Origin of the sequence: Pseudomonas purpurea (assembly GCF_039908635.1) — a bacterium.
In the GTDB taxonomy this organism is placed as follows: Bacteria; Pseudomonadota; Gammaproteobacteria; order Pseudomonadales; family Pseudomonadaceae; genus Aquipseudomonas; species Aquipseudomonas purpurea.
The window spans coordinates 401445-459115 of record NZ_CP150918.1 but is presented as its reverse complement, the minus strand read 5'-3'; the positions used below and the strand labels follow the sequence as shown (position 1 = coordinate 459115).

Genomic DNA, 57671 nt, shown 5'->3' with positions numbered 1-57671 from the left:
ACTTGCCGAAGCCGAACTGCGCAACATCGGCAAAGTCGTGGGCATTGGCGCGGTGAAATACGCCGACCTGTCCAAGCACCGCACCAGTGACTACAGCTTCAACTTCGACCTGATGCTCAATTTCGAAGGCAACACCGCGCCGTACCTGCTGTACGCCTACACTCGTGTCGCGGGCGTGTTCCGCAAACTCGGCAAAGACTTCAGCGAAGTCGAAGGGCAGATCGTGCTCGACGCCGCTCACGAACAGGAACTGGCAGCCAAACTGGCGCAGTTCGGTGAAGTGCTGAACAACGTGGCCGACAAGGGTACGCCGCACACGCTGTGCACTTACCTGTATGACGTGGCCGGCCTGTTCTCCAGTTTCTACGAGAACTGCCCGATCCTCAGCGCCGAAACACCGGAGCAAATGCAGAGCCGTTTGCGCCTCGCCGCGCTGACTGGCCGCACTCTCAAGCAAGGCCTGGAACTCTTGGGCCTGGAAACTCTGGAGCGTATGTAAGTTGGCTGCCAAGAAAAAACCTGCACCCAAGCGTGGCGCCAGCCGTTACCAAGCTCCTGCAAAGCAACCGATCCCGGGCTGGCTGTGGATGGCCATCGGCCTGACGGTGGGCGCGTTCATCGTATTTTTGATGAAGCTGGAACCGGGCAAGGGCAGCGAGAGCGTCAAGCGCGAAAAAATCGAGCAACAGAAAGCCACCAAGATCGCCGAGGCCAACAAGACCCCGCCGAGCCCGACGCAACCGGTGAAGCCCAAATACGACTTCTACACGTTGCTGCCGGAATCGGAGGTCATCGTGCCACCGGAGGCGGTGCCTGAAAAAACCCTGCCGACGCCGCAGACTGCGCCCGTAGCACCGGTCACGCCGGCCGAAGCGGCGAAGATCGACACCGCCCGCGCCCAGGCAGCCCTGAGCGGCGTCACCCCGCCGCCAGCGCCTCCTGTGGCGAAAGCCGCACCGGTGACCAAGTTCTTCCTGCAGGGCCGGTTCGTTCCGCAAGGAAGCCGATGCCGACAAGGTCCGGGCGCAGATCATTCTGCTGGGCCAGGCGGTATCGGTGGAGTCCGGCACCGTGAAGGACGAGACCTGGTATCGAGTGTTGGTCGGCCCGTTCAGCAACCGCGAACAACTGACCACCGCCCAGAAACAACTGGCTGGCAGCGGTTTCAGCAATCTGTTGTTACAACAACGCCAGAGCCGCTGACCCCTGATGATTGCTCCCTATCTATGGGAGCAATCTGCTTTTGTGGCGAGGGAGCTTGCTCCCGCTGGAGTGCGCAGCGCTCCTAAGATCGGCAACCGCGGCACGCTAGATAAAGCGCATTGGCCGGGTTTACGACTGCTGCGCAGCCGAGCGGGAGCAAGCTCCCTCGCCACAGGCTCTCGCCCTGCCCACAGGTTGTGCAACCCACACCGCTCGTCCCCCGCCGCGCCCTACAGTTGAAAAACGCCTCACCACCCCCATATGAGTTGGCATAAGGCATTTTCGCCCCGCTGCGTGGAGACTCTTCCCTTGACCACCATCGTTTCAGTTCGCCGCCACGGCAAAGTCGTCATGGGCGGCGACGGCCAGGTTTCTCTCGGCAACACCGTGATGAAAGGCAACGCGAAAAAAGTTCGTCGCCTGTACCACGGCGAAGTCATCGCCGGCTTCGCCGGGGCCACGGCTGACGCCTTCACCCTGTTCGAACGTTTCGAAGGCCAGCTCGAGAAACACCAGGGTCACCTGGTCCGCGCTGCCGTCGAACTCGCCAAAGAATGGCGCACCGACCGCTCCCTCAGCCGCCTCGAAGCCATGCTCGCGGTCGCCAACAAAGACGCTTCCCTGATCATCACCGGCAACGGTGACGTGGTTGAGCCCGAAGAAGGCCTGATCGCCATGGGTTCCGGTGGCGGTTACGCACAAGCGGCCGCCAGCGCCCTGTTGAAGAAAACCGATCTGTCGGCCCGGGAAATCGTCGAGACCGCACTCGGCATCGCCGGCGACATCTGTGTATTCACCAACCACAACATCACCATTGAGGAGCAGGACCTCAACGAGTAAGCCTGTGTAGGCCATCACGCCACGGCATTCATTCTTGCTTGAGGACCACCCATTATCATGCCAATGACTCCCCGCGAAATCGTCCATGAACTCAGTCGCCATATCATCGGCCAGGACGATGCCAAGCGCGCCGTCGCCATCGCCCTGCGGAACCGCTGGCGCCGGATGCAGTTGCCTGAAGAGCTGCGCGTTGAAGTAACCCCCAAAAACATCCTGATGATCGGCCCGACCGGTGTCGGCAAGACCGAAATCGCCCGTCGCCTGGCCAAGCTCGCCAACGCGCCGTTCATCAAGGTCGAAGCGACCAAATTCACCGAAGTCGGCTATGTCGGCCGTGACGTCGAATCGATCATCCGTGACCTGGCTGACGCGGCAATCAAACTGCTGCGCGAACAGGAAATGACCAAGGTTCGCCACCGCGCCGAAGACGCCGCCGAAGATCGTATCCTCGACGCACTGCTGCCGCCGGCACGCATGGGCTTCAACAACGACGAAGCCCCCGCCCAGGATTCCAACACCCGCCAACTGTTCCGCAAGCGTCTGCGCGAAGGTCAGCTGGATGACAAGGATATCGAAATCGAAGTCGCCGAAATGGCCGGCGTCGACATCTCCGCGCCACCGGGCATGGAAGAAATGACCAACCAGTTGCAGAACCTGTTCGCCAACATGGGCAAAGGCAAGCGCAAAAACCGCAAGCTCAAGGTCAAGGAAGCGCTCAAACTGGTGCGCGATGAAGAAGCCAGCCGCCTGGTCAACGAGGAAGAACTCAAGGCCAAGGCCCTGGAAGCGGTCGAGCAGCACGGCATCGTGTTCATCGACGAAATCGACAAGGTCGCCAAGCGCGGTAACTCCGGTGGCGTCGACGTCTCCCGCGAGGGTGTCCAGCGCGACCTGCTGCCGCTGATCGAAGGCTGCACCGTCAACACCAAACTGGGCATGGTCAAGACCGACCACATCCTGTTCATCGCCTCCGGCGCGTTCCACCTGAGCAAGCCAAGCGACCTGGTGCCCGAGCTGCAAGGTCGCCTGCCGATTCGTGTCGAGCTCAAGGCCCTCACGCCGCAGGACTTCGAACGCATTCTCAGCGAGCCGCACGCGTCCCTGACCGAGCAGTATCGCGAGCTGCTGAAAACCGAAGGCCTGGCCATCGAGTTCCTGCCTGACGGCATCAAGCGTCTGGCCGAGATCGCCTGGCAGGTCAACGAGAAGACCGAGAACATCGGTGCCCGTCGCCTGCACACCTTGCTTGAGCGCTTGCTCGAAGAAGTGTCGTTCAGCGCCGCCGACCTGGCCAGCGCCCACACCGACCAGCCGATCCGTATCGACGCCGATTACGTCAACAGCCACCTCGGCGAATTGGCGCAGAACGAAGACCTGTCCCGTTATATCCTGTAGGTCATATTCTGTGTGAGCGGGCTTCTGTGGCGAGGGAGCTTGCTCCCGCTGGGTCGCGAAGCGGCCCCAAAATCGGCGAATGCGGTTTATCAGCAAGACCGCATTCGTCGGATTTACGGCTGCTGCGCAGCCGAGCGGGAGCAAGCCCCCTCGCCACAGGATCACCCGCCTACACAGGGCCTCATTAAGACGGACGACCGGCCCCATGACCACCCAAATCCCCACCGACATCAAACTGCACAAAGCCTCGAAAACCCTGACGCTCAAGTACGCGTCCGGCGAGGAATATCACCTGAGCGCCGAGTTCCTTCGCGTGCACTCTCCTTCCGCCGAGGTCCAGGGCCACGGCAAACCCATCCTGCAATTTGGCAAGATCGGCGTAGGCCTGAACAAGGTCGAGCCGGCCGGTCAGTACGCACTGAAATTGACCTTCGACGACGGCCACGACAGCGGCCTGTTCACCTGGGAATACCTCTACCAGTTGGCGCGACGTTATGACGCACTCTGGAGCGATTATCTTGCCGAGCTCAAAGCGGCCGGAAAATCCCGCGATCCGAACGAGTCTGTCGTCAAGCTGATGCTCTAGCTCAAGCCTCACGCCTTTTAGAGGGCATTTTCTAATTTCATCTGTTTGAATGCTCCGCTGCGGTGCCGAGGATCGGCCTGCTTGCGAAAAAAATTAAACTCGGGTAACCAATGGAGCTGGCAAGTTCCCTGCAGTGCTCTGTGTATCAAAAAGCAGCTATGCAGAATCAACGGTCACCCGAGCAGTAGTACCTGGCATTTGCTGTGTGACTACACAGCAGGTCCGGTACTCGTCTCAGGACAATGGAGCGTCGTAGATGAGTAACAAGAACAACGATGACCTGAAACGCCAAGCCTCGGAAAACACCCTGGGGCTTAATCCAGTTATCGGCTTGCGCAGAAAGGATCTGCTGGGCTCTGCTCGAATGGTGCTAACCCAGGCCATCAAACAACCCATTCACAGCGTCAAGCATGTCGCGCATTTCGGCCTGGAGCTCAAGAATGTGCTGCTCGGAAAATCCGAGCTGCAACCCCAGGGCGACGATCGTCGTTTCAGCGATCCGGCCTGGAGCCAGAACCCGCTCTATAAACGTTATCTGCAAACCTACCTGGCATGGCGCAAGGAACTCCACGACTGGATCGGTGAGAGCAACCTCTCGGCCCAGGACATCAGCCGCGGACACTTCGTGATCAACCTGATGACCGAAGCCATGGCCCCGACCAACACGGCGGCCAACCCGGCAGCGGTCAAACGCTTCTTCGAGACCGGCGGCAAAAGCCTGCTCGACGGCCTCTCCCATCTGGCCAAGGACATCGTGCACAACGGCGGCATGCCGAGCCAGGTCAACATGGGCGCGTTCGAAGTCGGCAAGAGCCTGGGCGTCACCGAAGGCGCCGTGGTGTTTCGCAACGACGTGCTGGAACTGATCCAGTACCGGCCAATCACCGAACAAGTGTATGAGCGCCCGTTGCTGGTCGTACCGCCCCAGATCAACAAATTCTACGTATTCGACCTGAGCCCGGACAAAAGCCTGGCGCGTTTCTGCCTGCGCGGTAACGTGCAGACGTTCATTGTCAGCTGGCGAAACCCGACCAAGGCACAACGCGAATGGGGCCTGTCGACCTACATCGAAGCGCTCAAGGAAGCGGTGGATGTGGTCACGGCGATCACCGGCAGCAAAGATGTGAACATGCTCGGTGCCTGCTCTGGTGGCATCACCTGCACCGCGCTGCTGGGCCACTACGCAGCCCTTGGCGAGAACAAGGTCAACGCCCTGACCCTGCTGGTGAGTGTGCTCGACACCACCCTGGACAGTGACGTGGCGTTGTTTGTCGACGAGCAAACCCTGGAAGCCGCCAAGCGCCATTCCTATCAGGCGGGCGTACTGGAAGGCCGCGACATGGCGAAAGTCTTCGCCTGGATGCGCCCCAACGACCTGATCTGGAACTACTGGGTCAACAACTACCTGCTGGGCAACGAGCCACCGGTGTTCGACATCCTGTTCTGGAACAACGACACCACACGACTGCCCGCCGCGTTCCACGGCGACCTGATCGAAATGTTCAAAAGTAACCCGCTGGTCCGCCCGAATGCACTGGAAGTGTGCGGCACGCCAATCGACCTCAAGCAGGTCACCGCCGACATCTTTTCCCTGGCCGGCACCAACGACCACATCACACCCTGGAAGTCCTGCTACAAGTCGGCGCAACTGTTCGGTGGCAAAGTCGAATTCGTGCTGTCCAGCAGCGGCCATATCCAGAGCATTCTGAACCCGCCGGGCAACCCGAAGTCACGCTACATGACCAGCACCGAGATGCCGGCCAAGGCAGACGACTGGCAGGAAAACTCGACCAAACACACCGACTCCTGGTGGCTGCACTGGCAGGCCTGGCAGGCCGAGCGCTCGGGTAAACTGAAAAAGGCCCCGGCCGTCCTTGGCAACAAGACCTATGTCTCAGGCGAAGCGGCACCCGGCACTTATGTGCATGAGCGGTAACTGACACCTGTGGGAGCGGGCTTGCTCGCGAAAGCGGTCTGACAGTCAATGAATGTGTTGGATGTTATGGCCCCTTCGCGAGCAAGCCCGCTCCCACAGTAAAGATGAGATAGCGATACCACCCCACAGGGCCTGAAGCATGCCGCAACCGTTCGTATTTCGTACCATCGACCTGGATGGCCAAACCATCCGAACCGCGGTACGCCCCGGCAAGCCTCACTTGACGCCCTTGCTGATTTTCAACGGCATCGGCGCCAACCTGGAGCTGGTGTTTCCGTTCGTCCAGGCGCTGGACCCGGACCTGGAAGTGATCGCCTTCGACGTGCCCGGGGTCGGCGGTTCGTCCACGCCCAGTCACCCGTATCGCTTTCCCGGCCTGGCAAAACTGACCGCGCGAATGCTCGACTACCTCGACTATGGCCGAGTCAACGTGGTGGGTGTTTCGTGGGGCGGCGCGCTGGCCCAGCAGTTCGCCTACGACTACCCCGAACGTTGCAAAAAACTGGTGCTTGCTGCCACGGCCGCTGGCACGGTGATGGTGCCGGGCAAGCCGAAAGTGCTGTGGATGATGGCCAGTCCGCGGCGCTACATTCAGCCCTCCCACGTGATTCGCATTGCACCGATGATCTACGGCGGCTCCTTTCGCCGCGACCCGACTCTGGCCGCCGAACACGCCAGCAAGGTTCGTTCGGCAGGCAAACTCGGTTACTACTGGCAGCTGTTCGCAGGCCTTGGCTGGACCAGTATTCACTGGCTGCACAAAATCCATCAACCGACCCTGGTACTGGCTGGCGACGACGACCCGCTGATCCCCCTGATCAATATGCGCCTGCTTGCCTGGCGAATTCCCAACGCCCAGCTACACATAATCGACGACGGGCATTTGTTTCTGATTACCCGAGCCGAAGCGGTCGCCCCGATCATCATGAGTTTTCTTGAGGAAGAGCGTCAGCGGGCAGTGATGCACCCGCACCCGACACCGTTCGGCAGAACCTGACACCTTGCGCCGGTCGACAGGATCGTTGATTACGCAAGAGAGGCCGGGACCGACTATGTTGTCTGTCTTGGATTGATGTCCTGATGGCTTGACGAAGGAGTGTTGACTCATGCGAGAAAAACCAGCGCCGGGCACCCTGCCTACACCCGCCGCATTCATCAATGCCCAGAGTGCGGTCACCGGCCTGCGCGGCCGGGACCTGCTCTCTACCCTGCGACACGTGGCGGCCCATGGATTGCGTCATCCGGTCCACAGCGCCCGTCACGCCCTGGCCCTCGGCGGCCAGTTGGGTCGCGTACTGCTGGGAGAAACCCTGCACAAACCCAACCCGAACGACAGCCGTTTCGCCGACCCGAGCTGGAGCCAGAATCCGTTTTACCGTCGCGGCTTGCAGGCCTATCTGAGCTGGCAGAAACAAGTCAAAAGCTGGATCGACGAAAGCGCCATGAGCGAGGACGACCGGGCCCGCGCGCACTTCGCCTTCGCCCTGCTCAACGATGCGGTATCGCCGTCCAACACTCTGCTCAACCCGTTGGCCGTCAAGGAGCTGTTCAACTCCGGCGGCCACAGCCTGGTGCGCGGGATCAGCCATTTGGTCGATGACCTGCTGCACAACAACGGCTTGCCGAGCCAGGTCACCAAACATTCCTTTGAGGTCGGAAAAACCGTCGCCACGACAGCCGGTTCGGTGGTGTTTCGCAACGAGCTGCTGGAGCTGATGCAGTACAAGCCGATGAGCGAAAAGCAGTACGCCAAACCGCTTCTGATCGTTCCACCGCAGGTCAACAAGTACTACATCTTCGACCTCAGCCCTTCGAACAGTTTTGTGCAATATGCGCTGAAAAACGGCCTGCAAGTGTTCATGGTCAGCTGGCGCAACCCGGACGTTCGCCACCGCGAATGGGGCCTGTCGAGTTACGTTGAAGCCGCGGAAGAAGCCATGAATGTCTGCCGGGCGATCACCGGCAGCCGCGAGGTCAACCTGATGGGCGCCTGCGCCGGCGGCCTGACCATCGCCGCGCTGCAAGGCCACCTGCAAGCCAAACGGCAACTGCGGCGCATCTCCAGCGCGACCTACCTGGTCAGCCTGCTCGACAGCCAACTCGACAGCCCGGCGACATTGTTTGCCGACGAACAAACCCTCGAAGCCGCCAAGCGTCGCTCCTACCAGCAAGGTGTGCTGGACGGTCGCGACATGGCCAAGGTCTTCGCCTGGATGCGCCCCAACGACCTGATCTGGAACTACTGGGTCAACAACTACCTGCTGGGCAAGGAGCCACCGGCCTTCGACATCCTTTACTGGAACAACGACAACACCCGGCTGCCGGCGGCGTTTCATGGCGACCTGCTGGACTTCTTCAAGCACAACCCAATGGGCCACCCTGGCGGACTGGAGGTTTGCGGCACGCCCATCGACTTACAGAAAGTCACCGTGGACAGCTTCAGCGTGGCCGGCATCAACGACCACATCACTCCGTGGGACGCGGTCTACCGTTCGACCCTGCTGCTAGGCGGCGAGCGGCGCTTCGTGCTGTCCAACAGCGGCCACGTGCAGAGCATCCTCAACCCGCCGAGCAACCCCAAGGCCAACTACATCGACAACCCGAAACTAACCAGCGACCCACGGGCCTGGTACTACGACGGCAAGCATGTGGACGGCAGTTGGTGGCCCCAATGGCTGGGCTGGATCCAGGAGCGTTCGGGCGCCCAGCATGAAACCCTGATGACCCTCGGCAACCAGAACTATCCACCGATGGAGGCGGCGCCAGGCACGTATGTGCGCGTTCGCTGACTTAACTGAGCCACAGCCGGAACCCTGACTGTGGCACGACTTGACCATTAAGAAGACTGGATGAAAACCCGCGACCGGATCCTCGAATGTGCACTGCTGTTGTTCAACCAGAAAGGTGAACCGAACGTCTCCACCATGGAAGTGGCCAATGAGATGGGGATCAGCCCCGGCAACCTGTATTACCACTTCCACGGCAAGGAACCGCTGATTCTCGGTCTGTTCGAACGTTTCCAGAATGAACTGACCCCGTTGCTCGATCCGCCCGCCGATGTGCAACTGGCCCCGGAAGACTACTGGCTGTTTCTGCACCTGATCGTCGAACGTCTGGCGCATTACCGCTTTCTGTTCCAGGACCTGTCGAACCTGGCCGGGCGCCTGCCCAAACTGGCCAAAGGTATCCGCAACCTGCTCAATGCCTTGAAGCGCACACTGGCCTCATTGCTGGCGCGGTTAAAGGCTCAAGGGCAATTGGTCAGCGACACCCAGGCACTCGGGCAACTGGTGGAGCAGATCACCATGACCTTGCTGTTTTCATTGGACTACCAGCGAATTCTCGATCGCGAGGGCGAGGTGCGGGTGGTGGTTTACCAGATCATGATGCTGGTGGCGCCGCACTTGCTGCCGCCGACTAAAATCGCGACCGAGCAGTTGGCGTTGCAATACCTGGAAGAGCACGAGTAACCCGATAGGAGCCGTGGTGTTTTCCAACCTGCATTCAGTACGAACAAAAACGCCCGACCTTTGCAGGCCGGGCGTTTTTTACATGTCCCGGGTTGATCAGGACTGACTGGATGGCGTCGATTGAGTCGGCGCAACAGTCGGGGTTACCGCAGGGCTCGGGGGCCGAGGCAGAGTTCGCTGGGCTGACCGGTGCGGCCGCTGCTGCTGCTGCTGCGGGTTTGGCAGCGACAGGTTTCTTGACTGCCGGTTTTTTCGCCGCAGCCGGTTTGGCCGCAGGTTTTGCTGCTGCTTTGGCCGCTACCGGTTTGGCAGCTGCTTTTGCGGCAGGTTTGGCCGCTGCGGTTTTGGCTGCTGGTTTCGCCGCAGCCTTGACCAGCGGTTTGGCCGCTGTTTTTGCTGCTGGCTTGGCCGCTGCGGTTTTGGCCGCAACAGGTGCAACCTTGGCGCCGGTGAGTTTTTCGATCTGTTTGGTCAGGGTATCGACCTTACTGTGCAGTGCCTTGACTTCATTGCGGCTCGGCACGCCCAGACGGGAAATCGCGCTGTTCAGACGCTTGTCGAAAGCCCCTTCCAGCTCATCCCACTTGCCCAGTGCGCGCTCTTTGACGCCACTGATACGCGACTTGGCCGAAGAAGCGGTGTCCTTGGCAGCGTCGACTTTCTTGCCAACTGCGCTCTTGGTGAGCTTTTCGGCTTTCTCGCCATCTTTAACCAATGTATCGAAGAGTTTGCTGCCGTCAGTGTCGATCTTCGAGTACACGCCTAAACCAGCAAGCCAGATCTTGCGGGAGTAGTCTTCGACCTTCCCGATCCACGAGCTGCCTTCTTTTTCAGTATTCTTTTTACCAGCCATCCCGTTCTCCTTAATGTTTACGCGCGACACGTTCGAGCAATGCCGTCAGCTCATCGAGCTTAGCAGAGAGTGTCTCAACGTCATGTTTAGACGGAATACCGATGCGATTCAAGGCACTGGCGACACGCGTATCAAACGCCTTCTCGACCCTGTCGAGTTGCACTTCTACTTTGCCTTTGAAAGTGCTGACTTCACTCTTGGCTTCATCAAGCTGAGTGTTGGCCGCTTCAAGTTGTTCAGTCACAACTTTTTTGCCTTTCTTTTCAACAGTTTGACCAGCCTTGATCAACTCTTGAAAGTATTCGCTGCCTTCATGACCGACCTTGGTGTAGGCCCCAAGGCCAGCCAGCCAGATCTTGCGGGCATACGATTTCACGTCGCCCAGCGTTGTTGTCTGAACATCGCTTTTTTTCTTTAAAAGTACTTTGGCCATGGTTCACCTCACGCGCAGAAGGTTTGAGGAACTGCCCGCGAAAGCGTCGGGCTCAGGCACAAATTAGTGAGAAAAATTAGAAACGGCACCCTAACAACTGACACAAGTTCTTGGGATTGTCCGAGATTTATTGTGGCGAGGGCGCTTGCTCCCGCTCGACTGCGCAGCAGTCGCAAAACAGTCAGCCGGATATCCCTGAGAATATGCGGTGCCGGCTTTGGGGGCGCTTTGCACCCCAGCGGGAGCAAGCTCCCTCACCACAGGTATGAGTGGGGCCTCAAACCAGGGCTTTATCGAGGGCTTTTTCGATTTCCGATTTGATGGTGCCACTCATGGCCGACATCAACAGGCCCAGCTCTACATCGACCTTGATCGAATGGTCGCCCACATGCACCGCACCTTTTACCCCTGGGCGCTTGAGGTTCAGGGTGTCGCCCGACCATTGCGGCTCCAGCCCATACTGCGCAGCCAGTTTCTCGGCCAACTGGTCGGCTTTCTCGCGAGCTGCTTCCTTACCCAGGCCATGGGCACGCTCAACACTAATACGGGCCATTGGATGACTCCTGTTTTATCGGGACTTGCCTCAAACATTCTGACCCGTGCTGCGTCAAAACGTCCCGGCGGTTGCGTATCTTACCTTTAGCCACTCCAAGACAAAGCATGCCTTGGGGATTAGAATGTCGCGCATTCTCTTTTGGTGACAGCGATATGACTGATCAGCGCAAAGGCAGCGATGCCGAACCCACCACTCACTTCGGCTTCAAAAACGTTCCGGAAAGCCAGAAAGCGGAAAAAGTCGCTGAGGTCTTCCATTCGGTAGCCGCCAAGTACGACTTGATGAACGACGTCCTGTCCGGTGGCATGCACCGGTTGTGGAAGCGCTTCACCATTGAGCTGTCGGGCGTGCGTGCCGGCAATCGCGTGCTGGACATCGCGGGTGGCACCGGTGATCTGGCAGCCAAGTTCTCGCACCTGGTAGGCCCGACCGGCCAGGTCGTGCTGGCCGACATCAACGAATCCATGCTCAAGGTCGGTCGTGACCGCCTGCTCGACAAGGGCGTGGCCGGCAACATCGAATTCGTTCAGGCCGACGCTGAAAAGCTGCCGTTCCCGGACAACCATTTCGACTGCGTGACCATCGCCTTCGGCCTGCGCAACGTCACCCACAAGGAAGACGCCCTGCGCTCCATGCTGCGTGTGCTCAAGCCGGGCGGCCGCTTGCTGGTGCTGGAATTCTCCAAGCCGACCAACGCACTGATGTCCAAGGCCTACGACGCCTATTCGTTCGCCTTTATGCCGATGGTCGGCAAGCTGATCCTCAATGACCCGGAAAGCTATCGCTACCTGGCCGAATCGATCCGCATGCACCCGAACCAGGAAACCCTGAAGTCGATGATGGTCGAGGCCGGTTTCGACCGCGTGACCTACCACAACATGACCGCAGGCATCGTCGCCCTGCACCGCGGCATCAAGCCCTGATGCTGCTCGCCGGCCTGCTCGCCAGTGTCGAACTCGGCCTCAACCGGGTGCTGCGTCTCGACAGTACGGCGTTGCCGCGCCTGGCGCACTTGAGCGGCAAGGTCATTGCCGTTGACTGCCGCAGCCCGGCCTTGCAGCTGTTTATCCTGCCCAGCATTGAGGGCCTGATGCTGGCGTCGCAATGGGCCAGCGAGGCCGATTGCACCTTGCGTGCACCTGCCGCAAGCCTGCTGAAGCTGGCCATGAGCAAGGACAAGACCGCGATCCTGCATGGCCCCGAGGTTGAACTCGATGGCGACAGCGGCGTGCTGCTGGAACTGGTGGCGGTCCTTCAGGACCTGGAGCTGGACTGGGAGTACGAACTCTCGCGCTGGCTCGGGCCGGTCGCCACCCAACTGATTGGCGGGCACCTGCGCAGCCGCGCACGCTGGTATCAGCAAGGTTTCGCCAGCCTGAACCAGAACCTTGCCGAATACCTCGCTGAAGAGTCGCGGGCCCTTGTCGGTCAGCACGAAGCCGAAGCGCGGTTCAGCGAACTGGACCAGATCAAACTCGATCTGGAACGTCTTGAGGCGCGCTTCGAGCGTCTTTCCCGATCCCTTGATTCAAGCGATAACGCATGAAGCTGCTTGCCGTCCGCCGTTTGTTGCGCATCCAGCGCGTCGTGATCCGCTACCGCCTCGATGACCTGCTGTTCGCCCTGCCATTGCCGTGGTTCCTGCTGGCATTGCGTTATGCGCTGCCGTGGCGCTGGTTTCCACGCAAAACCCTGGACCTGAGCCGTGGCGCACGCCTGCGCCTGGCCTTGCAGGACCTGGGGCCGATTTTCATCAAGTTCGGCCAGATCCTGTCCACCCGACGCGACCTGCTGCCCGAGGACATCGCCGACGAACTGATGTTGCTGCAGGACCGGGTGCCGCCATTCGATTCGCAGGTGTCGATCAAGCTGATCGAAGAACAGCTGGGCAAGAAGATCAGTGAAGTCTTCAGCCGCTTCGACGTCGAACCGCTGGCCTCGGCCTCAGTGGCCCAGGTTCACGCCGCCCAGCTCAAGACCGGCGAAGAAGTGGTGGTCAAGGTCATCCGCCCGGGCCTGAAGCCGATCATCGCCCAGGACCTGGCGTGGCTGTTCATCCTCGCCCGCACCGCCGAAAAACTCTCCTCGGATGCCCGCCTGCTGCACCCGGTGGACGTGGTCCAGGACTACGAAAAAACCATCTACGACGAACTCGACCTGTTGCGCGAGGCGGCCAACGCCAGCCAGTTGAAGCGCAACTTCGAAGGTTCGCCGCTGCTCTACGTGCCACAGGTCTACTGGGACTGGTGCCGGCCAAAAGTGCTGGTGATGGAGCGCATCTACGGGATTCAGGTCACTGACCTCACAACCCTCGCCGACCAGCGCACCGACATGAAAATGCTCGCCGAGCGCGGCGTGGAGATCTTCTTCACCCAGGTGTTCCGCGACAGCTTCTTCCATGCGGACATGCACCCGGGCAACATTTTCGTCAGCACCGTGAACCCGTGGAGCCCGCAGTACATTGCGATCGACTGCGGGATCGTCGGCAGCCTGACCCCCGAAGACCAGGACTACCTGGCGCGCAACCTGTTTGCGTTCTTCAAGCGTGATTACCGCCGCGTCGCCCAATTGCACATCGATTCGGGCTGGGTGCCGGCGGAAACCAAACTCAATGAATTCGAAGCGGCGATTCGCACGGTTTGCGAGCCGATCTTCGAAAAACCGTTAAAAGATATTTCATTCGGCCAGGTGCTGATGCGCCTGTTCCAGACCGCTCGACGCTTCAACATGGAAGTCCAGCCGCAGCTTGTGCTGTTGCAAAAAACCCTGCTGAACATCGAAGGCCTGGGCCGCCAGTTGTACCCGGACCTGGACCTGTGGAACACCGCCCAGCCGTTCCTTGAACGCTGGATGCGCGAGCGCGTCAGCCCGAAAGCCTTGCTGGGCAACCTGCACAGCCAGTTCGAACAGCTGCCGCACCTGGCCAACATGACCCGCGACCTGCTCGAACGCATGTCCCAACCTCATGCCGCCGATGCGTCACCACCGTGGCACCGGCGCAAGGACGACTGGTTCCTGCGCCTGCTTGGCACCGCGCACCTGGCGGGTGGGACAATATTGCTGGCGGGCGGTCCACTGAGCGAACTGGGCCACTGGCCGGGCGGGATCATGGTGGCCGTGGGCTTGTATCTGGTCGTTCGCCGATAGCCAGCCGGGTTGTCGGCTGGCACACTGTTTCACATCGTCGAGGCTCAACGAGAGCGTTGGGCCCGGTTGTCGGAGTCGAAGATGAAAAACTGGCTGGACGAGATCAAATGGGACGCAGATGGCCTGGTGCCGGCGATTGCCCAGGATCACAAGACCGGGCGCGTGCTGATGATGGCCTGGATGAACCGTGAAGCGTTGGAACTGACAGCTGCCGAGAACCGTGCCATCTATTGGTCACGTTCGCGTGGCAAGCTCTGGCGCAAGGGCGAAGAGTCCGGACACGTGCAAACCCTGCATGAAATGCGCCTGGACTGTGACGCCGATGTGATCATCCTGATGGTCGAACAGATCGGCGACATCGCCTGCCATACCGGCCGTCAAAGCTGCTTCTACCGCGTCTATGAAAACGGCGACTGGAAGACAGTCGACCCGGTACTCAAAGACCCGCACGCCATTTACAAGGACTGAACATGAGCGACACCCTGACACGCCTGGCCCAGGTGCTGGAAGAGCGCAAAGGCGCCGCCGCCGACAGCTCCTACGTCGCCAGCCTGTACCACAAGGGCTTGAACAAGATCCTGGAGAAAGTCGGCGAAGAGTCGGTGGAAACCATCATCGCCGCCAAAGACGCCGCCATCAGCGGAGATTGCAGCGATGTAATCTACGAAACCGCCGACCTGTGGTTCCATAGCATGGTAATGCTCGCCCAACTGGGGCAGCACCCGCAGGCCGTGCTGGATGAACTGGACCGTCGCTTCGGGCTGTCTGGACACGTCGAGAAAGCCTCGCGCCCGTCCGACTGAACCATTTTTAGAGAGGAACGCAACATGGGCATTTTTGACTGGAAACACTGGGTCGTCATCCTGGTCGTCGTGGTACTGGTGTTCGGCACCAAAAAGCTGAAAAACCTCGGCACCGACGTGGGCGAGTCGATCAAGGGCTTTCGCAAAGCCATGAACGACGACGAAAAGCCTGCCGAGCCTGTCGTGCCACCGGCCGCTACGCCGCCCGCACAACCTCAGGCCTCGACCCTGAATGAGCCGCACACGATCGACGTGCAGGCCCAGAAAGTCGAAGAGCCGATCCGCAAAGACTCGTGAGCACAGACTAATGTTCGGTATCAGCTTCTCTGAACTGCTGCTTGTCGGCCTCGTTGCCCTGCTGGTGCTGGGCCCCGAGCGTCTGCCGGGCGCTGCGCGCACCGCCGGCCTGTGGGTCGGGCGCCTGAAGCGCAGCTTCAACGCGATCAAACAGGAAGTTGAACGTGAAATCGGTGCCGACGAGATCCGTCGGCAACTGCACAACGAACACATTCTGTCGCTGGAGCAGGAAGCGCGAAAAATCCTCAACCCGACCCAGGCACAGCCGACACCGGTTGAACCCGTGGTCGAGCAGACGATTCATGCGCCGACACCGGTCGCTGAAGCTGCGCCTGTTGCAGCGACTGCCGAACCCGCCCCTGTTGTTGCCGCGACACCGGTTGAACCTGTTACGCCTGCGGCTGCGCCTGTTGTGCCAGCCCCTCATGACCCAACACTGCCGCCGCGAGCCCCATGAGCGATCTTCCTGAAAACGACCAGCACATGCCGCTGGTTTCGCACCTCACCGAGTTGCGCACCCGCCTGCTGCGCTGTGTAGCGGCGATTTTCATCATCTTCGCCGGGCTGTTTGCCTTCACCCAGCAGATCTACACCTTCGTTTCCACGCCGTTGCGCCAGTACCTGCCGGCCGGCGCGACGATGATCGCCACCGACGTGTCGTCGCCGTTCCTCACGCCGCTGAAGCTGACCATGATGGTGTCGCTGTTCCTGGCGATCCCGGTGATCCTGCACCAGATCTGGGGCTTTATCGCGCCAGGCCTGTACAAGCATGAAAAACGCATCGCCGTGCCGCTGCTGGTGTCTAGCATCGTGCTGTTCTACACCGGGATGGCTTTTGCCTACTTCCTGGTGTTCCCGCTGATCTTCAAGTTCTTCGCCTCCGCCACCCCGGCCGGCGTGGAAATGATGACCGACATCACCAGTTACCTCGACTTCGTGATGACGCTGTTCTTCGCCTTCGGCGTCGCGTTCGAGATCCCGGTGGCCGTGGTGCTGCTGGTGTGGATCGGCGTGGTCAACGTCAGCTACCTGAAGAAAATCCGTCCGTACGTGATCATCGGCTGCTTCGTGGTCGGCATGATCCTGACCCCGCCGGACATCTTCTCGCAGACCCTGCTGGCCGTGCCGATGTGGCTGTTGTTCGAAATCGGCATCCTGTTCAGCAGCCTGATCACCAAACGTGGCGAGCATCCGGACGATCAACCGGCTGACGATCACAACGACCAGCCGCCAGCGACTCAACCGTGAACCTGCTGCTCCTTGAAGAGGCCGATTTCATTGCGGCCGACCGGGTCATCCTGCGCGATCGGCGCCTGACCCATATGCAGGAAGTGCATCGCTCGGCGGTCGGCGACAGCCTGCGGGTCGGGCGGATCGGCGGTTTGATGGGCTCGGCGCAACTGTTGCGCCTTGAACCCCACGAAGCCGAGCTTCAGGTGACCCTCGACCAGCCGCCACCGGCCAAACTGCCGCTGACCCTGGTGCTGGCCCTGCCGCGCCCGAAAATGCTCCGCCGGGTGTTCCAGACCGTTGCCACCATGGGCGTGCCACGGGTGGTGCTGGTGAACAGCTATCGGGTTGAAAAAAGCTTCTGGCAAACACCGTTTCTTGAACCTGCTGCCATTCGCGAACAACTGATCCTTGGCCTTGAACAGGCGCGGGACACCGTCCTGCCCGAGATAGTCATCGAGAAGCGCTTCAAACCCTTCGTCGAAGACCGCCTCCCGGCCCTCGTCGACGGCACGCTCGGCCTGGTCGGCCATCCTGGCAACTACCCGCCCTGCCCCCGAGGCCTGGACGAACCGGTTACCCTGGCCATCGGCCCGGAAGGTGGCTGGATTCCCTACGAGATCGACCTGCTGGCCAAGGCCGGCCTGCAACCGGTGCAACTGGGTGATCGCATCCTGCGGGTCGAAACAGCCGTCACCGCGCTGCTTTCCCGACTGTTCTAACGTCAAACACCGTTCCTGTGGCGAGGGAGCTTGCTCCCGCTTGGGCGCGCAGCGGCCACCGCTCTTCTCCAGTGAAAACGCATCCACCGGTTTCACGACGGCTGCGCCGCCGAACGGGAGCAAGCTCCCTCGCCACAGATGAATACCCACCCAGACATTGCGGCGATCCTACAGATTTCCGGCTGCCTGCCGATACCCTGCCTATAAGTCCAACCCGCGATAACAGGGAGTTCACAGCATGTACCGTTGGTTAGCAGAAAAGCTGGGGAATGTGAGCGTCAACCGTAAACTCGGCGTCGGCTTCGGCCTGGTGCTCCTGCTGACCCTGTTGATCACCGTGAGCGGATGGATGGGCCTGGGCAAAGTGATCGAGCGCGGCGACAAGCTCGGCTACATTTCCACCCTCAACGAGCTGACCAAAGACCTGCGCAACGCGCGTCTGGACTATGAAATGCGCCGTGGCGAGCAAGGCCCGGCGGCGGTCAGCGGCCTGCTCGACAAGCTCGATGCAGGCCTGCAAAGCGCCCTCAAGATGATCGTGCAACCGGCTGATGTAGCGATGCTCAACCAGCAAATCGACGCCGTCGGCGAGTACAAGCACGCGTTCAACGACATGACCCAGGCCACCTCTAACCGCGAGGCCGCACGTGCCAGGCTGGGCGCCACCGCCGACAACGCCGTGGCCCGTGTGGCGGAAGTCGAGAAGTCGGTTCTGCAAGGCGACAGCGTTGCCCAGTTCAACAGCGTGATCGACCTGAGCAAACTGATCCAGCAAGCACGCTTCCAGGTACGCGGCTACACCTACAGCGGCAAGGTCGAAGCCCAGCAACCTGCGCTGGACGCCATCGACGACGCCCTGAAAAACCTCGAAAGCCTGCCGGGCAAACTCCCGGAACAGCACATCGCCAACCTCCAGCAGGCCACCGACTCGCTCATTGGCTACCGCGCAGCCGTCAGCCAGTTCCGTGACTCCCAGGTTGCCAGCGCCGACGCACTCAAGCGCATGTCCGCGCAGGGCGACCACCTGATGGAACTGAGCGACCAACTGACCGCCTCCCAAACCAAGGTGCGTGACGCCGAAGCCGCGCAAGCCAAAAGCACACTGATTCTGGTGACCGCCCTGGCACTGGTGTTTGGCCTGTTCGCCTCCTGGGCCATCACCCGGCAGATCATCATCCCGCTGAACCAGACCCTCAAAGTGGCCGAGCGCATTGCCGCTGGCGACCTGACCCAGAACCTCAACTCGAAACGTCGCGATGAACTCGGCCAGCTGCAACGCGCCATGCAAGGCATGACCGTGGGCCTGCGCGAGCTTATCGGCGGGATCAGCGACGGCGTCACGCAAATCGCCAGCGCAGCCGAAGAGCTGTCCGCCGTGACCGAGCAAACCAGCGCCGGGGTCAACAGCCAAAAGGTCGAGACCGACCAGGTGGCCACCGCCATGCACGAAATGGCCGCCACCGTGCAGGAAGTCGCGCGAAACGCCGAAGAGGCCTCGGAAGCGGCAGTCGCCGCCGACCAGCAGGCTCGCGAAGGTGACAAAGTGGTCGGTGAAGCCATTGCCCAGATCGAACGCCTGGCCACCGAAGTGGGCAACTCCACCGAAGCCATGGGCCACCTCAAGCGCGAAAGCGACAAGATCGGCAGCGTGCTCGACGTGATCAAGTCCGTGGCTCAACAGACCAACCTGCTGGCGCTCAACGCCGCCATCGAAGCGGCCCGGGCCGGTGAAGCCGGTCGCGGTTTCGCGGTGGTGGCCGACGAGGTCCGCAGCCTGGCCCAGCGCACCCAGAAGTCGACCGAAGAAATCGAAGAATTGATCGTCGGCCTGCAAAGCGGCACCCAGCAAGTCGCGACCATCATGGACAACAGCCGCAGCCTGACCGACAGCAGTGTCGAACTGACCCGTCGCGCCGGTGGCTCGCTGACCAACATCACCCGCACCGTGTCGGCGATTCAGTCGATGAACCAACAGATCGCTGCCGCAGCCGAACAGCAAAGCGCCGTGGCCGAAGAGATCAACCGCAGCGTGCTGAACGTACGTGACGTCTCCGAACAGACCTCGGCCGCCAGCGAAGAAACCGCGGCGTCCAGCGTCGAACTGGCGCGGCTGGGCACCCATTTGCAGATGCTGGTGGGCAAGTTCAAGGTTTAGGGCCTGTACGAAAAGTCGCCGAGTGGCGATCAGGCAAGGCAAAAACAGGCGAGGAAGCGGAGTTTACGGGTTGTAAATGAGCATTCCGAGCCTGTTTTTAACGCAGCATGATCGACACGCAGGCAGTTCTCGTACAGAGCCTAGGAAGCACCGCCTATCACTGTGGCGAGGGAGCTTGCTCCCGCTCGGCGGCGAAGCCGTCGTAAATCCGGCTTACTGGATTCGTCTGACAACACTCGATTACATGGTTTTGGGGCCGCTTCGCGGCCCAGCGGGAGCAAGCTCCCTCGCCACAGGGAATTTCAGGGCTACAAAACCTGACGCAAAAACGCCTGCGCCCGCGGGTCCTTCGGTGCGTCGAAAAACTCGGCCGGTGCGGCATCTTCCAGCAACTTGCCGTGATCGAAGAACAGCACCCGGTCCGCCACTTCCCGCGCAAAACCCATTTCGTGGGTGACGCAGACCATGGTCATGCCTTCCACCGCCAGGGTCTTCATGACGTCCAGCACTTCGCCGACCATTTCCGGGTCCAGCGCCGAAGTGGGCTCGTCAAACAGCATGACCTTCGGTTCCATGGCCAGCGCCCGGGCAATCGCCACGCGCTGTTGCTGACCGCCGGAAAGGCGTGACGGAAACTCGTTGGCCTTCTGCGCGATACCAACCTTTTTCAGCAACTCCATGGCCTTGGCCTCGCGCTCTTTCTTGCCGCGCTTGCGCACGACTTTCTGCGCCAGACAGAGGTTCTCCAGCACGGTCATGTGCGGAAACAGGTTGAAATGCTGGAACACCATGCCGACTTCCCGCCGATAGGCATTCACGTCGGTTTTCGGGTCGGCCAGTTGCAAACCGTCAATGCTCACCGAGCCGGAATCGAATGCCTCCAGGCCATTGAGGCAGCGCAGGAAGGTCGACTTGCCGGAACCCGAAGGGCCGATCACCACCAGCACTTCGCCCTTGGCGACCTGGGTGGTGACGTTATCCACCGCGCGAACCACCTGGCCACGGGTGTCGAAGACTTTTATCAGATCGCGGACTTCAATCACTTTGCGCGAGCCTCCGCTCAAGCCGGCTGGCGATTTTCGACAGCGGCAGGTTGATCAACAGGTACAGGCCTGCCACGCAGAACAGGATTTCAAACGGCGAAAACGAGGTGGTGATGACTTCCCGGCCGCTTTTGAGCAGCTCGGTGATAGCAATCACCGACACCAGCGAGGTGTCTTTCACCAGGCTGATAAATTGCCCCGCCAGCGGCGGCAGCACACGCTTGAACGCCTGCGGCAATACCACGTGACGCATCGACTGGCTGGCATTCAGGCCCAACGAACGGGCGGCCTCGTTCTGCCCACGGGCAATCGACTGCACACCGGAACGAATGATCTCCGCCACGTAGGCGCCAGTGAACAGCGACAGCGCGGCGATCCCGGCGAACTCGCGGGACAGGTTGAGCACCGTGCCGATGAAGAAGTAGAAAATGAAGATCTGCACCAGCAGCGGCGTACCGCGCACCAGCTCGATGTACACAATCGACAGGTCGCGCAGGGTCGGGTTGTTCGACAGCCGGCACAGGCCGGTTGCCAGCCCGATCAGCAGACCGAGCACACCCGACACCACCGACAGCCACAAGGTTGTCCACAGCCCCCACATCAATGGACCTGCGGCCCAATGCCGGGTCACGCCGACCACGTCGCCTTCGGCCACATCATCGCCTTGAGCCACTTGCAGGCTATTGTCGTCGACGGTCAGGTGCTGCTCGTCTCCCGCGTCGTTGCGCAGGGTTACTTGCGCCTTGTCGCCTTTGCGTACCAGTTCGCTGACTGTAGAAATGTCCGCTGCGCGCTGGGTTTCTTCGGCCTGATAGGCGAAGTACTGCGGCACGCGGTTCCAGCGCCATTCGTAAGACATCAGCGAGGTGGCGTAATACAACGCGCCAGCCAGGCCGACCAGCACCAGCACGGTCAAGACGTGCCAGGGCCATTGGGCTTTTTTATGTTTCATCTGTCAGCAGATTCCGAAATTTGTGTCGCCAGGGAGGGCCTCATCGCGAGCAAGCTCGCTCCCACAGTTGACCGAGTCGTTTGCAAGTACGTGGTCCAATGTGGGAGCGAGCTTGCTCGCGATGGCAGCGGCGCGGATCAACTGACACCCCGCCGTTAAAGGTGTTACTCCATGTCCTTCTGCCAAGCGGTGTCTTTGAACCACTTGTCATGGATGCGATCGTAGGTGCCGTCTTCGTGGATCTGGTGCAGGAAGTTGTTGATGAAGTTGATGCTGTCGTAATCACCCTTCTTCAGACCAAAAGCCAGCGGCTCGTAGGTGAACGGCTTGTCGAGGAACACCAGTTTGCCGTTGCCGACCTTGTTCACCGCCACAACGTTGTACGGCGCGTCATAGATGAAGGCATCAGCCTTGCCATTGACCACGTCGAGCACGGCTTCCTGCTCGTTATCGTAACCGTGGTATTTGGCTTTGGAGATCAGCTTCCTGGCAACCATCTCGCCGGTGGTGCCCAGCTTGGAGGTGATGCGGTACTCGGCGGTGTTCAGGTCTTTGTAGGACTTGATGGTGCCTTCCAGCTCCTTGCGGATCAGCAGGGTCTGACCGACCACGATGAAGGGTTCGCTGAAGTTCAGGCGCAGGTTGCGTTCCTGGGTCAGGGTCATGCCGCTGCCGATCATGTCGAACTTGTCGGTCAGCAGGGCCGGGATGATGCCGTCGTAGCCGGTGGAAATCATCTCCAGCTTGACGCCCATGGCCTTGGCCATGGCTTTGAGAATGTCGACTTCGAAGCCGATGATCTCGCCGCGCTTGTTGGTCATCTCAAACGGCATGTAGGTCGGGTCCATGCCGACTTTGAGCGTACCGCGCTTGACCGCGTCGTCGATGGCGCCAGCCTGCGCCGCGTTGACCGCCACGCATGCCGTGACGCCGAGCAGCAGCATCGAGAGATACTTCTTCATCATCCAGTCCCCAACCTTATTTTATTGTGAGGCGAGCAAAATGCCGGTTTGCCTTGGAAAACCGACAGATACGGACAAAACGTTGTCCGGGCACACCAAGGAGGCAGCGATGCTAACGCACTCGGCCGTTTGCACAAGGGGGCGAGCAGCAATTTGGTTGCCGACAATCAGGCAAAAAAAACCCCGCTGGGTCAGCGGGGCTTTTTCATCAGGCTGGTAGCGCCTGCACAACTGCCGGTCTGAGCGGCAACAACGGGGCATGAGGATCGGCTTTCACCGAGGCTCGCCACGCATCCAGCCACTCGGCGTGACCTTCGTTCCAGACGTGCTCATGCAAGCGGCCCAAAGCTACCGGGTCACTCAACAGCGCCAGACGCTCGCCATTGTTGAGCGCCGCCGGACCGACCTTGAGCGCGTGACGCACCCGCTCGGTACGCAGCCATTCAATCGGCTCCGCCTGACCGTGACGCGACGTCGCCAGAGCACACGCCAGGGCGTTCTGCTGAGGGTCGACCACGGCCCGGATGAAGCCGTCGTTCAGCGCGTGCCAACGGTTTTCGTGAGTGTACTGATCGGTTGCCAGCAAGGCCTGTGGCGGATTGTATTCCTCGGGAATCAGGAACAGGCTCTCGTCACGGGACTTGAGACCCAGCTTCACGCGGCTGGAAATCACCGACACCGGGATCGACAGCATCAGCGACCCGACAATCGGCACCAGCCACCACAGGAAGCTCGGGTTCAGCCAGATCACCAGCAGCGCCCAGAAGAAGCCCAGCAGGGTTTGCGGACCGTGGCGTTTTACCGCCTCGCTCCACGGCGTGGAGTCGTCGTCACGCTGTGGCGAGTTCCAGGTCGCGGCCCAGCCGAGGAACGCAGCGAGCACGAAGCGGGTGTGGAAAATCATCCGCACCGGCGCCAGCAGCATGGAGAACAGCATCTCCAGCAGCATCGACAAGGTCACCTTGAACTTGCCGCCGAACTCTTTCGCGCCCTTGGCCCAGATCAGGATGATGCTCAGCAATTTTGGCAGGAACAACAGCACGATGGTCGTCGAGAACAACGCGATGGCCTTGTCCGGGTGCCATTGTGGCCACAACGGATACAGCTGGCGCGGTTCCAGGAAGTACTGCGGCTCCATCAGCGTGTTGACCGCCAGCAAGGCTGTCGACAGCACCAGGAAGAAGAACCACAGCGGCGCCGACAGGTAGGACATCACGCCGGTCAGAAACACCGCACGGTGCACCGGGTGCATGCCCTTGACCAGGAACAGTCGGAAGTTCATCAGGTTGCCGTGACACCAGCGACGGTCACGCTTGAGTTCATCCAGCAGGTTCGGTGGCAGTTCTTCGTAGCTGCCCGGCAGATCGTAGGCGATCCACACGCCCCAGCCGGCACGGCGCATCAGCGCCGCTTCAACGAAGTCGTGGGACAGAATCGCACCGGCAAACGCGCCTTTACCGGGCAACGGCGCCAGGGCGCAGTGCTCGATGAACGGCTTCATGCGGATGATCGCGTTGTGGCCCCAGTAGTGGGATTCGCCCAACTGCCAGAAGTGCAGGCCGGCGGTGAACAACGGACCGTACACGCGGGTAGCGAACTGCTGCATGCGCGCATACAACGTGTCCATGCCCGAAGCTCGTGGCGCGGTCTGGATGATCCCGGCGTCCGGCGTGGCTTCCATCAAGCGCACCAGACTGGTCAGGCATTCGCCGCTCATTACGCTGTCAGCGTCGAGCACAACCATGTACTTGTAGTCGCCGCCCCAGCGACGGCAGAAGTCGTCGAGGTTGCCGCTTTTGCGTTTAACGCGGCGGCGACGGCGGCGATAGAAAATCTTGCCGAAGCCCTTGGCCTCACGGCAAACGTCCAGCCAGGCTTGCTGCTCGGCCACACAGATGTCGGTGTCGTTACTGTCACTGAGGACGAAGAAGTCGAAGCGATCCAGGTCACCGGTGGCGGCAACCGACTCGAACGTCGCACGCAAACCGGCGAACACCCGCGGCACGTCTTCGTTGCAGATCGGCATTACCAACGCTGTACGCGCGTCTTTCGGGATCGGCTCATTGCCGGCGCTTTTACCGGAGATGCGGTACTTGTCGTGGCCGGTCAGCAACTCGAGGAAGCCCATCAGCGCCGTCCAGAAACCGGCCGAGACCCAGCAGAACAGAATCCCGAACAGAATCAGGATGCTGGTTTGCAGCGCATACGGCAGCACTTGCGTGGCGGTTTGCATCAACGGCTGATGCAGGACTTCTTCAAGGTCGACGAACGCCCAGCCCTGGTACGGCATGATGCCTTTCATGTACCAGCCCGCGACGATGGTCTGGCCGAGCATCAGCACCAGCAGAATGTAGCGGCGGATCGAACCGACGGTGCGCCAGCGAGCGGCCGGCAACACACGTTCATCCTTGGGTGGCGCCGGCGGATTGGTGCGACCGGTCAGGCGACGCCAGCCACGCACCAGAATGTTGGTGCGCCATGGCTCCGGCACGACCTTGGTCCGACGGATCGGTGGCGTGGCCTTGAGGCAAACCCGACCGCTGGCGTCGAGCACCAGCATTTCGGCTTCTTCCAGTTCTTCGGCGGAGTTGAGGGTCAGCCGGCGGCCAACCGAGGCCTGGGCGGCCTCGCTCGGTGCGTCGAAGGTGGAAGACGACAGTCGTTCATGCAGCTCGCTGAAGGACTTGCAGCCCGCGAGTGTGGCGCGCTGCTCATCGGTCATCGGCAGATGAGCCAGGTACTCGCTGAGAGTCTCTGGCTGTGCGTGTGAATTACTCATCGGCAGGCAACTGGTAGCTCCAGGTCTCGGTCAAGACTTGTTCAGTTTTAACCGCTGACTCTAAGGTGGAGAGTGGTGTGGCGGAGGCTGCTTCGGCAGCGGCAGGCTGCTTGGCGTCTTTGTCTTTGGCTTCTTTTTCTTTCTTCTCGTGCTGTTTGGCTGCGACTTTGTCTGCCTTGGCTACGGAAGAATTGGCCGTCGGCGCCGAGGCCTTGACGGGCTCAGGCACGACAATGTCCTTGACCAGCGCGGCACGCATCTCGGTGGACTTGCTCGCGTCCTTGATCTTCATGCGCAAGGTCAGGCGCCAGCCCTGGGTTTCAGGGTTGTAGCGCACGCTGTTCTCGACCAGTTCGGCGTTGTCGCCAACACTCACCTGGCTGCGAACCGGTGCATTTTCCGGCAACGCCTTGAGGGACGGGCCTTCGAAGTCCACCAGGTAGGCAACGCTGCCATCCGGCTGACGGATCAGGTTGGACTGCTTCACGTCACCCGTGGAACGCAGGGTCTGTTCAACCCAGGCGCTGTCCGGCGAATGCAGGGCCGCTTCGTCGGTGGTCCAGTGCAGGCGGTAGGCGAAGTCCAGCGGCTGGCCAGGTTCCGGCAGTTTTTCCGGGCTCCAGAAGGCAACGATGTTGTCGTTGGTTTCGTCGGCGGTCGGGATCTCTACGAGGTCGACGGTGCCTTTGCCCCAGTCGCCTTTTGGCTCGATCCAGGCGCTTGGGCGCTTGTCGTAGCGGTCGTCGAGGTCTTCGTAATGGCTGAAGTCACGGCCACGTTGCAGCAAGCCGAAACCACGCGGGTTCTCAACGGAGAAGTTGCTCACGGCCAGGTGTTTCGGGTTGTTCAGTGGGCGCCAGATCCACTCGCCGTTACCGGCATGGATCGACAGGCCGCTGGAATCGTGCAGTTCACGACGATAGTTCAGAACTTTCGACGGCTGGTTGGCGCCAAACAGGAACATGCTGGTCAGCGGGGCAATGCCCAGCTTGCTGACTTTTTCACGCAGGAACATTTGCGCCTTGACGTCGACAATGGTGTCGCTGCCCGGACGCAGGGTCAGGCGATAGGCACCGGTGGCACGCGGTGAGTCGAGCAGGGCAAAGATCACCAGGTGTTTGTCGGTCGGCTTCGGTTGCTGGATCCAGAACTCGGTGAAGCGCGGGAACTCTTCGCCGGACGGCAGCGCGGTGTCGATGGCCAGGCCACGGGCAGACAAACCATAGGTGTGACCCTTGCCGATCACGCGGAAGTAACTCGCGCCCAGCATGGTCATGATTTCGTCTTGCTTGTCAGCCTTGTTGATCGGGTACAGCACACGGAAACCGGCGTAGCCCAGTTGTTCGGTGGCTTTAGGATCGAATTTGACGTCGCCGAAATCGAAACGCGCCGGATCATATTTGATCTCTTGCACGGCGTTGGCAGTGATTTCGTTGATTTTCACCGGCGTATCGAAGTGCATGCCCTGGTGATAGAACGACAGCTTGAACGGGGTCTTCTGATCGGCCCACTCGGCTTTTTCGGTCAGGAAACGGATTTTCTGATAGTCCGCGAATTTCATTTCACGGAATTCGTTCGGCAGATTGCTGCGCGGAGCTTCGTACTTCTGCCCGGCCATTTCTTTTGCCTTGGCCGACACATCATCCAGATTGAATGCCCAAAGCTGGCCGGCGCTGAGCAGGCAAAGCAAGGCAGAGCCCGTCACCAGTACGTTTCGCAACCGCTTGGCAGACAATTTTGGTGCATTACAGGGACTAACAATCACGAGCAACCCTCGCCGAAAACAGATCAAAAAACCAACGGCCAGACCAGGCGGCCCGTGTGGTTGGTTTTGTCAGCTTACTTCGGCGTCAGGTCCGAAATAATGCTCACAAAACCAACCGTACAGACCACTCATGCCAGGTTGGCGAGCATTGTTCCGACTCCGATGGGGGTAAATGATTCCCCAAACGGCTCCGAACAAGTCTCTACCTAAGTCAAAAATGGGCCAACGAACGCTGATCCCCGTAGCGCGGGATTATCTAGTAGCCCGCGTTACAACGCATCAGGGGTAACAAAGTATTTATCGCGAAAAACCCCTGTTTTTGACCGAAACACGCCTAAAAACTTGTTTCAAGCGCTTTCAGGTCTGTAACAGGAACGTCACAGGGCCATCATTGACCAAATGCACCTGCATGTCCGCGCCAAATCTCCCTGATGCCACAGTGCCGTGCAACTGTTGCGCCTTGCCTAATAGATAGTCAAACAACGCCTCTCCCAGCGCAGGTGGTGCGGCGGTTGAAAAGCTTGGGCGCAAGCCGTTTTTGGTGTCCGCGGCGAGGGTGAACTGCGAAACCAGCAGCAAGCCACCTCCGACGTCTGCCAAGGACAGGTTCATCTTGCCCTCGGCGTCGCTGAATACCCGATAGTTAAGCAGCTTATGCAGCAGTTTGTCGGCGCTGGCCCGAGTGTCCTCGGGTTCGACCGCCACCAGCACCAGCAAACCCTGGTCTACCGCCCCCACAATCTCGCCGGCAACTTCGACGCGCGCGCCACGCACGCGCTGCAACAGGCCCTTCATGCTTCTTCGGGCGGCAGGTCAAGCAGACGCCGAGCCATTTGGCTGGCGGCCCGGACCAGGGCATCGGTAATACCTGGCTCGGAAGCGGCGTGACCAGCGTCGCGGATCACCTGCAATTCGCTGTTCGGCCAGGCTTGATGCAGTTCCCAGGCGTTGTCCAGCGGGCAGATCACGTCGTAACGACCATGGACGATGACCCCCGGCAAATGGGCGATCTTGCCCATGTCGCGGATCAACTGGTTTGGCTCCAGGAACGCGTTGTTGGTGAAGTAATGGCATTCGATGCGGGCAATCGACAGCGCACGCTGTGGCTCGGAGAAGCGGTCGACCACCATCGGGTTCGGGCGCAGGGTCGCGGTGCGCCCTTCCCAGGTCGACCAGGCCTTGGCCGCATGCATCTGGGCAATCTGGTCGTTGCCGGTCAGGCGTTTGTGGAAAGCGCTGAGCAAGTCGTGGCGCTCGTCCAGCGGGATCGGCGCGATGTAGTCCTGCCAGTAGTCGGGAAACAGGCGGCTGGCACCGGCCTGGTAGAACCACTCGATTTCCTGCGGGCGGCAGAGAAAGATCCCGCGCAGGATCAGACCGTGTACACGTTCCGGGTGGGTTTGTGCGTAGGCCAGGGCCAGGGTCGAGCCCCAGGAACCGCCGAACAGCACCCATTTTTCGATGCCCAGATGCTGGCGAATCCGCTCAAGGTCGGCGACCAGATCCCAGGTGGTGTTGTTTTCCAGGCTGGCGTGCGGGGTCGAACGACCGCAGCCGCGCTGATCGAAGGTAACAATGCGATACAGGTTTGGATCGAAGTAGCAGCGGCTCTGCGCATCACACCCGGCCCCCGGGCCACCATGGATAAATACCACCGGCAAACCCTCCGGTGAACCGCTTTCGTCGACGTACAGCGTGTGCGTTTCATCGACGGCCAGATCGTGCCGGGCGTGGGGTTTGATCTGCGGGTACAAAGTCTGCATTGCGCGCTCCGTAAGGGGTCGAGGTCATCCCTGGGGGGACTTCTATTAATCTGCCGTTGGGCATCATAAACCCGAATGGTGCAATGAGCATGTCCTTGGAGCAACTGGGGGGATATCAGTGTTTCGTCGACCCAAGTAAACCATTGTGGCGAGGGAGCTTGCTGCCACTCGGCTGCGCAGCCGTCGTAAAACAGACAGCCGCGCGTCATCAGGAAAAACACATTGGCCGGATTGCGACCGCTGCGCACCTCAGCGGGAGCAAGCTCCCTCACCACAGTTACCGCCTCAGGCTCCGTAACGCTGTTGCCCCCACGCCACCAGCGCTTGCAGCAATTGCTTGAGCACCACCTGGGTCGGTGCCGCCAGGTCAGGCCGGTAACGGAACGGCTCGAACTCTTCCATGTAAGTGCATTGCCCCAATTCCAACTGCACCGCGTGGATGTTTTCGGCCGGGTTGCCGTAATGACGGGTGATGTGGCCGCCCTTGAAACGCCCGTTGAGGACGTGGCTGTAGGCCGTGTGCTGCGCGCAGATGGCTTCCAGTTGGCTGGCCAATTGCGGATCGCAACTGACGCCGTTGAAGGTGCCAAGGTTGAAGTCCGGCAGTTTGCCGTCGAACAGGTGCGGGATCACCGAACGGATCGAGTGCGCATCGAACAGCAACGCATAGCCGAACTCGGCTTTGAGCCGCGCCAGCTCCTGCTGCAAGGTGCTGTGGTACGGCGCCCAGATCTGCTCCAGATAGGTGGCGCGCTCTTGCGCCGACGGCTCCAGCCCTTCACGAAACAACGGCACGCCGTCGAACAACGTCTTCGGGTACAGACCGGTGGTCGCACCGACATACATCGGCTTGTCATCCGACGGACGGTTCAGGTCGATGACAAACCGCGAATACTCGGCCGCCAGGGTGCTGGCGCCAAGCTCAGTGGCAAAGTCGTACAGCGCGGGAATATGCCAGTCAGTGTCCGGCAGGCTTTGCGCCTCGGGGATCAAACCGGCTTCCACCACCGGCGTCAGGCGCAAACCCGCGTGAGGCATGCTGATCAGCAGCGGCACCCGGCCTTGTTTGAAGTTCAGAACCTTATCCACAGCTGCTCTCCTATAAATCGACTTCTACGCCGTGACGCACGACGCGTTTTTCCAGATCACCGCCCAGCCAGTACGAAAGATCCGCTGGCCGGTCGATCTGCCACGCCACGAAGTCGGCGACTTTGCCGACTTCCAGCGAGCCATGGGTGTCGCCCATGCCCAGCGCCGTGGCCGCATGAATCGTTGCGCCGGCCAGTGCCTCTTCCGGGGTCATGCGGAAACACGTGCAGGCCATGTTCAACATCAGCCGAACCGACAACGCCGGCGAGGTGCCGGGGTTGAGGTCACTGGCAATGGCGATTTTCACCCCGTGCTTGCGCAAGGCGTCCATCGGCGGCAATTGGGTTTCACGCAAAAAGTAGAAAGCGCCCGGCAGTAACACGGCGACGGTGCCGGAGGCGGCCATGGCAATGGCGTCTTCTTCGGTCATGAATTCCAGATGATCGGCCGACAACGCGTGATAACGCGCCGCCAGGCTGGAGCCGTGCAACGACGACAACTGCTCGGCGTGCAACTTCACCGGCAAGCCGAGTTTCTGCGCGGCCACGAACACCCGCTCGACCTGCGCCGGCGAGAACGCCAGGTATTCGCAGAACGCATCCACCGCATCCACCAGGCCTTCGGCGGCCAGCGCCGGAAGCATTTCGGCGCAGATGTGCTCGATGTAGTCGTCAGCGCGATCGGCGTACTCCGGTGGCAAGGCGTGAGCGGCCAGGCAGGTGCTGCGCACACTGACCGGCAGTTCGGCGCCGAGGCGGCGGATCACCCGCAGGATTTTTCGTTCGCTGGCCAGGTCCAGGCCATAACCGGACTTCATCTCGATGCTGGTCACGCCGTCACGCATCAGGCTCTTCAGGCGTTTTTTCGCACTGGCGAACAACTCGTCCTCAGTCGCTGCGCGGGTCGCGCGCACGGTGCTGGCAATGCCACCACCGGCCGCGGCAATTTCGGCGTAGCTCACACCTTGCAAGCGCTGTTCGAACTCGCCGCTGCGGTTGCCACCGAACACCGTGTGGGTGTGGCAGTCGATCAGGCCCGGGGTGACCCAGGCCCCCGCGAGGTCATGCAGCTCGAGGTACTCGCCGGGCGGCAGTTCGCGGCGTGGGCCGATCCACTCAATGTGCGCTCCTGACGTCACGATGGCGGCATCCTCGATGATCGAGTAAGTGCCCTGCGCCATGCTTGCAACGTGGCAGTGTTGCCAGAGAGTTTTCATCCGTGGCCTCCGTTAGGTTATTGATGAGTAAAAGAAGGGTCGCGTGCCACCTTCGCCACCTGCCCTGCCGCGGGTTTGACCCAGGTCAGGTAGGCCAGCACCAACAGCACGATCCAGACCACGCCGACGATCAGCGCTGCCTGAGTGTCCGGGAAGTAACCCAGCACGCCGAAGATAAACAGCATGAAGGCAATTGCCGCCATCGGCGCATACGGCCAGAACGGCACCGGGAACTTCAACTGCTTCACCTGTTCGGCGGTCATGGAGCGACGCATCGCCACTTGAGTGAACAGAATCATCAGCCAGACCCAAACGGTAGCGAAGGTTGCGATGGAGGCGATCAGCAGGAACACGTTTTCCGGGATCAGGTAGTTCAGCAACACGCCCAACAGCAGCGCAACGCTCATTACCACCACGGTCATCCACGGCACCCCGTGACGCGACAACTGGGCAAAACCCTTCGGCGCATGACCTTGCTCGGCCAGGCCGTACATCATGCGGCCAGCGCCGAAGATGTCACTGTTGATCGCCGAAACGGCGGCTGAAATCACCACGATGTTGAGGACAGTCGCCGCCGAGCTGATGCCCAGGCTGTCGAAGATCTGTACGAACGGGCTGCCCTGAGTACCGATCTGCTGCCATGGGAAAATCGACATCAGCACGAACAGGGTCAGCACGTAGAACAGCAGAATTCGCAGCGGCACCGCGTTGATCGCCTTGGGCAGTACGCGTTGTGGGTCTTTGGCTTCACCGGCGGTGACGCCGATGATTTCAATGCCGCCAAAGGCAAACATCACCACGGCGAACGACGCGATCAAACCGCCCACGCCGTTGGGCATGAAGCCGCCCTGGGTCCAGAGGTTGCTGATGCTGGTCACCTGGGTGCTCGGTGCGCTGCTGATGCCGAACAGCATGATGCCGAAGCCGCCGAGGATCATCGCGACGATGGCCGCCACTTTGAGCAGGGACAGCCAGAACTCCATTTCACCGAAGACTTTGACGTTGCACAGGTTCAGGCCGCCGATCACCGAAACGATGCCGAGTACCCAGATCCAGCGCGCGACTTCGGGAAACCAGAAGCCCATGTAAATGCCGAACGCGGTGACGTCGGCCAGGCCGACGATGACCATTTCAAAGGCATAGGTCCAACCGAGGATGAAGCCTGCCATCGGCCCCAGGTACGTGCTGGCGTATTGACCGAAGGAACCTGCAACCGGGTTGTGCACCGCCATCTCACCGAGGGCGCGCATGACCATGAACACCGCCGCGCCACCGATCAGGTACGCGAGCAGCACCGCAGGACCGGCCATCTGGATGGCCGAGGCAGAACCGTAAAACAGCCCGGTGCCGATCGCCGACCCCAGTGCCATGAAGCGAATATGTCGGGCGGAGAGCCCGCGTTTCAGAGTTTTTGCTGGCTGTTGCATTTCTCGTCCTTAATTATTTTTGTCGGAGAATGTTGATAGGGAGCAAAGGGTCTTGGACAGACTTGGTAGTTGTACTTGCCTCAAGATCCACCCCTCACCCTAACCCTCTCCCCAAAGGGGCGAGGGGACTGACCGCGAGTTGCTTTCGAGGTACTGCGACCTGAGATTATGAGTCGAACTCAGGCTCCGGACACCACGAAAATCGGCTCCCTTCCCCCTCTCCCCCTTGGGGAGAGGGCTGGGGTGAGGGGTGGTTTTGGAGGGCGAAGAAATCTCAGCCCTGCCCCCCTCAAGCCATCACAAACTCGGCAGCAACTTCGCCGTCACCAGCTCATTCAGGCAGCGCGAAGCCAGCAGTTCACTTGCCGCGTTGATGTCCGGTGCGAAGAAACGGTCCTTCTCGTAGAACGGTACTTTGCCACGCAGGATGCCGCGTGCCTTCTCCAGTTTCGACGAAGTTTTCAGACCGTCACGCAGGTCCAGGCCCTGGCACGCGGCCAGCCACTCGACCGCCAGAACGCCGCGAGTGTTTTCGGCCATTTCCCACAGACGCTTGCCAGCGGCGGGCGCCATGGAAACGTGGTCTTCCTGGTTGGCGGAGGTTGGCAGGCTGTCCACCGAATGCGGATGCGCCAGTGCCTTGTTTTCGCTGGCCAGAGCGGCCGCTGTCACCTGGGCGATCATGAAGCCGGAGTTCACGCCACCGTTGGCCACCAGGAACGGCGGCAGTTGGGACATGTGCTTGTCCATCATCAGCGAGATGCGGCGTTCGCTCAGGGAGCCGATTTCAGCGATGGCCAACGCCATGTTATCGGCAGCCATGGCCACCGGTTCGGCGTGGAAGTTACCGCCGGAGATCACGTCACCTTCGGCCGCGAACACCAGCGGGTTGTCCGACACGGCGTTGGCTTCGATGGCCAGCACTTCAGCGGCCTGACGGAACTGAGTCAGGCAGGCGCCCATGACTTGTGGCTGGCAACGCAGGGAGTACGGGTCCTGGACCTTTTCGCAGTTCTGGTGCGAATCGGACACTTCACTGCGCTCACCCAGCAGGTCGCGGTACGCAGCAGCGGCGTCGATCTGGCCTTTCTGACCACGAGCCGCGTGAATGCGTGCATCGAACGGCGAGCGCGAGCCCAGCACCGCTTCAACGGTCAGGCCACCCAGTGCCAGTGCACCGGCGAACAGGTCTTCGCCTTCAAACAGACCGCGCAGGGCGTAAGCCGTCGACACCTGAGTGCCGTTGAGCAGCGCCAGGCCTTCTTTGGCGGCCAGGGTCAGCGGGGTCAGGCCGGCGACTTTCAGTGCGTCGGTCGCAGACAGCCATTCGCCTTTGTAACGGGCCTTGCCTTCGCCCAGCAGCACCAGCGACATGTGGGCCAGCGGCGCCAGGTCACCGGAAGCACCGACCGAACCTTTCAACGGGATGTGCGGGTACACCTCGGCGTTGATCAGGGCGATCAGCGCGTCGATCACCACCCGGCGAATGCCGGAGAAACCACGGCTCAGGCTGTTGACCTTGAGCACCATGACCAGGCGCACCAGCGCGTCGCTGATCGGCTCGCCGACGCCCGCCGCGTGGGACAGCACCAGCGAGCGCTGGAGGTTTTCCAGGTCTTCGCTGGCAATGCGCGTCGAAGCCAGCAGGCCGAAACCGGTGTTGATGCCATAGGCGGTGCGGTTTTCCGCGAGGATCTGTTCCACGCAAGCAACGCTGGCTTCGATCTGGGCCGATGCACTGTCGTCCAGGCTCAGTTTGACCGGTTGCTGGTACACGGCACGCAGTTGGGCAAGGCTCAGTTGGCCAGGAACGAGGTTGAGTACAGTCACATTCATTCTCCTTTTGAGAGTTTTTTATCTGTTTATTTACAGGTACTAACCAGTCGCTCCGGAGATTTCCGTTGTCCGTCGCCGTCCGCATTTTTGAGCGGGAGGCGCCTTGGCACGCTGGCTTTGGTTGATATCAGTGCAGATTCGGTAAAACGTTTTGCAGCAGTTTCGGGTGTTTCAAAATCATTCAATTCTCTTAAACCGTCGCCGCGCGACGTTGAACAAATCGGTCGACGTATTCATCGGCTGGCGAGTGGAGGATCTCTTTCGGCGTGCCGACCTGGATCAACCGGCCATCCTTGAGGATCGCGATGCGGTTGCCGATGCGCACAGCCTCATCGAGGTCGTGGGTGATAAACACGATGGTCTTGTGCAAAGTCTGTTGCAGCTCCAGCAATTGGTCCTGCATCTCGGCACGAATCAGCGGGTCGAGGGCGCTGAAAGCTTCGTCCATCAGGATGATGTCGGTATCCGCCGCCAACGCACGGGCCAGGCCGACACGCTGGCGCATGCCACCCGAGAGCTGATCCGGGTATTTGTTTTCGTAGCCTTTGAGACCCACGGTGTTGATCCAGTGCTGCGCGCGTTCGGCACACACCTGTTTGCTCTCACCGCGCACGTTCAAACCGTAGGCGACGTTGTCCAGCACGTTCTTGTGAGGCAACAAACCGAAGCTCTGGAACACCATGCTGATCTTGTGCCGGCGAAATTCGCGCAGGGCCGGCATGTCGTATTGCAGGATGTCCACGCCGTCCACCAGGATCACGCCGCTGGTCGGGTCGATCAGGCGGTTGAAGTGACGCACCAGGGTCGACTTGCCAGAACCCGACAGGCCCATGATCACGAAGATCTCGCCGGTATCGATGCTCAGCGACAAGTCGTTCACGCCGATCACACAGCCCGTCTCGGCCAGCACCTGATCCTTGCTTTTGTTCTGACGGATCATGTTCAGCGCATCGGCCGAACGGTTACCGAAAATCTTGAAAACGTTTTTGACTTCGATCTTGGCGGCGCTGTTCATTGGCTCACCTCATGCCGTGGCCGGCCGTAGGCCTGGGTAATGCGGTCGATGACCACGGCAAGAATCACGATCGCCAGACCGGCTTCAAGGCCACGTCCGACGTTGAGGGTCTGAATACCCACCAGCACGTCTTCACCCAAGCCACGGGCACCGATCATCGAGGCGATCACCACCATCGACAGGGCCATCATGGTCGTCTGGTTGATCCCGGCCATGATGCTCGGCAGGGCCAGCGGCAGTTGCACGCCGAACAGTTGCTGCCAACGGTTGGCCCCGAAAGCATTGATAGCCTCCATCACTTCACGGTCCACCTGGCGAATGCCCAGATCGGTCAGGCGAATCAGCGGCGGCACGGCGTAGATCACCGTGGCGAAAATCGCCGGCACTTTGCCCAGACCGAACAGCATCAGCACCGGGATCAGGTACACGAAGCTCGGCATGGTTTGCATGATGTCGAGCAACGGCATCAGCACCGCACGCAGACGATTGCTGCGCGCCGACAGAATGCCCAGCGGAATGCCGATCAACACCGAGATGACCGTCGCCACCATCATCAGCGCCAACGTCTGCATCAGTTTCTCCCAGAGGCCGACAGCCCCCACCAGGAACAGCAAACCCACGATCACCACGGTCGTCAGCCACTTGCGGGTGGCGTGCCAGGCAATGCCGGCAACGATCACCAGCATCAGCCACCACGGTGCCGCCCGCAGCAGGCCTTCGAGATTGACGATGGCCCAGAGCAAGGTGTCGGAGACGTGGCGGAACACATCACCGTAGTTGGCGACCAACCCATCAACCCAAACGTTGACCCGGTCGGCGATGGAAAAGGTAAAGCTTTCGGGAAACATAAGAGACTCTCAATCAAGTGGATGCAGCGAACGTCCCGGCCAGCCTCTCGGTTAGCCGGGAGGTTCGACCTACAGTGCCGCGTTGATTCTCCTGGCCGTGTCGGTGCTGACCCACGCCTGCCAGGTCTCAGGATGTTCCTTCAGTAGGATCTTCGCCAGTTCCCGCGACTCGATGTGCTCTGTGGTCATGCGTCCCCGTTTTTGATTGAGTGAACCGCTCGACAGGGTCTTGTTTGTGTTCATGGCGTGACGCTTCCAATCAAGATTTGGCTTGAGCCGGTCAAAAAACACCCGACCCTGTCTGTTTTCGTCAGATCGCAGCAACGCGATCCGTGTCGCTTGTTTTCGCCTCTGAAGCGTCGCCCTGCTCTACCGGCAAGATCAGGTGATCGGGTACGGCGCCATGCCACTTCTTCGCCGCCAGGTAGTACAGCGCGGCCGGTACCACCAGGCCGATGATCCACGAGATGTCGGTATCACCGAGGCTCGCGACCAGCGGGCCGGTGTAGAAGTGCGTGGAGATGAACGGCATTTGAATCAACACGCCGAACACGTAAATGCTGATGCCCATGATGTTCCAGCGACCGTAGCGCCCCTCGGGGTTGGACAGGGCCGGAATGTCATAACGCTCTTTGGTGATGCAGTAGAAGTCCACCAGGTTGATCGCGCTCCACGGCGTGAAAAACGCCAGCAGGAACAGGATGAACGCGGAGAATTCCTTGAGGAACGAGTCCTTGCCGAGCAAGGCCAGGGCAGCGGCCAGCGACACCATGATGAAGATGTACAGCAGGCGCACGCCGCTGGAGATATGCCGGCTGCCACGGAAACCGCTGATGATGGTGGCAATCGACATGAAGCTGCCGTAGGCATTCAGCGTGGTCACGGTGACCTTGCCGAATGCGACCGCGAAGTACAGCAGCGCCGCGACGATCCCCGTGCCGCCCAGGCTGACGATGAACGACACCTCATGGTGAGCGAACTGGGAACCGGCCAGGGCTGCGGCGAACACACCGAAGACCATCGACGCCTGCGCACCGATCACCGAACCCAGGCCCACGGCCCAGAAGGTTTTTGCCGCACAGGTGCTGCGCGGCAGGTAACGCGAGTAGTCCGCCACGTAAGGGCCGAACGCGATCTGCCAGGAGGCCGACAGCGAAATCGCCAACAGGAAACTGCTCAGGGAAAAATGCTTGTTGCCCAGCAACGCACTGATGTCGTTACCGGCCAGGAGTTTGTAAAACAGGTAGATGAACGCCACCACGCCCAGCACGCTGGCGATCCGGCCAATGCCGTGGATCACCCGGTAACCGAAGATGGTGAAGACCATGATGGAGCCTGCGAACAGCACGATGCCGACCCAGTCTTCGACGTGCAGCAATTGCGCCACCGCCTGCCCCGCCAGCAAGGAGCCGCTGGCCGAGAAGCCGATGTACATCAGGCACACCAGCACCAGCGGAATCACCGCCCCATACACACCAAACTGCACGCGGCTGGAGATCATTTGCGGCAAGCCCAGTTGCGGACCTTGCGCGGCGTGCAGCGCCATGACGCCACCGCCGAGCAATTGTCCGACCAGCAAACCGATCAACGACCAGAACACATCCCCGCCGAGGACCACCGCCAGGGCACCGGTCACAATCGCGGTGATTTGCAGGTTGGCACCCAGCCACAGGGTGAACTGACTCAATAGACGACCGTGTCTCTCCGCTTCCGGGATGTAGTCGATCGAACGTTTCTCGATCAACGGTTTACTGCCTGCACGATCGTCATTAACAGCCATGATTCAACCTCTGTGGATTGTTCTGGGAAATCACTGTGAAGCCGCTGTATTGGGGCTCTGCTTTTGTGGGAGCGAGCTTGCTCGCGATAGCGATGTATCAGCCAACACGAGTGTTGAATGTGCTGGCCTCATCGCGAGCAAGCTCGCTCCCACAAGTCATGCATTACTTACCGGTAATCATCGGCAGGTTCAGGCCTTGTTCCTTGGCGCAGTCGATAGCGATCTGGTAACCCGCATCGGCGTGACGCATAACGCCGGTGGCCGGGTCGTTGTGCAGTACGCGAGCGATACGCTCGGCCGCTTCATCCGTACCGTCGCAGACAATCACCATGCCCGAGTGCTGGGAGAAGCCCATGCCGACGCCGCCGCCGTGGTGCAGGGAAACCCAGGTCGCGCCGCTTGCGGTGTTGAGCAAGGCGTTGAGCAGTGGCCAGTCGGACACAGCGTCGGAACCGTCCTGCATGGATTCGGTTTCGCGGTTAGGGCTGGACACCGAACCGGAGTCCAGGTGGTCGCGGCCGATCACGATCGGTGCCGACAGCTCGCCGCTGCGCACCATTTCGTTGAACGCCAGGCCCAGCTTGGCGCGCAGGCCCAGGCCAACCCAGCAGATACGTGCCGGCAGACCCTGGAAGCTGATACGCTCGCGCGCCATGTCCAGCCAGTTGTGCAGGTGGGCGTCGTCCGGGATCAGCTCTTTGACCTTGGCGTCGGTTTTGTAGATGTCTTCGGCGTTGCCCGACAGTGCTGCCCAGCGGAACGGACCGATGCCACGGCAGAACAACGGACGGATGTAAGCCGGTACGAAGCCTGGGAAGTCGAATGCGTTTTCCACGCCTTCTTCTTGCGCCATCTGACGGATGTTGTTGCCGTAGTCGAAGGTCGGGATGCCCATTTTCTGGAAGTCGAGCATGGCTTTAACGTGCACGGCCATCGATTGCTTGGCGGCTTTCACCACCGCGGCAGGCTCGGTCTTGGCGCGAGCGCGGTACTCTTCCCAGGTCCAGCCGGCTGGCAGGTAGCCGTTGAGCGGGTCGTGGGCGCTGGTCTGGTCGGTGACCATGTCCGGGCGCACGCCGCGCTTGACCAGTTCTGGCAGGATCTCAGCCGCGTTGCCCAGCAGCGCGATGGAAATGGCCTTGCCTTCCTTGGTGTACTTGGCGATACGCGCCAGAGCGTCGTCGAGGTCGGTAGCTTGCTCGTCGACATAACGGCTGTTCAAGCGGAAATCGATGCTCACCTGTTGGCATTCGATGTTCAGCGAGCAAGCGCCGGCCAGGGTGGCGGCCAGTGGTTGAGCGCCGCCCATGCCGCCCAGGCCTGCGGTCAGGACCCAGCGACCGGTGAGGTTGTCGTTATAGTGCTGGCGACCGGCCTCGACGAAGGTTTCGTAGGTGCCTTGAACGATGCCTTGGCTGCCGATGTAGATCCAGCTGCCGGCGGTCATCTGGCCGTACATGGCCAGGCCTTTGGCGTCCAGTTCGTTGAAGTGTTCCCAGCTCGCCCAGTGTGGCACCAGGTTGGAGTTGGCGATCAGTACACGTGGCGCGTTGCTGTGGGTCTTGAATACGCCGACCGGCTTGCCGGATTGCACCAGCAGGGTTTCGTCGTCGTTCAGGTTGGTCAGGCTCTCGACGATTTTGTCGTAGCACTCCCAGTTACGCGCTGCACGACCGATACCGCCGTAAACCACCAGTTCTTTAGGGTTCTCGGCAACTTCCGGGTCGAGGTTGTTCATCAACATGCGCAGCGGCGCTTCGGTCAGCCAGCTCTTGGCGGTCAGCTTGTTACCGCGTGCGGCACGGATTTCAACGTCACGAAACTTAGTAGGTTTATCAGTCACGAAAAAGACTCCTCAGCAATCAATCCAAACCAGCCCAGGCAGTGGGCGAGCAAGCCAGCAGGCAACAAATGCACACCGGCGAATCAGTGGACGATGGTCGAGTCTCCGTGACTCATACGCATACGTCTTTACTTGTACATACAAGCATATGCAATCAAGCGGCCAACTTGCTGGAGGGGCATTCAATAAAGTGCTGAATCTGGCTGAAAAGCCCTTGGGACAAGGGTTTGGCAGGGAACGATTTTTTGGGGCGGGATTTTTTCGAGGAGTGACAATTGTTACCTAAGCGCGGTTTTTAGCCACGCTGGGGCGTTCGGTAACAAATTAGTGCGCGCAGGGAAACGGCGAGAGATGTTTTCTGTGGCGAGGGAGCTTGCTCCCGCTGGTCTGCGAAGCAGCCCCAAAGCCAGAGCAAGTGGTGTGTCAGATAAAACGTGTTTGCCGGATTTACGACTGCTACGCAGCCGAACGGGAGCAAGCTCCCTCGCCACAGTTAACTATGTGTAGCCAGTTCAATCACACAGCACTGGCCGCCGACAGAAACATCCAGCAGCCCGGTGTTACCGTTCAGTTGCAGGCAATCATGACGCCCCAGAACATGGACACCGCTGCCATCGATCTGCACGTCGAGTGTGTCGGCCACGCTGAACACCAGCAGGGTGCCGGCCGAACTGAAAAACCGCTGCTCGCCGTCCAGCCACTGCAACCGGGCGCTGTACCGCTGCGGGGAATAAATCAGGTTGAAGTCGCGAATCGCGCCGCCCAGCAAAGTGCAGGACACCTGGCTCTCGCCGCTGAACGCAAATGGCTCCAGCGGTAACAGTGGCCGAGTGTGCTGACCGTCGACGGTCAAGGTCATGCCGTCGCCTTGCAGCACAGTGATCACTCGCTCATAACCGGCGAAGGTAGAAAACCCGCCCGACTCACCGATATCGGCGATCGACAGGCGCCAGCCAAACCCGTCCAGGCCCACACCGGCATCGCGAGTGATTTCTTCGGTACTGCCGCCGCCATTCTTCCACGGCATGCGCGGGTAATTCGCCGCGCGCAAAATGTTCAGCTGACTCATGGGTGCCTCTTATTATTTATGGCTCTTTATTTATGGAACCGCCCTTCCAGACGATGGCGGGAACCGGGGTGGATCAGGCGAGCCGCCGTCACCGGCTGACGGCCGGACCAGGTCCGACGGCGAATCAGCAGGCACGGCTCGCCTTTTTCAATCTGCAGCAATTTGCATTCGGAAGGCTCGGCCAGGATCGCCTCGACCACATGCTCGCCTTCAGTCAGCGGGGCAACCTGGTTCAAGTAGGCGTAAGGCGTTTGCAAGGTGAAGTCCTGCTTGAGGTACTCCGGCGCTACCAGGGCATTGACGAAACGGTCCTCGATCTGCACCGGGATGTCGTTTTCGTAATGCACGATCAGCGAGTGGAAGACTCGCTGGCCTTCACGCATGTCCAGCGCCAGGGCGCGTTCGGAACCGGCCGCTTCTTCTTCCAGAGTGATGACGGTGCAGGTGTGACGATGGCCACGGGAGGCAATCTCGTCGGCAATGTTGTGCACTTCAAACAACGCAGACTGGCTCTTGGGTTCGGCGACGAACGTGCCGACGCCCTGCATGCGCACCAACAGGCCGTCGGCGGTCATCTCGCGCAGGGCGCGGTTGATGGTCATGCGGCTGAAACCCAGTTGGCTGACCAGTTCGCTTTCCGACGGCACACGGTAGTGCGGCGGCCAGTTTCCACTGTCGATTTGCTGGGTGATCATCTGTTTGACGCGGGCGTACAAGGGCGCCGGACTGTCGCCCAGATTGGCAGCCAGCGTGGATACGGCAGGCGGAGTCGGCACGGGAATTCCTTGTTCATGGATAGAGGTGACTAGCTTGCCGGAGTTTACCGAGCAGGCAAACGTCTGTATATGTATATACAAATAACACACGATGGGGTGCTGAACCATGTCCGCCTTCTTTGCCGAACGCGCGCTACTGCCTAATGGATGGGCCAACAACGTACGTCTTGAGGTCAGCGCCGATGGCCTGCTGACCCACATCCAGGCCGATGCGAGCGCTGAAGGCGCCGAACGGTTGAGCGGTCCGCTGCTGCCGGGCATGCCGAATTTGCACTCGCATGCGTTCCAGCGAGCGATGGCCGGACTGGCCGAAGTTGCCGGCAATCCGAACGACAGTTTCTGGACCTGGCGCGATTTGATGTATCGCCTCGTCGGAAAAATCAGCCCGGAACAACTCGGGATCATTGCCCGCCAGTTGTACATCGAAATGCTCAAGGCCGGTTACACCTCGGTCGCGGAATTCCATTACGTGCACCACGACAATAACGGCCATCCGTACGCGGACCCGGCCGAGTTGTCGCTGCAAATCAGTCAGGCGGCCAGCGCTTCCGGCATTGGTTTGACGCTGCTGCCGGTGCTCTACAGCCACTCCGGTTTCGGTGGCCTGGCGCCCAATGAAGGGCAGCGCCGCTTCATCAACAGCACTGAAAATTACTTGAACCTGCAAGCACGCTTGCAACCGATTCTGGCGCAGCAACCGGCGCAGCAACTGGGCCTGTGCTTTCACTCGTTGCGGGCGGTCACGCCGCAGCAAATCAGCGAAGTGCTGGCGGCCAGCGACAAGCAATGCCCGGTGCACATCCACATCGCCGAACAGCAAAAGGAAGTCGACGACTGCCTGAGCTGGAGCGGCCGCCGTCCGTTGCAATGGCTGTATGAAAACACCGAGGTCGATCAGCGCTGGTGCCTGGTCCACGCGACCCACGCCAACCCGGAAGAAGTCACCTTGATGGCCAAGAGTCGCGCCATCGCAGGCCTGTGCCTGACCACCGAGGCCAACCTGGGCGACGGGATTTTCCCGGCCGTGGACTTCCTCGCTCAAGGCGGGCACATGGGCATTGGTTCCGACAGCCATGTGTCGCTGAGCGTGGTGGAAGAATTGCGTTGGTTGGAATACGGCCAGCGCCTGCGCGATCAGCGCCGCAACCGCTTGTATGGCGCCGATCAACCGATGGTCGGCCGCACCCTGTACGACGCCGCTCTCGATGGTGGTGCCCAGGCACTGGGCCAGCCGATTGGCGCTCTGCAAGTGGGCAAGCGTGCCGACTGGCTGGTGCTCGACGGCAACGATCCATACCTGGCGACCGCCAGTGGCGACGGGATTCTCAATCGTTGGTTGTTCGCCGGCGGCGATCGCCAGGTGCGCGATGTGCTGGTGAACGGCAAATGGGTGGTGCGCAATGGGCACCACGCGGGCGAAGAGGAAAGCAACCGCGCGTTCACCCAGGTGCTGCGCGATCTCCTGGGCTGATCACCGCTTTTGTGGCGAGGGAGCTTGCTCCCGTTGGGTTGCGAAGCAACCCTATGATCAACTGACGAGTTCTTTCAGTAGGAACTCGCCAGCAGAATTACGACTGCTGCGCAGCCGAGCGGGAGCAAGCTCCCTCGCCACAGGGTTCAACCGCAACCGCTTACTTCGAGGTCTGGGCCATCTTGGTGTCCGACACCCGCCAGATCAGGCGTGTGGTGTCATAGCCCTGCTGACGCGCCCTGCTCAGCAATTCTTCGCGGGTATCGGCGTTGACTTCCGGCTTGCGCGACAGCAGCCAGAGGTAGCGTCGATTCGGGTGACCGACAATCGCGGTCTGGTAATCATCGCTGACATAGAGCACCCAATAGTTGCCCTTGGTCACGCTTGGCAGCAGTCGGGTAAACCAGTTGTCGAAATTCACCCACAGCTTGTCGAACTTGCCGGGCACCTGCGGCGTCGCCGTGCCCTTGGCCTCTTCCCACTTCCACTCAGGGGTCAGGCAGCGGTTCAGCACTTCCATGTCACCGTCAGTCCGCAAGGTGTAGTGGGCTTCGGATTGCGCGCAGTTACGCTGGAAGTACATCGGCATGCGTGCCAACTCGTACCATTTACCCTGGTAACGCTTGAGGTTCACGCTGTTGACCGTTTTCGGCGCCAGCGAATCATCGCCAGAAGTGGCGCAGCCGGCCAACAACAGACCGGCAAAAAGAGCTATTACAAACCGCATCATTATTCTTCTCCCGTGGGCGCGCGGCCCCGGTTTACTTCAGGCCTTGCCCGGAAAACATCAACACTTTGTCACCGGCATACTGCACGCTGATAAAGCTGTTCTTGTTGCCCCAGGTGCAACTGGACATGCCCAGTGCGCCGGAACAGTCGGACGGACTGCCCAACAGCTTTTCGACGTCAGCCTTGGGCATGCCCGTCGAGATCTTTGAATAGTTTTCCTGGTTGATCTTGCTGCACGCGACCAACAGCACGCAGAACGACAATAGAGCGATAGATCGCAGCGACATGGTGTAACTCCTGGACGGAAGTGGAAGGCCTGGCTGCCAACCAGAAGCTTAGAAGAGAAAACCCCCATGTGGTTCCCGTGGGCGCGGGGTATTTCTTGAACGGCAGAAATCGCCATTTCGCCCTGAAATCAGCGACTTTGCAGGGTCAGCGGGTATTTCGTCGGTTTTCGCCAAAGCCGCCTAATCTTTGGCGCTGGCCTGTCGACATAGGAGCAGCGCAAAGCCCTCTACTGTGGCAAATTGACGCCCCTCGTTGACCAGCCCCCTCGCGGTAGTTCACTTAATGACCAGAAACATGAAGTTCAGCCACAAGATCCTGCTTGCAGCCGCCCTTGTGGTCGCCGTTGCGTTCGCCTGTTTCATCATGTTCAACGACTACCGCCAGCGCCAGACGCTGCGCAGCAGCACCGAAGCCTCGATGCAGGAACTGGGCAGCCTGACCACCAGCAACATCCAGACCTGGCTGGAAAGCCGCATTCAATTGCTGCAATCGCTGGCGCAACAAGTCGCCGTCGACGGCCCCGCGCTGGACAACCTCAAGCGCGCCGTGGGCCTGCCCGCCTATACCAGCAACTTTCAGCTGAGCTACTTCGGTGGTGCCGACGGTGTGATGTTCTCGGTGCCGGCCGGCAACCGCGCCGCCGACTATGATCCCCGCGCCCGTGGCTGGTACAAAGCTGCCAACAGCGCACAGCAGACCATCGTCACCGAACCGTACATCGCCGCGTCCTCGGGCAAACTGGTGATCACCGTCGCCACCCCGGTGCAGCATCACAACCAGATGATCGGCGTCGCTGGCGCGGACATCGACCTGACAAACGTCAGCGCAATCATCAACTCGCTGAATTTCGGCGGCCACGGCCACGCGTTCATCGTCAGCAGCGAAGGCAAGATCCTGATCCACCCGGACAGCAAACTGGTGCTCAAAAGCCTCGCCGATGCCTTTCCAAATGGTGCACCCAGCGTCAGCCCGGGCATGAAAGAAGTCGAGGTGAACGGCAAGACCCAGTTCATCTCCTTCACCCACGTCAACGGCGTGCCGTCGGCCGACTGGTACGTGGCGCTGGTGCTCGACCAGGACACCGCGTTCTCGATGCTCAGCGAATTCCGCACCTCGGCCATCATCGCCATGGTGATCGCGGTGGTGATCATCATCAGCCTGCTCGGCATGCTGATCAGCGTGCTGATGCAGCCGCTGCTGACCATGGGCCGCGCCATGCAGGACATCGCCGAAGGTGAAGGCGACCTGACCAAACGCCTGGCCATCCACAACCATGACGAATTTGGCGCCCTGGGCACCGCGTTCAACCGTTTTGTGGAGCGCATCCACACTTCGATCCGCGAAGTGGCCTCGGCCACCGGCCAGGTCAACGAAGTCGCCTTGCGCGTGGTCAGCGCTTCCAACTCGTCGATGTTCAATTCCGACCAGCAAGCCTCGCGCACCAGCAGCGTGGCGGCGGCGATCAACCAGCTCGGCGCTGCCGCCCAGGAAATCGCCCAGAACGCGGCCCTCGCCTCGCAGCACTCCAGCGATGCTCGCAGCCTGGCCGAAGACGGTCAGCACGTGGTGGAAAAAACCATCACGGCGATGCAACAACTGTCGACCAAAATCAGCGACTCGTGCGCCAACATCGAAACGCTCAACAGCAACACGGTGAACATCGGCCAGATCCTGGAAGTGATCACCAGCATCTCGCAACAGACCAACCTGCTGGCCCTCAACGCGGCCATCGAAGCGGCCCGCGCCGGTGAAGCCGGGCGCGGTTTCGCGGTGGTGGCTGACGAAGTGCGCAACCTCGCTCACCGCACCCAGGATTCGGCGCAGCAAGTGCAGAAGATGATTGAAGAACTGCAGGTCGGTGCCCGCGAAGCGGTGGCGATCATGACCGACAGCCAACGCCAGAGCGAAGGCAGCGTCGGCATCGCCAATCAGGCGGGCGAACGCCTGGGCAGCGTGACCCAGCGCATCGGCGAAATCGACGGCATGAACCAGTCCGTCGCCGCCGCGACCGAAGAACAGACGTCCGTGGTCGAGTCGCTCAACATCGACATCACCGAAATCAACACGCTGAACCAGGAAGGCGTGGAGAACCTGCAATCGACCTTGCGCGCGTGTGCCGACCTTGAACAGCAAGCGGCGCGGTTGAAGCAGTTGGTGGGTAGCTTCCGGATCTGACGCGTCCTTGAAGGCCCCATCGCGAGCAAGCTCGCTCCCACAGTGGATCTCGGCTGAACACAAAATTTGTGTCCGCTGAAGATCAAATGTGGGAGCGAGCTTGCTCGCGATAGCGGTATCAGCAACAACAAATAGCTAGAACCGTGATCCAGGTCCTGCAAGAAACTCCAGTTCCTCAGCCGTAGACTCCCTTCCCAACACCGCATTGCGATGGGGAAACCGTCCAAACCGGGCGATGATTTTCTGATGCCGTTCGGCGTAATCCAGGTTATCGGCAAACACCGACCGATCCACCTCGGGCTGTTGGGCCAGCAAGTCGGCAAAGCGTGAAACCGCCTCGTTCTGCACCGCCAGATGCTCGCAATGCTCGAACACCAGGTAGATGAAGACGCGCCGGATCGGCGGCAGCTGCCGGTCGAAATCCGCGGCAATGCCTTGAGCCACCAGCGCTTGAGCACGCAGGTCGCCTGCAAAGGATTTGGGGGTCTGGCGAAAGATCATTCGCGGTAACTGATCGAGCAGCAACACCAGGGCCAGCCAACCTTCGGGACGTTGCGTCCACTCGGTCAATCCGCCGGCCAGTGCCTGTTCCACCAAGTCCCCGAAACGCGTGCGCGCTTCGAGGTCCTGGCTGTCACGCTTACCAAACCATAACTTGCCCTTCTGCGCCGCCACATCGTCAGGGCTGTCGGCTGAACCGAACCACCATTCGAGCAACGGCTGCCAGGGCGCGGTCATGGTTTATTCCTTGTGGTAAGCCGTTACGCGTTCAACTTCTTCTTTCGAACCCAGGAACACTGCAACACGCTGGTGCAGGCCTTCTGGCTTGATGTCGAGGATGCGCTGGTGACCGTTGGTCGACGCACCACCCGCCTGCTCGACCAGGAACGACATCGGGTTGGCTTCGTACATCAGGCGCAGTTTGCCCGGCTTCGACGGCTCGCGGCTGTCGCGTGGGTACATGAACAGGCCGCCACGGGTCAGGATGCGGTGTACGTCGGCTACCATCGCGGCGACCCAGCGCATGTTGTAGTTCTTTTTCAGCGGGCCTTCTTCGCCAGCCAGCAATTCGCCGACGTAGCGCTGTACCGGCGCTTCCCAGTGACGCTGGTTGGACATGTTGATCGCGAATTCCTGAGTGGAGGTCGGGATCTTGATGTCTTCATGGGTCAGCACGAAGCTGCCCATTTCACGGTCCAGGGTAAAGCCTTTCACGCCATCACCCAGGGTCAGCACCAGCATGGTCTGTGGGCCGTAGATGGCATAACCGGCGGCTACCTGCTCGGTACCCGGCTGCAGGAAGGCCTTTTCGTTCAAGGCTTCGTTCTGGCTCAGGTATTCGTTCGGGCAACGCAGCACCGAGAAAATAGTACCGACCGGTGCGTTGATATCGATGTTCGACGAGCCGTCCAGTGGGTCGAATACCAGCAGGTACGCGCCTTTCGGGTACTTGCCCGGGATCTGGTAGGCATTGTCCATTTCTTCGGATGCCATGCCGGCCAGGTGACCGCCCCATTCGTTGGCTTCGAGCAGGATCTCGTTGGAGATCACGTCGAGCTTCTTCTGCACTTCGCCCTGTACGTTCTCAGTGCCCATGCTGCCCAGAACACCGCCCAGGGCGCCTTTGGAAACGGCGTGGCTGATTTCCTTGCAAGCACGCGCCACCACTTCGATCAGGAAACGCAGATCGGCAGGGGTGTTGTTGCTACGGGTCTGCTCAATCAAATAGCGACTCAGGGTAACGCGGGACATGGAAGGCTCCGGAGGAATGGGGGGCTAAAAACCCGCGCAGTTTAACGCGAGTCGGGGCGCAATTCCTCCTATCAGACGAGATTCACGCAATGGAGTTCATGCACGGGGTTTAGCGTAGTTGCAAATGCGTGCAGCTGTGGCGAGGGAGCTTGCTCCCGCTGGGGGTGCGAAGCGGCCCTAAACAGGCAATCGAGCGGTGCCCGGAAATCTTGCGACTGCTTCGCAGCCGAGCGGGAGCAAGCTCCCTCGCCACAAAAGCTGCGCCAGTCTTAATTCTTCACCGACGGCTTGCGCAGCAAACTTAACGCCATCGCCGCCAGCCCCAGCACCCCGAGCAGCAACACCGCCCACAAACCGATCTTCTTCCAGTCCAGGCCACCGTCAACCTGCGTCACCGCCCCCGTCTGCAAGACCTTGCCCCCGTCCTCGACCCGGGCCTGCCCCAGCTCAGCCATGCGCGTGGCACTGTAATCGGGGATCAATGTCGACAAGGGCAATTGGCTTGCGCCCGCCGTGGCACTGCCCAGTGCCAGGGTGTATGGCCCGGCACCGCGCGCCAGAAACACCAGTTGGGTCGAACGTACGGCAAACCGCAAATCCGGTGTTTGCGTACCCAGACCGCCACCACGCTCATCGACGGTAAGCTTCAGCTCTCGAACCACCTGCCCGTACAGCTGCAGTTCATTTTGCAGCACATCCTGGCCATTCTGGGTCAGCCGATACAGCAGACCACCACCCGCTGGCTGCCAGGGCTGACTGCTTTCGCGGCGGGTAGATAACGTCACCGGTGCCAGGCTGTTGGCCTGGCTCAGTTCAATTTTCACCCGTTCGACGTTCAACCCCATGGGCAGTTTCCAGGTGTACAGGCCAGGTTTTGGATTGCTGCCCGCTACCGGCTGCGACCAGATCAACGGCTGCGCCACGCTGCCGACGCTCAGGCTCTGCAACTGTGCCAGGGTCAGGGCCGGTGCCGACTGCGGGTTCTTCCACAACAGCCGCAAGTAACGGGCGCGCTGCCCCGGCAAGCCCACTTCATGTTGTTCAACCCGCTCGTCGGCATACGACAAACGCGCCACCTGCCCATCGCCCCACGACTGCCAATGCTGCAAGTCGTCACTGGCCTCGATGCTGAAATACTGGAAGCCATCGCGGTCACTGGTCCAGTCGAGGGTCAACTGCTGCAACGGCGTCTTGATCGCACTGGCATCCAGCAACCAGCCGCGCAACACTTCTTCGCCCGCTTCAAGGTGCGTGGACGGCTGAACCTCCACCAGCGTGCCGTTGGCATTCGACTGCACTCGCACGCTCGGTACCGACTCGCGAGCCTCGGCCGAGTCGTAGAGCGGGAACCATTTAACGTCGTGCACCACCGGGTTATCGGGATTCTGCGCCTGCGCGCGCACCAGCGAATAAGCCTGTGCCTCACCCGCCGTATTGAACACTCGCACGTCACCGAGATCGGTCTGGCGTGCGCTCAACTGCACCGCCAGTGGCATGTCGAGCCGATACCAGGGGCCTTCACCACTCAAGCTCAACGGCAACTGCGTGCTGAAGTCCGACGGTTTTTCCTGGGCCTGGGCCGACCACGCCACACAGATCCCCACAGCCCACAGACAGACCAGGCTCAACTTCGCACTCACGATGACACTCCCTCAGATTCACTGGCCGGCTTGTCCGGCTCAGGTGTTGCTTCGACGCGTTTTGGCGGTAGCGGCGCAAAATAGCCCACCACCAGCAGCAACACGCCGACCCCGATAAACGACACGATCCGCGCCAGTCCGCCACGGTTGCTCAGTTCGACAAACACCAACTTGGCGACCACCAGCGCAATCAACCCCGCGCCCACCAGCCAGACCTCGCGACGGTGACGCACATGCCCGCCGATCATCAGCCCCAGGGCAATCAAGGTCCAGACGATCGACAGCCCCGCTTGCACCAGCATCGAATCCAACTGCGCCACTAACTCAAACGGCACACCGCCCCAGTGATAGGCGGTGCGCATCACCAGCGCGGTGAAGAAGGCAAACAGCGACACCCCGGCAATCACTTCCGCAACCTTGGTGGCGTAATCGGCGCGGATCGCCCAGTGGCTGACCGCACTGCGGGACCACACATACACCCCGCCCAACGCGAACAGCAGCCCCACTTCCAGCGGATTGACCAGTGGCAGATAAGGCAGCGGTTCAGCCGTGCCGTCACTGAACAGGTTGGCCAGCCAGAACCACGCCAACATCAACACCGCCAGCGGCAGCGCGGCGTAAATCCGGTACTCGCGGGCGTACGCCGAGACCGGCCATGGCCAGGTCCGTGGCGCGGCCATCAGCACCAGGTACAGGCTTGGCAGGACCGCCCAGCCCAGCCAGCGCCAGGCGTTGTATTGTTCCGCCAACACCAGCAAGCCGTAGCGCAACTCAAGCGCCAACACCAGTATCAGCAACCAGCAACCGATCACGTGCGCCACGCTCACCGCTCGCGCCGAAAGCATTGATACCAGGCGCCGCAACGAGATGAAATGCACCACGAACACGGCCGTCCACGCCAGCCAGCCGAAGTTGGCCGCCGGGTGATAGGACCCATGCCAGAACACCCCCAACACCAGCGCGGCGGCTGGCGTCAGCCCAGTACCCACCTGCCCCAGTGCCGGCCATTTCAAGCGCAGGGCCAGTACCGACCAAAGTGCCGCACTCGTGGCCAGAATCCCGAGCATCGCTGCGGCTTCCAGAGGCTGTGCGACAAAACGCTGCGCTTCGCTGAACAACCCGAACAGCCACCATCCGGCGCCCCACACCAGCAGCACGTTGGACAGGCGCTGCAAACTCAAGGCATCGAACGCGCTCGCCTGATGACCGAGTTGCAAGCGCCAGGCACCGACCAGCGCCGCCAGCCCCAGCACCATCGGCGTCCAGAAGCCGCTATGACCCAGCGGCCGCAGACCTTCACTGCTCAGCGGCCCGAACAACTCAGGCCCGGCGATCAGGAACGCTGCACCGCCAATCACCTGCAACAACAGGCCAAACACAAAACTGACCCGTTGCTGGAGATACAGACTCAGCCAGATGATCAACAAACCGCTCGCCGCCCACACCCCGCTCGCCGTTTGCCACGGCAACACGAACAGCACCGCCAGGTTGATCAGCACCAACCCCGCCAGCAACACCAGCGACAGGCCGCGCAGCAGGCGCACGTCGCTGCGCACCATGTCATCGCGAGCGGCGAACAGCATGGCACCGATCAACGCCAGGCCAATCAACGACGCCGTCAGCAAACCGCTCCAGCCGGCGCTGAACACCGCCGTTGCATCACCGCTGGCGCCTTGCAGGCGCAACAGGAACAACGCACCGCCGAGCAATTGCACGGCAAACGCGGTGAACAGGAAAGTCCGCGATTGCAGGCGCAGCCCAACGAACAACGTCGCCAGCCCGGCCAGCGCCCAACTGATCGCCGTGCCATGAGTGAAGAAAAACAGCGGCGCCAGCAGGTAGAGGAAGGTCAACCCCAGGCACGCCAGCACCGGCAAGCCCTTGCGTTCCCAGGCCGACGTCTGCTCAGGGGACGCGTTGCGCAATTGATAGAAACTGAACAGCAGCGCCACGCCGAGCATCAGCGCACCCAGCGGTGCCGCGTCGAGCAGGCTGCTGTCACCCAGACGCAGCTCACTGAGGAACGCCAGCGCCGACCCCAGTTGCAGCAACAAGGCAAAGGCTCGCGCCAAGGGCCGATGCTGACGCAGGCCGAGCCAGAAAATCCCCGCGCCCTCCACGGCCCAGGCCGCTGCCGTCCAGCGCGCATCCAACCCTAACGGAATCGCCAGCGACGCAAAAATCACTCCCAGCGCCAGGCAGGTTTCCGCCAGCAACAAGGCACGGCCACCGCTGAGAAAACGCGCCAGCCCCATGTAGATGACGCCCAACGCCAACGCACTGAACGCGGCGGCAAATTCCAGATGCTGAACCAGCGCGAACTGCAAGCCAAAACCCAGCAGCGGCGGCCCGAACAGCATCGTGCCGTCAACATAATCGCCCTTGCGCGCCGACCAGCGCAGCAGCGCGTCACGGCTGTCGTCCTCTGGCGCGTCGCTCATCTCCAGCAACTTGCGTCGGGTGAACAGCAAGCCAATCGCCAGGTACATCAGGAAGAACAGAATCAGGAACGGCTCGGTGCTCCCTAGCAACTGCGGCGCATAGGAACGCACGCCCCAGGCGAATCCGATGCCGAAGGTGCCGGCAAAGCCGATCAGGTTGAGCAGGCGCCAGGCCTTGAACCAGGCGATGGCGAGAATGCCGGCGTTGAGCAAGGCGAAGTAGCTGAACAGTGCGACATGGTTACCGGCGCCGGTGGAGGTCAGGATCGGCGCGGCAAACCCGCCCAGCGCCGCCGCACAGGCGAGCGCCAGGGAGTCCTGGGTGATCGCCAGAATCGCCGAGAACACCGTCACCGCCACCAGCAAACCCAGCGCTGCGCTCGGATCGAGCAACGGGTGCAGGCGCATGGCGGCAAACACGGTCAGGTACAGCACGGCAATGCCGGTGCCCTGAAGGATCAATGCGTAGTTTGTGTTGCGCAGGCGCAACCACCAACCCAGCCCCAATAACGCCAATGCCGCCGCCGCAACCCCGGCGTAGCGCATCTCGATCGGCACCACCATGCCTTCAGTGGCGTAACGCAACAGGAACGCCAGACCGAAGAACAGCAGCACCACGCCAATGCGCAGCACCGTGTTACCGCCAAACAACCACGTGCGTGCGCCTGCGATGGCGCGCTCGATCAGGTTGGGGCCACGGGGTTCGGCAGGGGGTTGCGGCTCGCGAGGCTGCGGCGCCCAAAGATCGACGGGCGGGGTGATGCTCGCCTGCACCGGTTCGAATTCGGGCGGCAATTCCCAGACCAGTTCCTGGGCCGCAGGCAACGGCGCCGACTCAGGCTCGGGGGCTTCGTCGAAGATAATGTCAGGCGCAAGGAGCGGCTCGCTGGCCGTGATCGGTTCAGTGGTTGGCGCAACGTGGCCGCCACTGCGCTCCAGCAACGCCAGCCGCTGCTCGACCGCGCCGAGGGCAGTCTGGGCCAACTGCAACAGACGAGACTGCTCGGCGGCTTGCGCATTGAGCCGGCCAAGCGCGATGGTCTGGCCAATACCCAGCCCCATCAGTGCGCCAATCAGTGCATCGCTGAAGGACTCATCGAGCACCCAGCCCAGCACCAGCCCCATCAGCATGAAAATCCATTGCATGGTCGATATCCCTAAGCGGCCCATTGCCGGGCGAATCCGGGCACAACAGCGTCTGGCTCAGTCTAGTAACCAGACACCCGGAATCCAGTGTGGGAACAGATTGCGTCTGCACCACACATCCACTGTGGGAGCGGGCTTGCTCGCGAATAGGGCGTAACGTTCAACATTGATGTCGAATGTCAGTCCGCTTTCGCGAGCAAGCTCGCTCCCACAGGGTTGAAGTTGGTGCTTAGTATATCGGTCCGACCTAACAACCGCTGGGCCTTGCTCGCAATTATTGCTAAAAGTTACCCCAGCGCTTTCCAGATATCCGTGGCGTACTCGCGAATGGTCCGGTCGGATGAGAACCAGCCCATCCGCGCGGTATTGAGCACCGCCGAGCGCCACCACTGCTTCGAATCGTGCCAATGCGCTTCAACCCGCCCCTGGGCATGCCAATAGGAATCAAAGTCGGCGCAGACCAGGAAGCGATCATAGTCGACCAATGAGTCGATCAGCCCTGCGTAACGCGACGGGTCATCGGGCGAGAACACACCGCCGCGAATCGCTTGCAGCACATCACTGAGCCGGTGAGACGCCGCAATATCAGGCCCTGCGTGGAACTCGCCATTGCGCTTGCGCGCCCCGACTTGCTGGGCGCTCAAACCGAAGATGAACATGTGCTCGGCACCAATGCGCTCGCACATCTCCACGTTGGCACCGTCCAGCGTGCCGATGGTCAGCGCGCCATTGAGGCCGAACTTCATGTTGCTGGTGCCCGACGCCTCGAAACCGGCGGTGGAAATCTGCTCCGACAGGTCGGCCGCCGGAATGATGCTTTCGGCCAGGCTGACGTTGTAGTTGGGCAGGAACACCACCTTCAGCAACCCACGCACGGTCGGGTCGTTGTTGATCGTGCGGGCAATGTCGTTGGTCAGTTTGATGATCAGCTTGGCCTGGTGATAACTGGCCGCCGCCTTACCCGCGAAAATCTTCACCCGTGGCACCCAATCGGTTTCCGGCTCGGCGCGAATCGCCTGATACAGCGCCACCGTATGAAACAGATTGAGCAACTGGCGTTTGTACTCGTGAATGCGTTTGACCTGCACATCGAACAGCGCCGCCGGGTTCACCGCAATGCCCAGGCGCTCATGAATCAGGCTGGCCAACGCCCTTTTGCTGTGCAGCCGCTGCTCGGCGAATTGCTTGCGGAACGCCGCTTTCTCGGCAAACGGTTCCAGTTCGATCAGCTTCTGCTCGGGATCGTCCAGCAGGCCCGGCCCCAGCGCATCGACCATCATCGACGTCAGCTCCGGGTTGGCCTGGTACAACCAGCGGCGGAAGGTGATGCCGTTGGTCTTGTTGTTGATCCGGTCCGGGTACAACTTGTGCAGTTCGGAAAACACCGTGCTGCGCATCAATTGCGTGTGCAACCCGGACACGCCGTTGACGCTGTGGGAGCCGAGGAACGCCAGGTTGCCCATGCGCACACGGCGGCCGTTGTCTTCTTCGATCAGCGACACCGCGCGCAGCACGTCGAAATCATGAATGCCCTTGGCCCGCAGCGAGTCGATGTGTTGGGCGTTGATCAGGTAAATGATCTGCATGTGCCGTGGCAGCATCCGCTCCATCAGCCCCACCGGCCAGGTTTCCAGCGCCTCGGGCAACAACGTGTGGTTGGTGTATGACAGCGTGTCGACGGTGATCTGCCAGGCAGCGTCCCACGCCACGTCATACACATCGAGCAGTTGGCGCATCAACTCGGCCACGGCAATCGAGGGGTGAGTGTCGTTAAGCTGGATCGCCGCGTGTTCGCCCAACGTCAGCACCGAGCCGTGCATGTTGCGATGGCGACGCAGCAAGTCTTGCAACGACGCAGCCACGAAGAAATATTCCTGGCGCAGCCGCAGCTCCTGACCGGCCCTCGGTGCTGTCGGCAGGGTAAAGCACCCGTGAGATGCTTTCGGCGCGAGCCACTTCGGCCACCGCGCCCAAATGGTCACCGGCATTGAAGCGCTCCAGGTGCAGGTCTTCCATGGCCCGCGCCCGCCACAAGCGCAGCGTGTTGACGCTCGCCCCGCGCCACCCCACCACCGGTGTGTCATACGCCACCGCACGCACGGTTTCGGACGGCGTCCAGACTTGCTTGCTCTTGCCGCTCTCGTCGGTGACCGTTTCGACGCCGCCGCCGAAACCGATCGGGTAGATCACCTCCGGGCGCTCGAACTCCCACGGGTTGCCGAAATCCAGCCAGTGTTCGGTCTGCTCCTGCTGCCATCCGTCGACAATCGCCTGGCGGAACAGGCCGTGTTCATATCGAATCCCGTAGCCGTGGCCGGCGATACCGAGGGTCGACATGCTTTCCATGAAGCACGCGGCCAGCCGTCCGAGGCCCCCATTGCCCAGGGCCGCGTCCGGCTCCAGCAGGCGGATGCACTCCAGGTCGACACCGAGTTCGGTCAGCGCCTCGCGCGCCACGTCCAGCAAGCCAAGGTTGCTCAGGCTGTCGTAGAGCAGGCGGCCGATGAGGAATTCCAGAGAGAGGTAGTAAACGCGCTTCTGGCCCTTGCGGTAGATATGCCGCGTGTGGTCCATCCAGCGTTCGACCATGTGATCGCGCGCCGCCAGGGCGATGGCTTCGAACCAGTCATGGTCAAAGGCGTGATCCGGATCCTTGCCTACGGCGTAGGTGAGTTTGGTCAACACGGCGTCGCGAAAAGCGGCCACCTCAGCGTCACGAACAAGCGGTTCCTGAGTCATGGGTAGGACCTCGATCGAGCATGGAATGGTCTGAGCCTAGTCGGTCTGACACGAGGCAAAAGCAGGGGTTCGGCGTTTTCTGCAAACGCCGCCCTCAGGCCTTCGTCCTTGCCGGTACGCCGTGAAAAGATGCAGATGCCGTGCCGCTGCCTCAAAAAATGCACGCCGACAAGAAAAAACCGGCAAATGGTCGTTCAAAAAATCACCAGTCCCGGTATGATCGCGCGCCCTGATGCACGCTGGTAATCCCACATGATGAAGCCCAACCTGATCGCCGCCGCGGAGATCGACCGTCTCGATACCTGGGCCAAGTACTCCGCCCCCATGTGTGGCTCCTGCGTGTCCAGTTGCTGCACGCTGCCGGTGGAGGTCAAGATCAAGGATCTGATCCGCATCGGCATCGTCGATGAGTTCGAACGCGGCGACCCGCCGAAGAACATCGCCAAGCGCCTGCAAAAGGAAGGGATCGTCGAGCGTTACAACCAGAAGTCCGAGATCTTCACGCTCCAGCGCATGAGCAACAACGATTGCCTGTACCTGGACCGCAAAAGCCGTTTGTGCACTATTTATGAAAAGCGCCCGGACACCTGCCGCAACCACCCGAAAATAGGCCCGCGGCCGGGGTATTGCGCTTACAAGCCCAAAGAAGTGGTGCGCGAGAGCAGCAGTAGCCGTCGCACGCTCGAAAAGTTCTGATCAGGCAGAAGTTCTGATCCGAAACCTGTTACCTGTGGCGAGGGAGCTTGCTCCCGCTTGAGTGCGCAGCACTCACAAAATCGACGTTAGCTGCAAATATCCTGGGGCCGCTACGCAGCCCAGCGCGAGCAAGCTCGCTCGCCACAGACATCGCACAAACCCCAGACAAACAAAAACGCCCCCGACCTTGCGGTCGGGGGCGTTTTTTTAAGCGTTAACTAAGTCGAAACTCAGTTGCCGCTTTTCTTGGCAGCGCGGGTACGCTCGCTTTCGCCCAGGATCTTCTTGCGAAGACGGATGGACTTAGGAGTGACTTCACACAATTCGTCTTCTTGAACGAATTCCAGAGCCTGCTCCAGAGTGAAGCGGATAGGCGGAACCAGAGCGATGGTTTCGTCTTTACCCGAAGCACGCATGTTGTCGAGCTTCTTGCCTTTGGTTGGGTTGACGCCCAGGTCGTTGTCGCGGCTGTTGATGCCGACGATTTGACCTTCGTACACGTCTTCACCGTGACCCAGGAACAGTTTGCCGCGAGCTTGCAGGGTTTCCAGCGAGTAAGTCAGAGCCTTACCGGTGGCAACCGAAACCAGCACGCCGTTCTGACGGCCGGACATGTCGCCGGACTTCATCACGTCGTAACGGTCGAAGATCGAGGTCAGGATGCCTGCACCGGAGGTCAGGGTCAGGAACTCGTTACGGAAACCGATCAGGCCACGTGCCGGGATGTTGTACTCAAGGCGCACACGGCCCTTGCCATCCGGAACCATGTTGGTCAGGTCGCCCTTACGGATACCGATCTGTTCCA

Annotated in this window: 47 protein-coding genes and 4 pseudogenes (2 of these 51 cut by a window edge); 22 read left to right on the top strand and 29 right to left on the bottom strand. The window is 60.7% G+C overall.

Features of this window, described 5'->3' with window-relative positions:
- The 9 genes and pseudogenes from argS to AABM54_RS02045 form a co-directional block, all read left to right on the top strand.
- Positions 1–499 carry the 3' portion of an arginine--tRNA ligase gene (gene argS, locus AABM54_RS02085; RefSeq protein WP_347903396.1) on the top strand. Its footprint begins 1238 nt before the window's first position, so only the last 499 of its 1737 coding nucleotides appear in the window; its start codon lies off the left edge, out of view; it ends in the stop codon at positions 497–499.
- Between the two features lies 1 nt (position 500).
- Positions 501–1203 (top strand): annotated as a pseudogene (locus AABM54_RS02080) (SPOR domain-containing protein).
- A 309-nt stretch (positions 1204–1512) separates the two neighbouring features.
- Complete coding sequence (gene hslV / locus AABM54_RS02075) at positions 1513–2043, top strand: ATP-dependent protease subunit HslV (RefSeq protein ID WP_347903394.1); 531 nt, start codon at positions 1513–1515, stop codon at positions 2041–2043.
- Between the two features lie 57 nt (positions 2044–2100).
- Positions 2101–3438 carry an ATP-dependent protease ATPase subunit HslU gene (hslU, locus tag AABM54_RS02070; protein WP_347903393.1) on the top strand — a complete coding sequence of 446 codons (1338 nt, stop codon included), beginning with the start codon at positions 2101–2103 and terminating at the stop codon, positions 3436–3438.
- A gap of 205 nt (positions 3439–3643) precedes the next feature.
- Entirely contained in the window at positions 3644–4024 is a 381-nt protein-coding gene (locus tag AABM54_RS02065) for a DUF971 domain-containing protein (RefSeq protein ID WP_347903391.1), read from the top strand.
- A gap of 256 nt (positions 4025–4280) precedes the next feature.
- Complete coding sequence (phaC, locus tag AABM54_RS02060; protein WP_347903390.1) at positions 4281–5960, top strand: class II poly(R)-hydroxyalkanoic acid synthase; 1680 nt, start codon at positions 4281–4283, stop codon at positions 5958–5960.
- 139 nt (positions 5961–6099) lie between these two features.
- Positions 6100–6957, top strand: coding sequence for a poly(3-hydroxyalkanoate) depolymerase (phaZ, locus tag AABM54_RS02055; protein ID WP_347903389.1), 858 nt, complete (start codon positions 6100–6102; stop codon positions 6955–6957).
- Positions 6958–7066: 109 nt separating this feature from the next.
- The gene (phaC, locus tag AABM54_RS02050; RefSeq protein WP_347903387.1) at positions 7067–8749 is read left to right on the top strand and encodes a class II poly(R)-hydroxyalkanoic acid synthase; all 1683 of its coding nucleotides are present in this window, start codon (positions 7067–7069) and stop codon (positions 8747–8749) included.
- A 60-nt stretch (positions 8750–8809) separates the two neighbouring features.
- Positions 8810–9430, top strand: coding sequence for a TetR/AcrR family transcriptional regulator (locus tag AABM54_RS02045; RefSeq protein ID WP_347903386.1), 621 nt, complete (start codon positions 8810–8812; stop codon positions 9428–9430).
- Between the two features lie 96 nt (positions 9431–9526).
- On the opposite strand, the pseudogene AABM54_RS02040 reads toward AABM54_RS02045, so the two are convergent.
- The 3 genes and pseudogenes from AABM54_RS02040 to AABM54_RS02030 all read right to left on the bottom strand — a co-directional run bounded on the left by AABM54_RS02040 (position 9527) and on the right by AABM54_RS02030 (position 11269).
- A pseudogene (locus AABM54_RS02040) lies at positions 9527–10283 on the bottom strand (phasin family protein).
- A 10-nt stretch (positions 10284–10293) separates the two neighbouring features.
- Positions 10294–10716, bottom strand: coding sequence for a phasin family protein (locus AABM54_RS02035; protein WP_347903385.1), 423 nt, complete (start codon positions 10714–10716; stop codon positions 10294–10296).
- A 277-nt stretch (positions 10717–10993) separates the two neighbouring features.
- Positions 10994–11269, bottom strand: coding sequence for a polyhydroxyalkanoic acid system family protein (locus tag AABM54_RS02030; protein WP_347903383.1), 276 nt, complete (start codon positions 11267–11269; stop codon positions 10994–10996).
- 155 nt (positions 11270–11424) lie between these two features.
- On the opposite strand from AABM54_RS02030, the gene ubiE reads away from it, so the two are divergent.
- From ubiE to AABM54_RS01980, 10 genes are all read left to right on the top strand, one after another.
- A complete protein-coding gene (gene ubiE / locus AABM54_RS02025) occupies positions 11425–12195 on the top strand; it encodes a bifunctional demethylmenaquinone methyltransferase/2-methoxy-6-polyprenyl-1,4-benzoquinol methylase UbiE (RefSeq protein WP_095078001.1) in 771 nt (256 codons plus the stop codon).
- Complete coding sequence (locus AABM54_RS02020; protein ID WP_347903381.1) at positions 12195–12818, top strand: SCP2 domain-containing protein; 624 nt, start codon at positions 12195–12197, stop codon at positions 12816–12818. The genes ubiE and AABM54_RS02020 overlap by 1 nt, the downstream gene beginning before the upstream one ends.
- Positions 12815–14419 (top strand): ubiquinone biosynthesis regulatory protein kinase UbiB, encoded by a 1605-nt coding sequence (gene ubiB / locus AABM54_RS02015; RefSeq protein ID WP_347903379.1) that lies wholly within the window; start codon positions 12815–12817, stop codon positions 14417–14419. The genes AABM54_RS02020 and ubiB overlap by 4 nt, the downstream gene beginning before the upstream one ends.
- An 81-nt stretch (positions 14420–14500) precedes the next feature.
- Complete coding sequence (hisI, locus tag AABM54_RS02010) at positions 14501–14887, top strand: phosphoribosyl-AMP cyclohydrolase (RefSeq protein WP_347903377.1); 387 nt, start codon at positions 14501–14503, stop codon at positions 14885–14887.
- Between the two features lie 2 nt (positions 14888–14889).
- Entirely contained in the window at positions 14890–15222 is a 333-nt protein-coding gene (locus AABM54_RS02005) for a phosphoribosyl-ATP diphosphatase (protein ID WP_347903375.1), read from the top strand.
- A gap of 24 nt (positions 15223–15246) precedes the next feature.
- Positions 15247–15519, top strand: coding sequence for a twin-arginine translocase TatA/TatE family subunit (locus AABM54_RS02000; RefSeq protein WP_347903374.1), 273 nt, complete (start codon positions 15247–15249; stop codon positions 15517–15519).
- 10 nt (positions 15520–15529) lie between these two features.
- Entirely contained in the window at positions 15530–15976 is a 447-nt protein-coding gene (gene tatB, locus AABM54_RS01995; protein ID WP_347903372.1) for a Sec-independent protein translocase protein TatB, read from the top strand.
- Positions 15973–16767 (top strand): twin-arginine translocase subunit TatC, encoded by a 795-nt coding sequence (tatC, locus tag AABM54_RS01990; protein WP_347903371.1) that lies wholly within the window; start codon positions 15973–15975, stop codon positions 16765–16767. Before tatB ends, tatC begins: the two co-directional genes overlap by 4 nt.
- Complete coding sequence (locus AABM54_RS01985) at positions 16764–17471, top strand: 16S rRNA (uracil(1498)-N(3))-methyltransferase (RefSeq protein WP_347903370.1); 708 nt, start codon at positions 16764–16766, stop codon at positions 17469–17471. The genes tatC and AABM54_RS01985 overlap by 4 nt, the downstream gene beginning before the upstream one ends.
- A 238-nt stretch (positions 17472–17709) precedes the next feature.
- On the top strand, positions 17710–19626 hold the full coding sequence (locus AABM54_RS01980) for a methyl-accepting chemotaxis protein (protein WP_347903369.1): 1917 nt from the start codon (positions 17710–17712) through the stop codon (positions 19624–19626).
- A 308-nt stretch (positions 19627–19934) separates the two neighbouring features.
- Here AABM54_RS01980 and AABM54_RS01975 read toward each other — a convergent pair whose 3' ends face one another.
- From AABM54_RS01975 to hutC, 18 genes and pseudogenes are all read right to left on the bottom strand, one after another.
- Entirely contained in the window at positions 19935–20669 is a 735-nt protein-coding gene (locus AABM54_RS01975; protein WP_347903368.1) for an amino acid ABC transporter ATP-binding protein, read from the bottom strand.
- On the bottom strand, positions 20662–21621 hold the full coding sequence (locus tag AABM54_RS01970; protein ID WP_347903367.1) for an amino acid ABC transporter permease: 960 nt from the start codon (positions 21619–21621) through the stop codon (positions 20662–20664). The genes AABM54_RS01975 and AABM54_RS01970 overlap by 8 nt, the downstream gene beginning before the upstream one ends.
- 164 nt (positions 21622–21785) lie before the next feature.
- Positions 21786–22583 (bottom strand): transporter substrate-binding domain-containing protein, encoded by a 798-nt coding sequence (locus AABM54_RS01965; protein ID WP_347903365.1) that lies wholly within the window; start codon positions 22581–22583, stop codon positions 21786–21788.
- 208 nt (positions 22584–22791) lie between these two features.
- The gene (gene mdoH / locus AABM54_RS01960) at positions 22792–25362 is read right to left on the bottom strand and encodes a glucans biosynthesis glucosyltransferase MdoH (RefSeq protein ID WP_347903363.1); all 2571 of its coding nucleotides are present in this window, start codon (positions 25360–25362) and stop codon (positions 22792–22794) included.
- Positions 25355–27127: a glucan biosynthesis protein G gene (locus AABM54_RS01955; RefSeq protein WP_347903361.1), complete on the bottom strand. Its 1773-nt coding sequence runs from the start codon at positions 27125–27127 to the stop codon at positions 25355–25357. Before AABM54_RS01955 ends, mdoH begins: the two co-directional genes overlap by 8 nt.
- A gap of 357 nt (positions 27128–27484) precedes the next feature.
- On the bottom strand, positions 27485–27922 hold the full coding sequence (gene dtd / locus AABM54_RS01950) for a D-aminoacyl-tRNA deacylase (RefSeq protein WP_347903360.1): 438 nt from the start codon (positions 27920–27922) through the stop codon (positions 27485–27487).
- Positions 27919–28890, bottom strand: coding sequence for a prolyl aminopeptidase (gene pip, locus AABM54_RS01945; protein ID WP_347903359.1), 972 nt, complete (start codon positions 28888–28890; stop codon positions 27919–27921). The genes dtd and pip overlap by 4 nt, the downstream gene beginning before the upstream one ends.
- 285 nt (positions 28891–29175) lie before the next feature.
- A complete protein-coding gene (gene hutG, locus AABM54_RS01940) occupies positions 29176–29979 on the bottom strand; it encodes an N-formylglutamate deformylase (protein WP_347903358.1) in 804 nt (267 codons plus the stop codon).
- 10 nt (positions 29980–29989) lie between these two features.
- Entirely contained in the window at positions 29990–31195 is a 1206-nt protein-coding gene (gene hutI / locus AABM54_RS01935) for an imidazolonepropionase (RefSeq protein WP_347903357.1), read from the bottom strand.
- Between the two features lie 17 nt (positions 31196–31212).
- Positions 31213–32622, bottom strand: a complete 1410-nt coding sequence (locus AABM54_RS01930; protein WP_347903356.1) for an amino acid permease — start codon at positions 32620–32622, stop codon at positions 31213–31215.
- 297 nt (positions 32623–32919) lie between these two features.
- Entirely contained in the window at positions 32920–34458 is a 1539-nt protein-coding gene (hutH, locus tag AABM54_RS01925) for a histidine ammonia-lyase (protein WP_347903355.1), read from the bottom strand.
- Between the two features lie 190 nt (positions 34459–34648).
- The gene (locus AABM54_RS01920) at positions 34649–35473 is read right to left on the bottom strand and encodes a glycine betaine/L-proline ABC transporter ATP-binding protein (RefSeq protein WP_347903354.1); all 825 of its coding nucleotides are present in this window, start codon (positions 35471–35473) and stop codon (positions 34649–34651) included.
- Positions 35470–36321: a proline/glycine betaine ABC transporter permease gene (locus AABM54_RS01915; RefSeq protein WP_347903353.1), complete on the bottom strand. Its 852-nt coding sequence runs from the start codon at positions 36319–36321 to the stop codon at positions 35470–35472. The genes AABM54_RS01920 and AABM54_RS01915 overlap by 4 nt, the downstream gene beginning before the upstream one ends.
- Before the next feature lie 69 nt (positions 36322–36390).
- Positions 36391–36531, bottom strand: a pseudogene (locus tag AABM54_RS01910) (histidine ABC transporter substrate-binding protein); the annotation flags it as partial.
- A 100-nt stretch (positions 36532–36631) separates the two neighbouring features.
- On the bottom strand, positions 36632–38101 hold the full coding sequence (locus tag AABM54_RS01905; protein ID WP_347903352.1) for a cytosine permease: 1470 nt from the start codon (positions 38099–38101) through the stop codon (positions 36632–36634).
- Positions 38102–38264: 163 nt separating this feature from the next.
- Positions 38265–39944: a urocanate hydratase gene (hutU, locus tag AABM54_RS01900; RefSeq protein ID WP_347903350.1), complete on the bottom strand. Its 1680-nt coding sequence runs from the start codon at positions 39942–39944 to the stop codon at positions 38265–38267.
- A gap of 493 nt (positions 39945–40437) precedes the next feature.
- Positions 40438–41013: a HutD family protein gene (locus AABM54_RS01895; protein ID WP_347903348.1), complete on the bottom strand. Its 576-nt coding sequence runs from the start codon at positions 41011–41013 to the stop codon at positions 40438–40440.
- A 26-nt stretch (positions 41014–41039) separates the two neighbouring features.
- A complete protein-coding gene (gene hutC, locus AABM54_RS01890) occupies positions 41040–41708 on the bottom strand; it encodes a histidine utilization repressor (RefSeq protein ID WP_347906118.1) in 669 nt (222 codons plus the stop codon).
- Between the two features lie 187 nt (positions 41709–41895).
- Here hutC and AABM54_RS01885 point away from each other — a divergent pair, with 187 nt between their 5' ends.
- The gene (locus tag AABM54_RS01885; protein ID WP_347903346.1) at positions 41896–43260 is read left to right on the top strand and encodes a formimidoylglutamate deiminase; all 1365 of its coding nucleotides are present in this window, start codon (positions 41896–41898) and stop codon (positions 43258–43260) included.
- A 160-nt stretch (positions 43261–43420) separates the two neighbouring features.
- Here the strand turns inward: AABM54_RS01885 and AABM54_RS01880 are convergent, their stop codons facing one another.
- Complete coding sequence (locus AABM54_RS01880; protein ID WP_347903345.1) at positions 43421–43990, bottom strand: lipocalin family protein; 570 nt, start codon at positions 43988–43990, stop codon at positions 43421–43423.
- Positions 43991–44021: 31 nt separating this feature from the next.
- On the bottom strand, positions 44022–44276 hold the full coding sequence (locus AABM54_RS01875) for a hypothetical protein (protein ID WP_347903343.1): 255 nt from the start codon (positions 44274–44276) through the stop codon (positions 44022–44024).
- A gap of 283 nt (positions 44277–44559) precedes the next feature.
- Here AABM54_RS01875 and AABM54_RS01870 point away from each other — a divergent pair, with 283 nt between their 5' ends.
- A complete protein-coding gene (locus tag AABM54_RS01870) occupies positions 44560–46452 on the top strand; it encodes a methyl-accepting chemotaxis protein (protein ID WP_347903342.1) in 1893 nt (630 codons plus the stop codon).
- Positions 46453–46587: 135 nt separating this feature from the next.
- On the opposite strand, the gene AABM54_RS01865 is transcribed toward AABM54_RS01870, so the two are convergent.
- From AABM54_RS01865 to AABM54_RS01845, 5 genes and pseudogenes are all read right to left on the bottom strand, one after another.
- Entirely contained in the window at positions 46588–47190 is a 603-nt protein-coding gene (locus AABM54_RS01865; RefSeq protein ID WP_347903341.1) for a DUF924 family protein, read from the bottom strand.
- A 3-nt stretch (positions 47191–47193) separates the two neighbouring features.
- On the bottom strand, positions 47194–48204 hold the full coding sequence (locus AABM54_RS01860; RefSeq protein WP_347903340.1) for a class 1 fructose-bisphosphatase: 1011 nt from the start codon (positions 48202–48204) through the stop codon (positions 47194–47196).
- Between the two features lie 269 nt (positions 48205–48473).
- A complete protein-coding gene (locus AABM54_RS01855) occupies positions 48474–49844 on the bottom strand; it encodes a DUF3999 domain-containing protein (RefSeq protein ID WP_347903338.1) in 1371 nt (456 codons plus the stop codon).
- Positions 49841–53431, bottom strand: coding sequence for a DUF2339 domain-containing protein (locus tag AABM54_RS01850; protein ID WP_347903337.1), 3591 nt, complete (start codon positions 53429–53431; stop codon positions 49841–49843). Before AABM54_RS01850 ends, AABM54_RS01855 begins: the two co-directional genes overlap by 4 nt.
- A 287-nt stretch (positions 53432–53718) precedes the next feature.
- A pseudogene (locus tag AABM54_RS01845) lies at positions 53719–56170 on the bottom strand (glycogen/starch/alpha-glucan phosphorylase).
- A gap of 255 nt (positions 56171–56425) precedes the next feature.
- Here AABM54_RS01845 and AABM54_RS01840 point away from each other — a divergent pair.
- On the top strand, positions 56426–56866 hold the full coding sequence (locus tag AABM54_RS01840; RefSeq protein WP_347906117.1) for a YkgJ family cysteine cluster protein: 441 nt from the start codon (positions 56426–56428) through the stop codon (positions 56864–56866).
- Positions 56867–57096: 230 nt separating this feature from the next.
- Here the strand turns inward: AABM54_RS01840 and typA are convergent, their stop codons facing one another.
- Positions 57097–57671, bottom strand: the end of a protein-coding gene (gene typA, locus AABM54_RS01835) for a translational GTPase TypA (RefSeq protein WP_347903336.1). It continues 1246 nt past the right edge of the window; only the last 575 of its 1821 coding nucleotides appear in the window; the start codon falls outside the window, past its right edge; it ends in the stop codon at positions 57097–57099.

Bases quoted from the DNA above. Each gene is read 5' to 3' on its own strand.
- hslU (WP_347903393.1), top strand. From the start codon at position 2,101: ATGCCAATGACTCCCCGCGAAATCGTCCATGAACTCAGTCGCCATATC.
- AABM54_RS02065 (WP_347903391.1), top strand. From the start codon at position 3,644: ATGACCACCCAAATCCCCACCGACATCAAACTGCACAAAGCCTCGAAA.
- phaC (WP_347903390.1), top strand. From the start codon at position 4,281: ATGAGTAACAAGAACAACGATGACCTGAAACGCCAAGCCTCGGAAAAC.
- phaZ (WP_347903389.1), top strand. From the start codon at position 6,100: ATGCCGCAACCGTTCGTATTTCGTACCATCGACCTGGATGGCCAAACC.
- phaC (WP_347903387.1), top strand. From the start codon at position 7,067: ATGCGAGAAAAACCAGCGCCGGGCACCCTGCCTACACCCGCCGCATTC.
- AABM54_RS02045 (WP_347903386.1), top strand. From the start codon at position 8,810: ATGAAAACCCGCGACCGGATCCTCGAATGTGCACTGCTGTTGTTCAAC.
- AABM54_RS02035 (WP_347903385.1), bottom strand. From the start codon at position 10,716: ATGGCCAAAGTACTTTTAAAGAAAAAAAGCGATGTTCAGACAACAACG.
- AABM54_RS02030 (WP_347903383.1), bottom strand. From the start codon at position 11,269: ATGGCCCGTATTAGTGTTGAGCGTGCCCATGGCCTGGGTAAGGAAGCA.
- ubiE (WP_095078001.1), top strand. From the start codon at position 11,425: ATGACTGATCAGCGCAAAGGCAGCGATGCCGAACCCACCACTCACTTC.
- AABM54_RS02020 (WP_347903381.1), top strand. From the start codon at position 12,195: ATGCTGCTCGCCGGCCTGCTCGCCAGTGTCGAACTCGGCCTCAACCGG.
- ubiB (WP_347903379.1), top strand. From the start codon at position 12,815: ATGAAGCTGCTTGCCGTCCGCCGTTTGTTGCGCATCCAGCGCGTCGTG.
- hisI (WP_347903377.1), top strand. From the start codon at position 14,501: ATGAAAAACTGGCTGGACGAGATCAAATGGGACGCAGATGGCCTGGTG.
- AABM54_RS02005 (WP_347903375.1), top strand. From the start codon at position 14,890: ATGAGCGACACCCTGACACGCCTGGCCCAGGTGCTGGAAGAGCGCAAA.
- AABM54_RS02000 (WP_347903374.1), top strand. From the start codon at position 15,247: ATGGGCATTTTTGACTGGAAACACTGGGTCGTCATCCTGGTCGTCGTG.
- tatB (WP_347903372.1), top strand. From the start codon at position 15,530: ATGTTCGGTATCAGCTTCTCTGAACTGCTGCTTGTCGGCCTCGTTGCC.
- tatC (WP_347903371.1), top strand. From the start codon at position 15,973: ATGAGCGATCTTCCTGAAAACGACCAGCACATGCCGCTGGTTTCGCAC.
- AABM54_RS01980 (WP_347903369.1), top strand. From the start codon at position 17,710: ATGTACCGTTGGTTAGCAGAAAAGCTGGGGAATGTGAGCGTCAACCGT.
- AABM54_RS01970 (WP_347903367.1), bottom strand. From the start codon at position 21,621: ATGAAACATAAAAAAGCCCAATGGCCCTGGCACGTCTTGACCGTGCTG.
- AABM54_RS01965 (WP_347903365.1), bottom strand. From the start codon at position 22,583: ATGAAGAAGTATCTCTCGATGCTGCTGCTCGGCGTCACGGCATGCGTG.
- mdoH (WP_347903363.1), bottom strand. From the start codon at position 25,362: ATGAGTAATTCACACGCACAGCCAGAGACTCTCAGCGAGTACCTGGCT.
- dtd (WP_347903360.1), bottom strand. From the start codon at position 27,922: ATGAAGGGCCTGTTGCAGCGCGTGCGTGGCGCGCGCGTCGAAGTTGCC.
- pip (WP_347903359.1), bottom strand. From the start codon at position 28,890: ATGCAGACTTTGTACCCGCAGATCAAACCCCACGCCCGGCACGATCTG.
- hutI (WP_347903357.1), bottom strand. From the start codon at position 31,195: ATGAAAACTCTCTGGCAACACTGCCACGTTGCAAGCATGGCGCAGGGC.
- AABM54_RS01930 (WP_347903356.1), bottom strand. From the start codon at position 32,622: ATGCAACAGCCAGCAAAAACTCTGAAACGCGGGCTCTCCGCCCGACAT.
- hutH (WP_347903355.1), bottom strand. From the start codon at position 34,458: ATGAATGTGACTGTACTCAACCTCGTTCCTGGCCAACTGAGCCTTGCC.
- AABM54_RS01920 (WP_347903354.1), bottom strand. From the start codon at position 35,473: ATGAACAGCGCCGCCAAGATCGAAGTCAAAAACGTTTTCAAGATTTTC.
- AABM54_RS01915 (WP_347903353.1), bottom strand. From the start codon at position 36,321: ATGTTTCCCGAAAGCTTTACCTTTTCCATCGCCGACCGGGTCAACGTT.
- AABM54_RS01905 (WP_347903352.1), bottom strand. From the start codon at position 38,101: ATGGCTGTTAATGACGATCGTGCAGGCAGTAAACCGTTGATCGAGAAA.
- AABM54_RS01895 (WP_347903348.1), bottom strand. From the start codon at position 41,013: ATGAGTCAGCTGAACATTTTGCGCGCGGCGAATTACCCGCGCATGCCG.
- hutC (WP_347906118.1), bottom strand. From the start codon at position 41,708: ATGATCACCCAGCAAATCGACAGTGGAAACTGGCCGCCGCACTACCGT.
- AABM54_RS01885 (WP_347903346.1), top strand. From the start codon at position 41,896: ATGTCCGCCTTCTTTGCCGAACGCGCGCTACTGCCTAATGGATGGGCC.
- AABM54_RS01880 (WP_347903345.1), bottom strand. From the start codon at position 43,990: ATGATGCGGTTTGTAATAGCTCTTTTTGCCGGTCTGTTGTTGGCCGGC.
- AABM54_RS01875 (WP_347903343.1), bottom strand. From the start codon at position 44,276: ATGTCGCTGCGATCTATCGCTCTATTGTCGTTCTGCGTGCTGTTGGTC.
- AABM54_RS01870 (WP_347903342.1), top strand. From the start codon at position 44,560: ATGACCAGAAACATGAAGTTCAGCCACAAGATCCTGCTTGCAGCCGCC.
- AABM54_RS01865 (WP_347903341.1), bottom strand. From the start codon at position 47,190: ATGACCGCGCCCTGGCAGCCGTTGCTCGAATGGTGGTTCGGTTCAGCC.
- AABM54_RS01860 (WP_347903340.1), bottom strand. From the start codon at position 48,204: ATGTCCCGCGTTACCCTGAGTCGCTATTTGATTGAGCAGACCCGTAGC.
- AABM54_RS01850 (WP_347903337.1), bottom strand. From the start codon at position 53,431: ATGCAATGGATTTTCATGCTGATGGGGCTGGTGCTGGGCTGGGTGCTC.
- AABM54_RS01840 (WP_347906117.1), top strand. From the start codon at position 56,426: ATGAAGCCCAACCTGATCGCCGCCGCGGAGATCGACCGTCTCGATACC.